Below are 54296 nucleotides of genomic sequence, written 5' to 3'. Positions count from 1 at the left end.
AAAAAAAATTAAACAACCTGAGTCCTTATGAATATAGGACTCAGGCTGCTTAAATGTTCTTTTTTATTCCTGTCTACTTGACAGGGGTCACTTCAATTCGCTGGATGTGCCTACTTACAAAAAGGTCCCACTCCCCTCTGAACAGAGGGGCCGGACCTTATTGCACTGTTGTTAGTTTGTTTCAATTAACCCATATTTTCCGTCTTTGCGACGGTACACGATATTCGTGCGATTTGTTTCCGCATTGGTAAATATGAAGAAATTATGGCCGAGCATATTCATTTGCAAAATCGCTTCTTCGCTGTCCATCGGTTTTAGACTGAATCGCTTCGTACGCACAATCTCGAATTCTTCCTCTTCATGTTCTGCAGTCGCAACTGGAATCTCACTAGAAGCAAATACGTATTTGGATTCTTTATCACGCAGTTTGCGATTCACTTTCGTTTTATGTTTACGAATTTGTCGTTCTAACTTATCGCTCACTAAATCGATCGCTGCATACATATCATCATGACGTTCTTCCGCTCGCAACAATAATTGCGGCATTGGAATCGTTACTTCGATTTTTGCTTGTTTATCATTATATACTTTCAAATTCACATATACATGTACATCATCTGTGTTATCAAAATATCTATCCAACTTCCCAATTTTTTTCTCAACATACTCACGCAAAGCCGGAGTTACTTCAATGTTCTCACCGCGAATGTTGTACTTCATACGATGAACTCCTCCTTTTATAGAAGCTATGTTTTATACTTCTACAATCTCCTACAAAATCCTTCTTTAAACGTCGAATGATTTCGTGAAAATTTTGTGAAATAATAATTAATTTTACCTATGTAAGAGCTGTACTATATAGATATGCCGTTTCATTACGTTATATTATGGTATTAAAAGGATATTATAATGTATTTTTACTATTGCATTGGAGTGTTTGGCCGATGAGTGAGCTGCATATTGTAATTCCTCTTCATTATTTAAATATGTTCCCAACAAAGTCATCTAAACATTGGCCAAGTGATAAAGAGTAATTTACTTTTATAATCAAGAAAGATTTCAGTGAAAATTAAATAACCTGAATCCGGTAGAATACCAGATTCAGGTTTACACTTATTTTTCCACTGGCTACTTGACAGGAGGAAAATCAAGAGACAGCCTCTTTTATTCTCTCAATCTATACACACTTTGCTTTTAGTTATCTTACCATACTATCTTCGTTTGTCATAAAAGCGCCCGTCAACTGTTTGTAAATGAGTATATGGATTTACATATGATTGATGGAAACGTTTTTTCTCATTTAGTTCTTTTATATTCTTTTTAATGAGTGTAAATAATTGATGTAACCCTTTTTTAATTTCCTGCTCCATCTTAACGATTTGAGCAGCTTTTGGATGCTTCTCTAAATCGTTCGTTTTTGCCTGCTTTAACTTTTCAATGATCGATTCTCGTTTAGTGAGCAATTCGTTAATTTGTTCTATTTGTACTTCACGCCCAATAGCTGAATGCTGAAGAATACTTAGCAGTTTTTCTGAACATGAAGCAAGTTCCTCGACCAAATCCATTAAACTCGGTCTCCTTTAAATTGTTTTTGTCGATTTAAACGGATGACCTCTTTCCATGTATCACGAAATTCCGTTACAAATCCTTCTACTTCTTCTACGATTGAAAGGTCATTATTAATATTCGCTTCAATTAAACGACGATTCATATATTCATACATGACCATCATTTGTTTGGCAATCTCATATTCTTGGTTCAGTGTCACCATGAGCTCTTGAATAATTCTCTGTGCTTTTTGCAAGTTTGTATTTCGCTCTTGTATATTATTTTCACGCATCGCTTGCTTGCCTTTGTTTAAAAATTTCAAACAGCCATCATACAGCATTAACGTCAATTCAGCCGGCGAAGCGGTACTCACGCTATTTTGTTGATAAACTTGATGAAACTGCTGAGTAACCATGTGTTAACATCTCCTCATTAATAAAAATAAAATCATCTTATTAGCCCTGCATGCCTCCGCCAAATTGGCCCATTAAAAACGCTGATTGTTGATTCGCTCGTTGGATCGCTTCCTCCATTGCTGTGAACTGTTTCCAATAACGATCTTCAATATCTTGAAGACGACGTTGAAAATCTGAAATTTGGCTCGCAACATCGTTTAATTGCTTTCCGAGTGAATATTGATTTTCTGTAAGCGTCGGTTTACCTGCTTTTTTCTCAATATTTCGAGTAATACTTTTTATCGTATCGCGAAGGCGTTGTACAATGCCGCGTGTGTCAGAAGTAATTTGTCCATTGGAATCTTTTGTTATTGTACCACTTTGAGTCAATGTTTTGACAACTTTATCCGGGTCACTCTCAAGAGCTGCTCGGAGCTTGTCCTTGTCAATTACAAGCTTCCCACCTTGAGTGATGTCGCTTGTTGTTGTAATTCCGAATTCAGAAAGACTATCAATAACATTCGTACCGATACCATCTACTCGGCTATATAAGTCGCGGCGCATTTGTGATAATCCATTGGAAATAATTGAGTCACCGCGAAGTAACCCGCTCTTTGCTTTCTCTTCCCATAACTCGATTTGTTTTTCTGTCATTTCTGCTTTTTGCTCATCTGTAAGAGGCGGATAATCGCGATAACGTTTTTCATTTATTTTATCATTTAATGAACCGATTAATTCATTATATTTATTCACAAACTCCTCAATTTTTGCAATCATGCCGTCAACATCAGTTGAAGAAGTAATCATGATTGGATTAGAAGTGACAGCTTTCAATGTATATTCGATTCCATTAATAGTGAATGTATTCGACTGTCTTTCCATTTCTAATCCATTTAAAGTGAATTTTGCATTTTTTCCGCCATTCGCCAAAGAAGTGACTCCCGCGTTACCATTTTGGTCATTTCCCGTACTAAAACCAAAGATAGTAGCAAAAATATCATCACCTGTTGCAGATTTCACATAAACCTCTGCCTTATCAATGGTGTCGGTATCCGCTGTACCGGTTGCCCGTGTAGAAATTCCTAATTTTTTCGAGCCTTCATCAAAAATGGCATTAATATTAAGACCAGACTGATTCAGCTTTTTCGCCACATCCGCCAACGTATCGGTTGTTTTAAAAGTAATGGCTTCTTCTTTGTATGTTCCGTCTGATTGAAGAGCAGCAATCGTGATCGTAGTATCAGCTGCCAACCCTCTCTCACCAAGTGTTGTAGTAGAGGAAGCACCTGACACTGCAGCGGAAACACCAGAAGCGGCTGTTGCCAGTTGAGAAATTGTCATCGTATTTGTTGAATCATATGAGGAACTAGTGGCTTTCACAGTCAAAGCCCCTTCGTTAGACGAAGTAGCCGTTTTTTTATAAAAATTACTGGACAACATAAAGTTGTCAAATAAATATGTATCGAAATCAGCTAATTGCTTGTTAATATCCCGATAGTCATCGCGCTGCCATTCTAAAATTTGTTTTTTCTGATACAATTTATCAAGCGGAATTCGCTCGGCTTTCATTAAATCTCCCACAATCTTATCAATATCCATACCACTCGCCAGACCACTAATTCTCATGGTTGCCATATTTCCCGCTCCTTTCTAAATCTTTTCATCGACAATCATACCAAGAAATTTTTGCATTGTGTAAAACGCATCCAACAGCTTCTTAGGAGGAATTTCACGTATCACTTCTTTTGTCTCAGAATTAATGACTTGCACGTAATATTCACCTAATTCCTCATGCAAAACAAATTTAAGTGAACGGTTTTGAGTTTCCAAAAAATGATTCAATTTGTCAGTCGCTTCTTCTACTTTCTTTTTCGATACTTGTATATCTTCATTACGGTCGCTCTGTTGTTCCATAATTTTTTGTATCAAATCCGGGTCTTCTTTTGAAGGTTGAGAAACAGAAGCTTCCTGCAACGGCAATGAGTTTGTGATTTTCATTATCGACTTCCTCCTGAATCACTTCTTTATTTTTTATATCGGCTTTATCTAGAATCTTTAAATAGCCGTATTTAGTTTTGCAAGAAAAAGTCGATATATAAAATGAACGAACCAAAAAGAGAGTGAGGTGAACTTATGAAAATACAAAATCAATCAATGATTTCCTTTTCCATCCATCGCTATCAACGCAATGTCACAAGTTTGACAAAAACTTTAGATAAGCTCTCTTCAGGCTTAAGAATTTATCGGGCGAGTGACGATGCTGCAGGGTTAAGTATTTCAGAAACGTTAAGGGCACAAATAAGAGGATTAGCGCAATCGCAAAGAAATATGCAAGATGGTCTTTCTGTTTTAAAGGCGGCTGAAGAAGGATTAATGAACGTGAACAACCTTCTGCAGCGGATTCGGGAGTTAGCCGTACAAAATGCAAATGATACGCTAAATGCGAGCGACCGCGCCGCCAGCCAAAAAGAATTGGAACAATTATTACAAGCAATTGATGATACAGCTGAAAAACTTGAGTTTAATACACAGAAAATTCTCGGGGAAAATCGACCATTAAGATTACAAGTTGGAGCAAATCCTGGCCAAACGATTGCCGTTGACATGGTTGATACAAGTACAACAAGCCTTGGACTAAACGGAGCAACGTTATTAACGCAAACCGATGCTGAACAGCTTATCGCAAAAGTGGACAATGCACTTAAAAAGGTAACAAATGATTTAACAAACGTCGGCAGTGATTACGAGGCGATTGAACATCACTTAAATAACGCCATGTTAAAAGAAGGGAACTTAACCGCATCCGAATCTTTACTGAGAGATACGAACATCGCCCGCGAGATGATGAACTACATAAGCGAAAACATTCGACAACAGGGAGATTATTTGCTTATTTCGCACGTCAATCGTAATATAAAGGATATATTGGAGCTGTTTGCGTAAAAAAGAGGCACTTTGTAAATGAGTGCCTCTTCTTTGCAAGAAACAGATACAAAAGTGAGGATATGAAAAATGGAATTTTCTTAGAAAGGAAAAAAGACCGTTTTTACCAGTCACAAGTAGCCAAGTAATACATATTTATTTAGTTTTACCTAATAAATATTCACAATATTCAAAATCATCTATATTGTCAATATCAATAGATCTAGTATTTGGCATAATATATGGAATAGTTTCAGGAGTTAAAAATGACTGCTTTTCAATTAATGACTCTCTTCTTCCTACATATACTGCTCCATTAAGAACATAAGTTTTTTTGGCCTTTTGCCTTTGATAAGGGATTTCTCTATTACTATTTAAAGGTTCTAACATCCCTTGATTATTTATATGAAACATCCAATCTGGTATAGTCTTGCTTTCGGTAACAGACACACAAAAATTACTTTTGTTTTTTTCACATAAATAAATGGCTTCATCAATATCTTCTGCTAATCTTAAAGGCGATGTGGGCTGCAAGACGACAACATATTCATAATCCGAAAAATAACCTAAAGCATGCAGCACCGGGGCAATACCAGGTGTATCATCTTGAGCCAATTCTGAAGGTCTTAAAAACGGGACTTCAGCTCCCCACTTTTTTGCAACATTCATGATTTCTTCATCATCGGTGGAAACAATAATTTTATCTAAAAAGCGGGACTTTTTCGCTTCTTCTATTGTCCACGCAATTAACGGTTTTCCTTTAAGAGATTTGATATTTTTTTTCGGAATTCCTTTCGAACCACCTCGAGCAGGGATAATCGCCAAAATTTTTTTATCATTAATCATCCAAAGACCTCCGAAAACTCCAAGTTAGCTTTTTCAAAATCTGGTGTTTTACCTATATCTAACCAATATTCTCGAATAGGAAACACGTTTGTTTTCTTTTTTAGACTTATTAGTAATTCAAACAGAGACGGCATATCAAAGTATGTATTTTTGGGTATTAATTCTAGTACTTCTGGGTTTAGTACGTATATTCCTGCATTGACGAAATAACGTTCAATCGGTTTTTCTTCAATCGAGCAAAGTCTTGTTCCCTCTGTTCTCACCACTCCATAAGGTACTTGATGTTGATATTCTCGTACACACATCGTTGCTACAGAATCATTTTCTTCATGGAATTGCAGAAGCTGCTGAAAGTTTACTTTTGTTAAAATATCTCCATTCATAACGATAATAGGCTTTGTTGGTTTCTCAGTAAAAAGAGAAAGCGCTCCGGCAGTACCTAGCCTTTGATCTTCATCAAGGTACTGGATATTTACCCCCCATTCCAAACCATTACTAAAATATTCCTTTATTATTTCGCGCTTATAATTGACGGAAAAGTAAAACTGATGAAACCCATGTTCAATAAAACTTTCTAATATCGTTTGCAAAATCGGTTTGGTGCCAACTGTTAACATCGGTTTGGGTATGTGTTCTGTCAAAGGACGAAGACGGGTGCCTAATCCCCCTGCCATTAAAACAACCCAATTATCAAAAGAAGCTGAATCAAATAATACATCTGAGAAAATAACGTCTACTACTTGATTATTTTTATTCAAAATGGGAAGCTGACGTAGTTTTTTTTCTTGAAACATCCTTTTGATTGCCTGCTTCGATGCTCCCTTTTTCATTGTAATCGGATTTTTATTCATGACTTTCGATACTTGGTCATCAAGTGAAATGCCTCTTAAAATTCCCCTTCTTATATCCCCATCCGTCACTGTACCTAAAAGCCGAAAATCATCATCCACTACTAAAGCAATTTGAGCAGCGGTTTGGTCTATATTTTTCATCGTTTCGATAATAGATGTAGAAGGAGATACCAACAATTCTTTCCAGTTTCTCATTTGCTCACTTCCTTAGCAGGACTGCCATAAATTTTCTTATTATCGCCAACACTTCTTAAAACCAAGGAGCCTGCACCTACTAACACATTTTTTCCGACTGTAACATTTTGAATAATTTTTGTCCCTGTACCTATATGGGTTCCCTCTCCAACAAAAACTCCACCGGATAAAACACATCCCGGTGCAATATGACAATGTTTACTTATACAGCAATCGTGGTCTATACTAGTTGAGGTGTTTACAATAGTATTATCGTCAATTTTAGCAAATGGTTGAATAACGACACCTGCCATGACTTGCACACCTTCACCTAATATAACCGTATCTGAAATAATCGCTGAAGGATGAATGATGGTAGAAAACGTATAACCTTTTGATTTAAAAATGTTGAAAATATTTGCTCGGTGCCTCGTATCAGACACAGAACCGAGAGCATTAACCAGTTCAATTTCTTGCGGATCATATTTTAATATTTCTTCGTCTTTACCTAAATAAGTGACATTGTATCGATTATTTTCTTCTGTAGGTGCCGTATAACCTATTATCTCTCGTTTTTGCATTAATAGAATGTCAATCAATACTCGCGCATGCCCGCCATTTCCAATAATAATCACCGGTTTAGAGCACATTACGTTATAACCTCATCTTCTTCATAATCTTTTTGCGCTTTTTGTCCGATATAATCCCAATAATAGTATGGTTCGATTCCTGTTCCAGGCCGCTTTACCGTTAGATTATCAAAGGTAAATACTTCTCCTTTTTTAATTGGTTTAGCCGCAACTAAACTTTTTCTTGCCACTTCTTTATTTTTCAGCTCTGTTTGCGTCGGTCTTTTTTGCTTCTCACCAAGGGCTTTTTCAATGATTCGAATGGATTGAATCATTTCCTTTAATTCATTTGGCTCTAATGAAGCTTTATGATCTGGACCTGGCAATGTCTTATCTAACGTGAAGTGTTTTTCGATGATTTTCGCCCCTTTGGCAATTGCGGCAATAGGAACAACAATTCCTTCTGTATGATCCGATAATCCAATAGAAAGATTAAATTCTTCTTTCATATCATCCATTGCATTCAAATGTACATCTTCGTATGGTGTCGGATATTCTGTTGTACAATGTAAAATGCTTACTTTTTCTTGCAGCAACATTTTTGCTTCATCTGTTTGATAAAAACGTTTTACTTTATCAAATGAAACATCCGTTTTATTCGCAAAGCCGTAAGCTAAAAACGCTAGTGCATGATGAATTTCTTCCTTTGTAGCCATTCCTGTCGATAAAATCACATCGACACCATGCAATGCAATTTTATGTAAATATGGAGCATTTGTAATTTCGCCAGATGGTATTTTTATAACATTCAATTCCAATTGTTGAATTAAAAAATCTACACTTTCTAAATCGAAAGGTGTAGACAAAAACATAATATCTTTTTCATCACAATATTGCTTTAGCTTTTTAAAGCCCTCATAACTTAACTCCAGCTTTTTCAGCATTTCATATTGTGATGCGGATTTTCCCATATTCTTTTTTTGATATTCTGCCTGCTGTGCTGATTTTATAACTAAATGTTCGGTTTTAAAGGTTTGAAACTTAACCGCATCAGCACCGGCTTCTACTGCGGCATCCACCAGTTGAAAGGCCAAGTCTAACGAACCGTTATGATTAACTCCGGCTTCAGCGATAATAAATGTTTGTTTCATAGGATCTCTCCATCATAAAATTCTTTTGCCACTGATTTGATATTTATATTTTTTAAAACTTCTAATATTCGTTGAGAAGTTTCACCGTTTCCAAAAATTTTATATTCACTATCTCTTTTAAATTCATAATTTAACGCCTTAATTATTGTCTCTGTTATTTCTTTAACATCTGGATTACAATCAAAAACAGAGTCTGGTCTAATTCTTCCTTTTTGCCTACTACCAATGTTGACTGTAGGAGTTTTCAAGTAAGGCGCCTCTATAAGACCACTAGAAGAGTTTCCAATCACAACACTAGCATATTTAAGTAAACTTAAATAGCGTAACTGCCCCAGTGAATCAAAAATTTTTCTTTTATTTGGCTTTTTACTCACATACAAGCCAATCAAGTTGTTTATCCTTCTCCCATTGTCATCTGCATTGGCTTTTGTAAAAATCATAGTTGCATTGTTAAAATTATTTAGCGCCTCTAAAAGTTCTTCAATACCTTCAATTGGATTGGTACTTAATGTTGTTGGATGGTGGGTTATTAAAAAAATAGGCTCTTCTAAATAAATTCCCAGTGACTCTTCTAATTGCTTTTTTGACAGCAATTGCAATTTCATAATGTTTTCAATTCCCGGTGCTCCCACGTTATAGACTCGATTCGGATGCTCTCCTAATCGAATAACTCGTTTCCTATGTTCTTCAGTCGTTACAAAGTGAAGATAACTCATTTTTGTTACCGCATGTCGAATGGCGTCATCATACGCGCCATAAGTTACTTCCCCACCATGAATATGGGCAATTGGTATTCTGGCAATCATCGCCGCTTGAGCCGCTGCTAATATTTCAAACCGGTCCCCTAATAGGACTAAAATATCAGGTTTTAATCGATTTAGAGAATCTGCAAATCCAATTGTCCCCAACCCCAGGGATTTGGCAATTCCTACCGGTGTATCGCTAGATAGCAGCATTTCGACCTTTTCATTAATCACAAAACCGTCTTCCTCAATTTGCTTATAGGTCAATCCAAACTCTGGAGATAAATGCATGCCTGTCGCAATAATTTGCAGTTCTAAATCAGGGTCCGACTGTATTTCTTTCATTAACCAATATAAAAGACCGTATTCTGCTCTTGTACCTGTTACAACACATATTTTTCTTTTATTCATCTGCATCTTCTCCTAAGTATGGACTACTAGGAACATTTACAATTTGATACTGTAATTGTTCTGTAATCGATAAATCAGCTTTTGGACAGTTTTGAAAATGTGTCAGCAGATGTAACGGCTTCCATACAGGCCTGGACATCACGTTATGGTTATTTAACGTTTCCAAAACCTCATCTATGTTATAAATTTTTTCATCAAAAATTAATGTTTGCAGCCAGTAATTGCTTTTCGCAAACTCAGGCTCTTTAAACAATTTAATTCCATGATGCCCTTCTATGAGTTGCTCATATTTATTAACAAGTTGGCGTTTCTTTTCAATAAAATCTTCTAAATGTTCTAGTTGTGCACATCCTAATGCTGCATTTATATTGGGCATACGATAATTATAGCCTATCTCATCATGTTCATATTTCCAGCGGTGAGGGAGTTTGGCAGTAGTAGTAAGATGCTTCGCATAATCTGCCAGTTTCTCATCATTCGTCAAAATTGCTCCTCCACCGCCGGTTGTAATAATTTTGTTCCCATTAAAACTCATGGCAGAAGCTTTTCCGAAATTTCCTGTATGAATCCCTTTATAATAGGAACCTAGCGATTCCGCGGCATCTTCAACCATGATTAAATTCCATCGCTCACATATATCTAACAATGGATCTAAATCAACAGGATGGCCAAATGTATGCATCGGAACAACCGCTCGAATGATTTTACCGGTTTGTTTATTTACACAAACATTATTTTTTACTATCGCTATATCTTTTAAATAATCTTCAAGCTTAAATGGATCAATACCTAATGTTGTTTTTGAGACATCCACAAAATGCGGAACAGCCCCACAATAAACAACTGCATTCCCAGTTGCCACAAAGGTTAACGAAGGAATTAACACTTCATCATTTGGCTGAACCCCAACAATCTTTAAAGCAATATGAAGGGCGGCGGTTCCGTTCACAACAGCAACCGCTCTTTTTACACCAGTAAACTCCGCTAATAATCGTTCAAATTCATCTACATATTTCCCTACAGAAGATACCCAGCCTGTCTCAATACAATCAGCTACATACTTTTTTTCATTTCCTGTGAATATTGGTTCATGCAATGGTATAAAGTCTTTCTCTGGACACATGTTTTTAATTTTTTTAGCTAATTCTAATAAAACATCTCTCATATGTTATACACATCTGCCTTATATTGAGATAAGTTTCTTTCGTCTGTAAACCATTCAATTGTTTCTTTTAAGCCTCTTTTAAATCCTTCTTTTCCACCATATTTAGGCTCCCAGCCCAGTAAAGTTTTGGCCTTCGAATTGTCCGCCCACAATCTTTCTACTTCACTTTTTTCCGGGCGAATCCGAGCATCATCTGTTTCAATTTCAATATCGACACCCATGATTTCAGCAATAAGCTGTGCTGTTTCACCAATCGATACTTCAAAGTTGCTACCGATATTAATCACTTCACCGATTGACTGATCATGCTTCATAACAGAAATAAAACCATTTACTGTATCTTTTACATAATTAAAATCACGTGTTGGATGAAGCGAACCAAGTTTGATTTTCCGCTTACCAGATGCGAGTTGTGTAATAATCGTCGGAATGACTGCACGAGCTGACTGTCTTGGGCCATATGTGTTAAAAGGCCGAATAATCGCAACAGGCGTTTCAAACGAACGATAAAAAGCGATTGCCATTTGGTCCGCCCCAATTTTAGAAGCAGAGTATGGAGACTGGCCTTGAAGCGGATGATTTTCATCAATTGGTACGTATTGTGCCGTCCCATACACTTCACTTGTGGATGTATGAACAACTTTTTGAATATCCAATTCCCGTGCTGCTTGAAGAACGTTTAATGTCCCCTTAATATTCGTATCGATATATGTATCAGGTGAATGATAAGAATAAGGAATCGCAATTAAAGACGCTAAATGTAAGACAACATCGCATCCTTTCATCGCTTCTTTTACACCATGCGGATCGCGAATATCCCCAGCAAATACTTCTAATTCTTTTTTTATACTTTCCGGAGAGGTATCTAACCATCCCCATGAATTAAAAGAGTTGTAATAAACAAAAGCTTTTACATCATATCCTTGGCGGACAAGTTCTTCTGTTAAATGAGAGCCGATAAATCCATCAGCACCAGTAACTAAAATTTTCATTGCTGCATCATTCCTATTTAATAAATTTTGATATCAAATCTAAAAAGTTTATATCCTCCATGTTTTTAGCACTATTAGCTATATGTTCCCCGGCCACATAAGGAGCACCTTTTATCAGGGCTCCGTTATATGATGTATTTTTAAATTGAACTTTCGGAGTTTGTTGTATTTTCTGTTCGATCCATTTTCGAAAAATCAACCAACTTCTTGATGTAGCTACTCTTTCATGACTGTTTGTTTCAACTGTAAATGTTGGCTGATTAAATGAAATCGTTTTATTAGAAGTTGAATAAATAGAGTGAGATTGATTCCCTTTATAGGCCAAATCTTGTCCAAAAAAGACAATTTCCGCAAATCCCATTTTAATTAATACATCTAATCCAGTTGTTGCAACTGAACCACCTGTCTGAATCAATGGAATCTGATGTTCTTTGGCAAATTGTTCTGAAGGAGGGTACCCTTCTTGAAACAAAATAATTTTAGTTCCTGACCAATATCTGACCACTTCTTTATTAACGGTAGCAAGGAAAATTAATGGAATTTGGCTGCTTACACCCTTGACTTGTTCAAACACTAAATCATGCGGATCGGACATCACAATCGCATCAGGTTCAATATTATGATGCAATAAGGTTTTATAGGCAGCACCAACACAAAGTAAAAAGTATTTATTTTTCAATTGCTTTAGAACATCAATATTATCATCTAATGATGGTCCAGCCGCAACTAATGCAGCTTTTTTGCCCTCAAATTGACCTAAAAGTGAACCGATATGCGAATCAAACAGCTGAATATTATTTTGAAAATTCTCTTCCATAATATTTTTCATTCTTAAGAACGACATTTCTTTAATTTTTATATCTTCGAGTATTTCCTTCAAACTGCTGTTTGTTATCGTGCTAATCCAAGATTGTGGAATAATCCATTTAATATTTGAACTATCTAAATCTAAATTTCTAATAAACTCCTGAATTTGTATTGGATTATTAAGAATAATAAATTGGACATTTTCATTGCTTAAAATATCGGTTAAATCGATATGATGAATTGCTGCTTGAATCGTTGATATATCCGTATCAATTACAATAATTTTTTTACTTGGCTCTTTAGCCATTAACTGTTCGACATGATATCCAAGTCCGAAGCCAAATAAACAATACATATTAGCCAAAGGATCAATTTGAGAATCAATAAACTTCGATACATCTTTTATTGGATCGTATCGACTATATAAATAGTGATTATTTTTCTTCAAGGTTAAAGGACCTTTTTTAGATGTCTCTATTTCAATATCTTTACTATAATTATACCTATTCATTAAAAGTTGCTGTTTCAATACTTTATCCCTTATTGATTGCACATTTTTAAGATACAATTCCAACTTTCTATTCCCCTACTTTTTCAAAGCGTTTTTCTTTCGCTTCTTCAAAAAACGGTTGAATTTCGTATTCAAACATATCAGCAACAACAACATAATCTTGTCGTTCTAAACCATCATTGATTTCCAGCAAAAATTCATTCATTTGACTCGGATCGATATTGATATGATATAAATGTTCTCTCATTAATACAATCACTTGGGTTAACCAGCTTACACCTTCGCTAAATTGTGCGATTAACTGCATTGCTTCCCCAACTTTATCTTCACGCAAATAATCAGCAATGGTCTGCGATCCTACTGCTACTCGTTCAATATATTGATAGAAACTATCTTGTGTTTCGTAAATAATATTTGTCATCTTTCTCCCTCTTTATCCATAGACATAATTTTATTTTTAATTTTTTCTTTTAAGCGCATGAAATAAGATTTCGAATCAATTGCAGCTTCTTGTAAACGCGAATATAAATCCATGGAACGAGCATATACTCGTTGATACGCTTCTTTTTCCGTTTCATTCTCTTTCGGAAGATAGTTATTAAACGTATCTAACATGATAGGCTGAGCGATTAATGACATCATTCCTTCACCAAAAATCGGCTTTAACTGTTCATCAATTTTATCTAACTTTTTTAAAATTTTCGCATCAAATGCCGTATCAGAAGCATTTCTTTTCAATAATAAAACCGCTTCTTCAGTAAGACGTTTCACTTTATCATGTAATTTTATTTCGTTTTCAATTCGAATAAAAAACTCTTTCCATTCTTCAATATCTTTGTGCGGGTATGAATCTATCTCGAACATCGGGACACTTTTATTAGTATCTACATATCTGTCACAAAACTCTTGGAAAGAAATTTGTTGATACCCCTCTAGTTTAATTCCGCCTTCCGTGCAATTATAAATTCTTTCAGGCCGTGAAAAAGTTTGAATTAATTTTTCAAAATTATGCTTCATTGATAAGAAAGCATAATCTGTTAATACTTGGTCGCCATAGTATCCCTCTGTATAGAACATTCCTCTTTCTTTGATATATGTTTCATCAATTTTTTTAAAATTTTTATTATGTTCCGCATGCGTCTTATTATCTGTATAAGCTAAATCTTGACCAATTAGAGCAACAGGCCCTGTCGAAATCATATAAGCAATATTCAATGCAAAATTGGCAACAGAAGTTCCCCCTAAAATATCGGGTACCTCTTTATTTAATAATTTTTCCGCATAAGATTTTAACGAATGTATAATACTTGAAACGAAATAAAATGATCTTTGATTCAACTTTTCCAAAATTTTTTCGTGATGTGATAATGAATAAATCACTTTTGCCTTTTTTAATTGCAGTGATTCGAAATGTTTATAGTTGTTAATATTTCCATCTATAGTCACAACAAAATCAGGCTCAATACCATAATTAAGAAGAGTATTAATAGTAGAGCCTGAAGAAATTAACAGTACGTGTTCTCTTATCTTTTTTAATAGAGGAATTTGCTTAGTCAATGAAGGGCCACCGGATGCCACTACCACCGGCACATCAAAATAATGCTCCAAAACATGTAAAGGAATATCATCAAAACCATAAAATAAATTTAATATAAAATTTTGCTGCCATTCTTTAGAAAACGCTTTAATCGTATTTTCGTTTACTTTTTGTACATATATTGAGTCTTTAACGATATTTAATATTTGCTGATAATCACTTGGGAACAATTTATCATAATTAGGCGAACAAATTACTTGTATCCGGTTCCTAAATTGGTTGGTTAAAGAATCAACTAAATTTTTAAAATGCTCTAATTCCCTTGCTTCAATGAGAATGGTTCTTTCCAGTGCATGATTATTATTCCATTGCTCCTCAATGAATGGCTTCATTGGTTCAACGACGATCAAAAATTCGTCTTCACTCATTTTTTTGCTTAATGATTCGGCAATATAACCAGAACCGATACCGAACAAAATATGCAAATGATGTTTTTTATAATGGCGCTCGACAAATCTTTCCGCTTCCCGAATCGGGTCATATTTGCTGTGTAAGTAATAATTGTTTACTTTATGAATACGATGCCCACTCTTTGCAGCTTCCTCAATGATTTCATACTCTTGTATCTCATTATTCATTATTAGCACCTCAATTATAATATCGGTTACCATTATATTTTTTTAATACCTTTTCTTATATAATGCAAATTGATTTCCCGACATATCTTTATGAAGCGTTTCGACCGCTCTTTTGTCTGACTTAAATATTTTACTTATATCTATCGGTTTTTCAATCTAAACTTATATTATCAAAAACAACAAAAGAGACCTTGGGTATCCCCAAGGTCTCTTTCGATTGACTAAGATTATCGGAGTAATTGAAGTACCCCTTGTGGTTGTTGGTTCGCTTGAGCCAACATAGATTGTGCTGCTTGCATTAAGATGTTATTCTTAGTGAATTCCATCATTTCTTTCGCCATGTCAACGTCACGGATACGTGATTCAGCAGCAGTTAAGTTTTCTTGAGTCGCACCTAAGTTGTTAATTGTGTGCTCTAGGCGGTTTTGAACAGCACCAAGCTTAGCACGCTCAGTCGAAACTGTTTCAATAGCTGTATCAATAGTGCTAATAGCTGCATCCGCTGCACTTTGTGAAGATATTGATAAGCCGCTTACTCCAAGACCTGATGCTCTCATACTATTGATAGACAACGTAATTGATTGTCCGTTATTCGCACCGATATGGAATACTTTCCCAGAGAACGATCCGTTTAACAATTTTTGAGTGTTAAATTCTGTGTTGTTTGCAATGCGGTCAATTTCAGAAACTAATTGATTTACTTCAGCTTGTAAAGCTGCACGGTCAGCAGATGTATTTGTATCGTTTGCTGATTGTACAGCTAATTCACGCATACGTTGAAGGATCGCATGTGTTTCGTTTAATGCACCTTCAGCTGTTTGAATTAAAGAGATGCCGTCTTGTGCGTTTTTAGATGCCATTTCAAGACCGCGGATTTGGCCGCGCATTTTTTCAGAGATAGCAAGACCTGCAGCATCGTCGCCAGCGCGGTTAATGCGGTAACCTGAAGAAAGTTTTTCAAGGTTTTTCGCAGCTTGAGAGTTGTTGAATGCTAATTGACGGTACGTGTTTAACGCTGAAATGTTGTGTTGAATTCTCATTTCAAATTCCTCCTTGAATAGATATTTCTCTACATCCTTGTAGATTTTTGACGAGGAAAGTTGATTGCCCTTCCCCGCCTCACATTTTTAATATCGGAAGCATTCATGAAATGTTTAATAGTTTTTTAGTTTTTTTTTATTTATTTTTTAATTGTTGTAGCAAATTTGTCGAAACGTCTGCCGCTTGCTTGTTTTCTTCTTGAATGGCTATATATATTTCTTTGCGATGGATGTCGATATGTTTCGGTGCAATGATACCAAGTTTGATCTGTTCTCCTTCGATTGCAAGCACTTTAATTTCAATCGAATCTCCAATCATAATGGATTCATTTTTCTTGCGGGTGAGAACGAGCATTATTTTGCCTCCTTTTTGTGCACCTCAGACAACGGAAAGCGAATCGGATAATCGCTGTCATGGAGAATGAGCTGTTTGCCTATTTTCGCCTTGGCATTAATGATAATTGGTGCTTTTAAATTCATAGTCGAATTAGCAAATGGCTCTTTCAACGTCATAATCGTATATGTTACACAATCGTCTGGAGAGCTCAGCTTCAGCTTTTCGATATCTTCTTCAGCTAAATCGAAGGCGTAATCAGGATGGAAGGAAAATGGATAAGCAACCACAAATCCGACATGGCTATGTTGAACCGACTGCAAAATCGCAAACGGCGATTCTTTCTCTAATGGTAAAATAACAAATTGCTTTTCATCTTCAAAACCCGGAAGTCCGTTCGGAAAATAAATGATTTGTTCTTCGTTGATTTCAATTTCTCCTAAAAATTTTGATGTTATTTTCATAGGAAAGCTCCTTTCTCATTCTCGTAAAAAAAGCGGTAGACCGTAACGGCACCGCTTTCTTTTAATATTTCACATCGATTTTTATAGATGGATACTGGATCATATAACCAGATACATCTCCCGGTTTGTATTCATGAATCGGTTTATTCACTTTAACATCAATAATTGGTTTATTTCGATCAATTTTAATGTCCAAGTAACCGGGTTGGTAATCAATATCTACACTATTAACCGAAGGGATAAATTTTATTCCAAGCTTTTTATAAGGATGCAAGCCTTTTTCAGCCGAAATCGCAGCAATCGCATTGCCGCCGTTTTCAATTTTCATAAGCTGATCGCCTTCCTGAGCGCGTCGGGCAATGCCTTCTAGCCACGCTTGATGACCTTCTTCGGCGAATTTTCTTGTAGAAGCAAGTGGGCCGAGCAGTCCCATATCACTCCATGCTTTTGACTGGTCAATTGTCAGCCTCGCTGGCTTGGAGCTGATTGTGATCGTTGCCGGTGGCTGTTCGATATGCAAATCGGCTTTCGGCTGCTCGATATGCTGAATTGGCTTTTCAATATTTAAACCAAGAATCGCTTTCGTCGTGCGAATTTGAATTTGTGGGAAATTCACGTCACTCACCTTTCCCCTTTATTAACGGAGAAAATCAACTAATGTCGGCTGAATAATGCGTGCACCGACACTTAGTGCAGCCCGATGGACACTCTCTTGCGAAATAAGTTCAGTAATTGTTTTTTCATAATCGATATCTTCATTGTCGGACATCAATTTTGTTGCAATCACTTCTTGCGTGGACAAACGGTCTTCCATCATTTCAACTCGGTTTTGCTTCGCACCAAGTTCTGAGCGAGCAGATAACAAAGCGTTTTGTTGAGCCTCAATTTGACTTAAATAACCGCTAATCGCGCTTCCCGTGCTGTTAGGGTCATTTAAAGCCGTCTTTAAATTGCTCAACATGCCAATAATTCCAGTAGTTTCATCACCAAACAAAGTTTTCCCATCAATATTGACATCCAATTTAATACCGTCGAATACTTCAATTTCCACTTTGCTTTGGTTGCCGTTTACTGCAAAACCCGTTTCTCCCGGATATCCTACAAACAACGGATTTTTCGTGTCAGCGCCGTTAAAAATATACTTTCCTCCGATTTTCGTGTTGGCGACATCGACGATTTGTTTTTGAATTTGGTCGATTTCATCAGCAATTTTTTGACGGTCTGCCGGAGTCGCTGTATCAGTCGACGCTTGCACGACGAGCTCTTGCACCCGCTGTAAAGCAAGACCAACTTTATCTAATGCATCATCTGCGCTATCAATCCAGTTATGAACTTCTCCAATGTTGCGCTGATACTGCTCTACACGTGCTAAGTCTTCTCGATAAGCAATCCCTTTCATCGCAACAACAGGGTCATCGGAAGGACGTGTAATTTTTTTTCCTGTCGTTAATTGTTCTTGATATTTTCCGAGCCGTTCATAGCTATTCGATAAGTTTCTAAGCATATTGTTTGCCAGCATTGATTGGGTCACTCTCATATCAATCACCTACCTTATAAACCAACACGGCCCATGCCGTTAATAATTCTATCGAGCATTTCATCAATCACTGTAATGTTTCGAGCGGCTGCATTATAAGCATGCTGGAATTTAATTAAATTTGTCATCTCTTCATCAAGTGAAACAGAGCTGACAGATTGACGGTTTCGTTCAACAGATGTCACCAGCGTTTCTGCATTAGATTTCATTCTCTCTGCTTGTTGTCCATCGACACCGATTTTCCCAATAAGCCCTTCATAAAATGTTTGCACCGTTCCACCAGTAATAGGCAATCCATTAATCAGGTCACCGCTTGGAAGAGTGGCTGAACCACTAGTAATTTGAACATCTTTAATCATCGCTAAATTAAGGGCATTATTTCCGTTTCCGGACTCTCCTATCTTCGAAGAGGCAGCAATATTAGAAAGGTCGTTCATAATATTATCATCTACTTTAATAGTAGCTGCTGCTCCTTTTTCTGTTGGCGGACCACTTAAGGTCATTGTAAAGAAATCTAACCCTGTGGAATTATTAAGTCCAAATCCCTTTTGATGTTGTGCATTAAACATTGTAGCAAACGAATACGCCATTTTATCTAAATTGGCGAGCATATCAGGGTAATAGCCTTTCACATTATCTTGATCAGGCCCGTAGCCATAAGCTTCAATCAATGCCTTCATTCTTCCATTCCCTAAATTGTCTGGTGAGATGGAAACAGCGGAACCATCTATTTTAATGCTGGAAACAAATCCGTTCGGATTTGTAGGGTCATTAACAGGATCGACAGATGGGTCAACCGATAATTGAGAATAGCCGTCTTTCGTCACTACCTTTATAGTTGAACCGTCCTGATTAACTAGTGAAATTTCGTAAATTCCTTCTGCGATATCGAGAGAATTCCCTCCCGAAGAAACCTTATCTATTTTTACATTAAAAAACTTTGATAGTTCATCAACAAGAGCATCGCGTTTATCATAAAGATCATTCGGCAAATAGCCATTAGGTTCAATCGCCTTAATTTGATCGTTTAGTTCGCTGATTTGTTTTAAAATAGAATTCACTTCTAGTAACCCTGTTTTAATCTCTTGTCCTAAATCCGTACGAATTTGCGATAAAGAGTTGTAAAGATAATTGAAGGACTCAGCCACTGCTACTCCACGTTGACGCACAACAGCGCGAGCGCCCTCATTTTCCGGATTGACACTTAAAGTCTGCAGTGATTCCCAAAATTGCGTCATCGCTTTCCCTAATCCAAATTCACTCGGCTCATTCATAATATCTTCCATTTTTGAAATCGCATCTGAACGCGTGTCCCAATAACCGAGCTTGTTTGATTCATTCCGATATTGGTAATCTAAAAAGCTGTCACGTATTCTCTGCACAGATCCCGCAGCTACCCCCGTCCCCATCTGTCCAGGAATTTGCGGACGGTTCATCGACGCCGGTGGATACGGCTCTGTCTCAACAAAGTTGACACGCTGGCGTGAGTAGCCCGGCGTATTCGCGTTTGCAATGTTATTGCCGGTTACATACAAAGCCGATTGTTGAGTAAATATTCCTCGCTTCGCTATTTCTAAGCCTTGAAACGTTGATCGCATCACATTTCCCCCAATACTTGAAGATCGCTTGTTCGCTAAGCTTTTGAATCAAATAACGATCGGCTGCCTTCATATGAAGATGGCGCCATGTTCGGTTTTCTATAATTCACTTCTTGCCGCTTCGGCATGATCATATCCAAAGTCATATTGACAAACTGCAACGATTGCTGGAGAAGCTGTTGATTTAACTGATTAATATTTCTGAGCTCTGCAACTACTGCTAGCAATTTGTCTCGCAATATTTCTAAAGCTGAGCGCTCCGGTTCTTCCATCAATTCAATACATATCGTTAATGTCGGCTCTGTCTGTGTATGACCTAAGGAGCTTAGTATCTTTTCAACAGCAAGAATTCGTTCCCTCTCGATCTGTTTCACTGCGGCAATATACTTTTGCTCCTCTTTCATAATTGCGGTGAGGGCTTCAATGTCGCCTTTCTTCAAAGATTCCGTTTTTTTATTTGCCAGTTGCAACAAACCTTTATGCAGCTTCAAATGTCCTTCCAATAAATCAATTAATGATTTGGCAGACATGAAATCCCTCCCAAAAAAGTCCATAAAAATGAAATCAGTATGATAAGATACTCATTTAATTTTCAAAGTAAAACTTATATATGCTTTTCGCGACCGCTTCAGCATCAATTTTGTATGTTCCATTTTGTACTTGTTCTTTTAGTGCGCGCACTTTATTTTGATGTTCAACAGCCCATTGAGAAACTTGCTGCAATTCTTTCGCCGTCGCGGAAATTTCCACTTTATCCTGCTTGGCTACAGGCTTGTTCGTCTGGATTTCTTTATCGAACTGACATCTGTAAGGATTCATTCCCGCTGGTCCAAAGTTATTAATTCGCACTCCGTTCCCTCCTTTTTCGGTCCGATTCCGTCTCTTTCTATTTATATTATCGGCAAAAGAAAAGGATTGTTTACAAAAAATCAAAGACTATCGTTTTCTTCTTTTTTTACATAATAAACCGTGCTTGCTTGACGTTTTTTCTTCATTTCTTCTTTCTGTAGTTTTTCTATTTGCTGATTCAAGTCTTTTAAACAATTAGCGCACAGTTTCCCCTCTCTGATCATCTTGCCGCAGCGGTCGCAAGGATACCCTAAGTTCGGGAATGGAGCAAGCTTTAAGCGTCCATTTCTAATAAATTTAATCAGGAGGGATTCTTTCACACCCGTTCCGTTGACGACTTGCGTCATTGTTGCCATGCGGTTTTCCCGTTTCCGCAAAAATTGATAGACTTTTTCAAACTGTTTTTCTTCTTCTTTATAGCAGCTTTCACAAATATCACGAAATTGACTTTTGACAAACAGATTCCCGCAATTTGGACAATTTTCTAAGTTCATCAATGTCCTCTCCCTGTCATTGTCTTTCCTTTTATTATACGACAAAAGGAACATGTTACGTATAAATATTAATAATCAGCCCTTGAATTTCTCCAATGGTGTTTAACAAGTCAATGCCTTGCTTTTCTTTTTGCAACACGGCATTAGTGAGATCGATTAGTTTTTGATCTACTTCTTTCACAATTTTGTATAATCGTGAACGTCCGCTCCAGTTAAAGCCGTGCTGCTCCGATAACTGCAAACCATTTTTCACCGCATCATCAAGCAGCGTTTTGACAAGCTTTTTATACTTACGCAAATCTTCAACAGAACGGGATTCCGCCAAAACTTTTCCTTGATCTTCGATTTGCTGGACAAGCTGCTGGAAACGTTCAAGCGCAAGTTCTTCGCTTCGCTTTGCCATTACCTCGGTGAATGAAACAGACGGTGAAGCTTTTGTGTCTTTCCTGCTGACTTTAAATATATTTGCTTTTGCTATTTTCTCGATTTCCATATCAATCGCCCCTATTTTTGTTCAATATTCTTAATCAACCGTACAATTTCTCCGATTACGGCATAAAGTTGGGAAGGGACACGGTTTTCCGGATCAGCTAAGTGCTCAACAAGGGATGTATGAGGTTGGATAGGAATGTTTTGCTGTTGTCCTTTTTGAATGATTTCTGCCGCTGTATTTGTGTTCCGCTGAGACGTTTCTGACAACCGATTGGCTCCTTCTTCATAACTTGCTAATGCGGACAGATAATGTTGATAGCTGCTTTTCATATTGTCACATCGTACCCTTTCCCGCTATGGATATCTTTTTGTTGCACGATTTCCATCTCTTTCTTTGGCTCCTGCTGTTCGGTCATTTTCGCAAATACGATTCCTTTTACATGATAACCGATTGCCTCTAAGTTTTCTTTTGTCACCTCGGTTAATGGATTTAATGCGTCTGACAATTGTGGATGGTCTCCTTTAATCGTAACCGTTAAATTTCGCTCTACCGCTTGAAGTAATATGCCAATTTTTCCGTATGTTTTTGTTTCGAGCAAAAAGTACAAACTACAGTTTTGCCAATCCAGCTTCCCATTGTCATTACGGGAATTTAAATACACGTTTACCGTTTCGATTTGATCTTGCATGAGTAACGGCAATTGGTAAAACATTGTCTGTGTATGGCTTGTTGGTTCAAATTTACTTAACAGCTGCTGTCCTGTTATATTGTTGACCGCCTGTTCAGCTTGTCGGGCGATGTTTTCAGGGCCTTCTTGCATGAACCGCATGAATAACGATTTTATATTGTCTGTTTCAAAAGATAACTTTTTTGAAAATATTCCCTGTGCAACATCCTTTTCATGGTGGAAACCCATTTGGCGCAATTGTTCAAACGTATTTCTCGCTGAAACTTCTTCGCCGTTAGAAAACGGGAGAGAACGCGATATTTGTGAAGCAAGTTGCACTTTAGGCATTTCCCCCTGTTGATTTACATTCCATTCCGAAATAAAATGTTTGACTTTTATGTCCGATGGTTGAAAGCGCAACGTTTCGATGAAAGCTTTGACGTTCTTGACAATGTTGAGCGCATCACTTTGCTTTCCATTCTCTAGCAGCTGCTTTGCCTCCGCCAACTGTGAACTTGCTTGAAGCAATTGTTTTTCTGTCGCCATATCTGTAAACAGCATAAATTCCCCTTGTAAAATCGCGCGATCTAATGTGTGAATCGCCGCTTCAATAAAAGACTTTCCTTGCTGGCGCGCCTGCGGACTATTCGTTACTAAAAATGTAATATTATCTAATTTTCTCTGTAATTCCGTCTGCAATTTTTTAAACTCCACCGTTACTTGAGACAGCTTGTCTGTCACCGTTCGAACGATGATATCTTTCGTTTGCATCGGAAGGCTGTTATACCAATCCTCGTTCTCGTATAGCCATGCAGCTGGCTGCGTAGCCGAATCTTCCGTATTCATCTCCTGAGAAAAAGAAGCAGACTCGTCATGTACGCGTTGCTCATTTTCTTGGCGTCGATCGTTCGTCTTCTCTCTTTCGCTATCAAACACCTCATTCATTACTTCAATCAATTGTGTTAACGTCTCTCCGAGCGGTTCACCATGCAGCGCTTCATGAATGGATTGTAAGTGTATATCAGTAATGGGAAGCTTTTTATTCACAAGAGCTTGTATCGTTTCTAGTTTTTCGTTAAACGTTCCTTTTGCTTTTTCTAAAAAGTATTTTAATACGGCTTTCTCTTGGCTAGTAAGACGAATCCCTTGTGCCGACAATATTTGTTCAATTTTTGCTAATTCTGTTTCACCAGTTCCGGCCATTACCTCAGGCTTTTGCGGCACAACTTGTACTTCGAGAAGATGTTGATTGGTTCCTGTAATTTGTATCACAACTTTCTCTTGATCCGGTATGTCTCCTCGAAAGCTGACATGCAGATCTTGCCCTTTTATCGTTACAATCGCTTCATGATCATTTAATTTTTCTTTCACTATAGCAAAAAACGTATCTCCTTCTTTCCATGAACTAGAAGGATGCATAGATAGATTGGCTGCCCAATCGTTCCTAACCTCCACCACTATCACTCTCCGTTCCATATTTCCTTACTTTTAATATCGGCATGCCGATCTCAGATGTTTACGACGAAATATGACCAGCTACGCGCGGGCGAGGGTGAAGGAGGAGACGTCTGTTGCTCCGGCTTGACGCAACCGTTTGGCGGCATGTCTGACGGTCGCGCCCGTTGTGTAAATATCATCAATGATGACAAGCGGCTTTTCTAAAGGGAGAGACATGCGCAAACGAAAGACGTTTTCCATTTGCAACCGTTCATGGCGTGATTTTTTTGATTGTTTTTCTAAGTGATCACGTTCTAAAATATCAAGAATAGGGAGAGACAACAACTCGGCCAGGGCTTTTGCTTGATTAAAACCTCGTTCATATAGGCGTTCGCGGCTTAACGGAATCGGGACAAGGACGGACTCCGAGGAGAAATGATGAGAAAACACGCGGCACACATCGTGGCGAAACGCTTCGATGATCGCGTAATCGCCGCGGAATTTCCAACGGGAGATAACCTCTTTCATAACATCGTCATACACATAGACAGAACGGTTTTTGGCCAGCACTCCCTTCCACTCATTATCATTTTGCCAACGTAAACAATCGTTACATACGTCACCATCGCGATAGGAATGATCTAAATGATCTAGCGGTCTGCCACAGTCGCTGCATATGTCACTATCAATAAGCGAAAACGACCTTCGGCATGTTGCACAAAGACAATCCCCCTTCTTTAACGTAAGCAAATCGCTCCAGCTAACACGCGGTTGGTAGCAATGATGACAGAGGAGACAATATGGTCTCATCCCCGCTTCAACATCCCCCTTTCCTCAGCTTCTTTGTTCATGCGTATAATTTGCCGCTTTGCTTTCAACATCTCCTTTGTTTTTCCGTAGTGAAAAAAACGAATATCTCCGCTTGGATATTGTGCGCTGCGCCCAACCCGCCCGGCAATTTGGACGAGCGCCCCTTCCGTAAAAATATCGTCTTCGGCTCCAAGCACAGCGACATCAATATTGGGAACCGTTACCCCTCTCTCTAAAATCGTCGTTGTCACAAGAATTGGAATGTTTCCTTTCCGAAACGCGTGGACTTTTTCTTTCCGCTCTCGGTCTTCTGCATGAACGCCTTCAATCCGATTATCAAGCTGTTTTAAAATGACAACCACACGCTCTAACAGCTCAACATGGGGAACGAATAAAAACGCTTGCTTTCCTTCTTGGAGTCTTCGTTCGATCCACGCGGACACATTGCGGGGAAACAGCCCACGTTTTACTGCTTTTCGCCAATTGCCGCACCATTCAAACGAAGGAACAGGAAGAGGAAATCCGTGGTAACGTGCGGGAATCGTGACAGCTTGTCGCTTTCCGAGCTTAATTTCTTGCTGCCACGCTTTATGAGGAGTTGCTGTGACATAGATGAGAGCAGATGTTTCTTTTCTCGCTTTCTCTACGGCATACTGCAACATCGGCTCAACAGAATACGGAAAGGCATCGACTTCATCAATGACCGTCACATCAAACGTTCGGTAAAATCGCAACAATTGGTGCGTCGTCGCAACGACAAGCGGAGATAACGTACCGCGCTCGTCGCTTCCGCCATATAACGCGATGACAGGAACAGCTGGAAAAGCTTGTTTTAGACGAGGGGCGAGCTCTAACACAACATCGGTGCGAGGCGTTGCGATACATACACGCTTTCCAAGTTCGAGCGCCCGACTGATACCGGGAAATAACACCTCCGTCTTTCCAGCACCGCATACTGCCCAAATGAGCAGTTCCAGGTTTTTCTCTACAGCAGCAACAACCGCTTCGGCTGCTTGCTGTTGTCCTAGAGAAAGCTCTCCATTCCACGCTAGCGGCTTCTCATACATAGCGGGCTCAGAGTAAAAATGAGAGACGAGAAGCGGAGTGCATTCGCTCACACGTCCCATCATGATACATCGACGGCAGTACGTACAGATCGTTTCACAGCGCGCACAGAAAAATGAAGCAAATAAATGCGTGTTTTCATTGCCGCATCTCCTGCAACGCCAGCCTTGTTCCGTTTGAACGATCCCTTTTTCATACGATATATATCCATGTTCATAATGCGTGTGAATCACATCGAGAGGAAACGGAAGTTCATCAAGAAGCAGGTGCCTTCCTTCAAGGAAGGAAAGAAGCTTTGTTGAGACAGAAAATTGAGGATTTAGGGGAAGGGGGACAATGTGATCAATGCGGCTAATCGGCTTAGCCTCTCCACTATATTCTTTCGCCAACGATTCAGGAATGAGCTTTCCTTCTACGTCGATAAAACGCATCAAATTCCTCCTTTGTATCGTATGCGCCGCGATCATTTCCTGCGGCGCATACTATTTTTCAGAAAGGTACGATGCAACACAAGGCTGCTTACAGCTTATACCATGTCAGTCCTAACGCACCTTCTCCTAAATGAGTGCCAATAACAGGCCCGAAATAGCTAATCATCATATCCACGTGAGGATACATGCTACTAAGCTCTTGTTTCCACTGTTCCGCTTCCTCTGGCCGGTTCGCATGAATGATCGCTGCTTTGAGCGGAACACCTGTCTTTGCGTCTTCGGCAAATAATTCTTCAATACGCTTAATAGCTTTTTTGCGCGTACGAATTTTTTCAAACGGAACGATAACCTTATTTTCAAAATGAAGAAGCGGTTTGACTTGAAGAAGGCTGCCGATGAACGCTTGCGCCCCGCTTAACCGGCCACCGCGCTGCAAGTGCGTTAAATCATCAACCATAAAATAGGCGCGTAGCGATGTTTTCATTTCGTCAAGGCGGGCAAGAATTTCTTCTGGTCTCTTTCCTTCCTTTGCCATCTTTGCTGCTTCGATGGCGTAAAATCCCTGCGCCATACAACTAATTTCTGAGTCATACGGATACACTTGAATGCCGCTGACCATGCTCCCAGCGGTTACCGCACCTTGATATGTACCGCTAATTCCACTAGAAAGATGAATACTAATAACAGCATCATACTCTTGCGCAAGCGATTCAAATAGTTCTACAAACGCCCCTATCGATGGTTGGGATGTTGTCGGTAGATGTTTATGTTGTTTCACTTCTTCAAAAAATTGCTCCGCACTTATATCGATTTCTTCCCGATATGTTTCATTGCCGAACGTTACGCTTAACGGAATCATATAGATGCTTAATGCTTCCCGAACATCTTTCGGGAGATATGCTGTACTATCTGTGACAACCGCTATTTTCATCATTAGATACCTTCCTCGTCCATAGTCTTTACGACTTATTTTAGCGAAAAATGAAACCAATTGCATTATAAAAGGTTGTCGAATCATTCGACAACCTTCATCATTTTTAACGCACTTCTACCCATCCATTTTTAATTGCAACGACAACCGCCTGCGTACGGTCACTCACATTTAACTTTTGTAATATATTACTTACATGATTTTTTACCGTTTTTTCACTAATAAACAGTGCCTCTCCAATGCCGCGGTTACTTTTTCCATCCGCCAGCAATTGCAACACTTCACACTCACGCCGCGTTAATAAATGGAGAGGCAAGCGAACTTCGCGTTTCGTTTCCTCTCTTTTGCTTCTTCCCGCTGCTAAACGGCGGTATTCTTTAATCAAATTATGAGTCACCTTCGGATGTAAGTATGAACCGCCTTCTGCAACCACTTTGATCGCCTCAATTAACGTATCTGCATCCATTTCTTTAAGCAAATACCCTGACGCTCCTGTCTGTAAAGCGCGCATAACATAATTTTCATCATCATGAATCGAAAGGACAACGACTTTTGTCTCAGGATACGATTCAATTATCTGTTTAGTAGCCTCTACCCCATTCATATGAGGCATATTAATATCCATGATGACAATATCAGGACGATGCTTTTCTACCAGCTCCAGCACTTCATTTCCATCTGTTCCTTCTGCAACAACTTCAAATCCTTCCTCAAACTGTAAAATTCGTTTCACTCCTTCACGAAATAGCTGGTGGTCATCAATAATAATGATACGTGTTTTCACTCCATAGCTCCTCCCTTTCTTTTTTCTCGTTGCCCTACACCTTGAACGGTATATGAATAAACACTGTCGTACCAATGCCAATTTGCGATTGAATTTTCATCTTTCCTTCCAACAATTCGACGCGCTCTTTCATTCCGATGAGTCCAAAGGCATTTTCCTTCTTTACAGTTATATCAAATCCTTTACCGTTATCTTTAATCATTAAAAAGAGCTGGTTATCTCTCATTTCGATTTTCACTTGAATTTCGGTTGCATCTGCATGCTTTAATGCGTTTTGTACCGATTCTTGAACAAGGCGAAACACAGCCACCTCAAATCGGTCAGGCAATCGCATTTCTTGTCCTATATGTATAAACGAAATTTTTGTCTCCTTATTATATTCTTCGACTGTCTGCAAGTATTTTCGAAGGGTAGGAATTAAACCTAAATCGTCAAGAGCCATTGGTCTTAAATCGTAAATAATTCGGCGTACTTCGTAAAGAGCCGAACGAACCATTTTTTTGAAATCACGGATTTCTTGAATGGCTTGTTCGGTACCACGTTCCCGCAAAATGCGTTCGATTAAATCTGATCGCATCATCACATGGGCAAGCATTTGAGCAGGACCGTCGTGAATTTCACGAGACAATCGCTTCCGCTCCTCTTCCTGCGCTTCAATAATTTTTAAGCCAAACTCTTGCTTTTGCTTTGCTCCCTCAATGAACTCTCCAACTTGACGAAAATCGCTATTCAAATAGTTCAGTACAACGGTAATTTGACCAACTAAATGTTCCGCCCGCTCGATTGTTTCTTTGAGTCCAGCCAAGCGACGTTCTAATTCATCGCGACGGATCCGCAACTGTCTCTCCTGCTCACGGATCATCGCCAATTTCATATGCAATTCATGTGCTTTTTCATATGTTTCACGAATTTCTTTCTCTGAATAACGCGTGAAATTGCGATTTACATCGGACAATATCTGGCGAGCAAGCCGAGCATGTATCTCTAATTTATCCGCTTCATGAATAATTTGATTAACTAATGTTTTCGTTTCCGTTAATTCATTCATCAATCGCTCATGTTCTTGACGCGATTGCTCGCCAATTTGAAAAATTTCGTCTTTGCTATGCTGAACAGTGTCAATCATTTTTTCGACAATTTTATCTAATTGTTTGGCATCCAGCTTTTTATGAGAAGACATACAAATCCTCCATACTGATTTGACCGTTCGTACAAACAGATAAATTTTTCTGATTTTTCCTTTCCTAATTTTACGTATCAATTTTTATTTGAAGGAAAAAAGTTGTCGATTTATAATAGAAAAAGCTGCGATTGTTTCTTTCGCCTACCCATTCCTGAACGGTGTACTTACTTTACACTTATTAGTATAACATGTTTTTAGGAGCTGACAGTAAAAAATTTGTTAATTTCCTATTTTGGGTCAAAGAGATGTTTCGTTGCAATCACAGCATTTCCATGTTATAGCGAGGTGTTTTTATTTTGCTACAAAAATATTATACCGTGAAGGGATATGGAGAAAATGAAATGGTTATCGAAAAATCTCGCTTTATTTGTTATGTCAATCGCGCCACAACAGAAGAAGAAGCAATACAATTTATTCAGCATATAAAAAAAAAGCATTGGGATGCTACGCATAACTGTTCCGCTTATATCATCGGCGAACACGACCAAATTCAAAAAGCGAATGACGATGGAGAACCAAGTGGCACAGCTGGTGTTCCGATGCTCGAAGTATTGAAGAAAAAAGGCTTAAAAGATACCGTCGTTGTCGTCACTCGCTATTTCGGCGGTATTAAACTCGGAGCAGGTGGTCTTGTCCGTGCCTACGGCAAATCTGTATCAGAAGGATTGAAGGCAGCAGGCATCGTGGAACGCCGTCTCATGCGCATCATGCATGTCCAAATCGACTACACTTGGCTTGGCAAAGTCGAAAACGAACTGCGCTCATCCATTTACACGATCAAAACAATCCACTATCTCGAAAATGTCGAAATCGAAGTTTTTGTCGAAGAAACAGACAAATCGACATTCATCGACTGGATGACTGAACTAACAAATGGAAGGGCAGAGATGAGCGAAGGAGAGACGGTGTATTTAGAGATAGACATCACCTAATTTCCCAATAACTTAAAATAGAGGAGAGCTAATTATGGTAAATGAAAGAAAATATCGTAAAAAGCAGAAAAAGAAAAAAAAGAGAAGACGCATATTATTTTGGATTTTTGTTCCACTTTTATTATTGTTGCTCGGCTCTTTCGGTTATGCCTCGTTTTTAATGCATAAAGCCGAGTCAGTAATTAATAAATCGTATGAGGAATTTAGAGATACCAAAGCGAAACGACCAGACCCAAAAATGGACAATTTCTCGATTTTGTTCATCGGGATAGATGACAGTCATTCGCGAAATTTTAAAGGCGATACCCGATCAGATGCGCTACTTCTTGCTACATTTAATGCAAAAAACAAATCAGTAAAAATGGTAAGCATCCCGCGCGATTCCTATGTATATATTCCATGCGAAGGAAAGTATGATAAAATTACGCACGCCCATGCTTACGGAGGCGTAAAAGGTACTGTTGAAGCCGTTGAACATCTGTTCAACATAAAAGTTGATTACTACGTCAAAATGAATTTCTATGCATTTATGGATATCGTCGATGCATTAGGCGGTATTGAAGTAGAAGTTCCTTATGATCTTAAGGAAAAAGATTCTGAAGACCATCATAATGCTATCGTTTTGAAAAAAGGTCTTCAAACGTTGAATGGTGAAGAAGCTCTTGCACTCGCAAGAACGCGAAAAAAAGACAATGATATCGAACGCGGTAAACGTCAACAAGAAATTTTAAAAGCCATCCTTAAAAAGGCAAGTAATGTTGGTTCCATTACAAAATACGATGATGTATTAGAAGCAATTGGAAATAATATGAAAACAAACTTAACCTTTGATGAAATAAAATCGCTGATCCGTTATGTTACAGCTGGTACAAAGCTAAACATTAAATCACTTCAACTCAAGGGAACGGATCAAAATGATGGAGTATATTACTACATGTTAGATGAACAGTCTGTGCAGGAAGTATCTCAAGAGTTACAACATCATTTGCAATCGTCCTCCGATTCGAGCGATAGCGGTACAAATACAGATGAAGAAAGTAGTGCTAATATCAATAATGAAGAAGAATAACTCTCTTTATATACCTGTATGAACTTCAAAGATAAAGGAGAAAATACAAAAGGTCATCTTGGCGCAACCCAAGATGACCTTTTCCCTTTAGTTTTGTTTTCCATTGGCGTAACGAATAACACGAACAATTTTTAAAATCGGACGATAGTTCGTATCAACCAATCCGATTTTCTCAGCAATTAATTCCAGAGCAAGAATCACCATAGCCAAGATAATCATGGATACCCATACAGCAGCTTGAGATAAGATAATTGCTACTAATCCAAATAGAGCACTCATTCCATATATAATGAGCACGGTTTGCCGATGGCTATATCCCAATCGGAGCAAACAATGGTGTAAATGCGACTTGTCAGGAGCCGACAAAGGCTGCTTTTTCACGATGCGCCGAATGATGGCAAAGAATGTGTCAGAAATCGGCACACCTAAAATCAATACAGGAACAACAAACGAAATGAACGTAACGTTTTTAAACCCTAAAAGTGCCAGCACAGAAATCATATATCCCAAAAATAAAGCACCTGTATCGCCCATAAAAATTTTAGCAGGATGGAAATTATATAATAAAAATCCTAATGTGCTGCCTAAAATAATAAATCCCATTGAAGAAACAAACCAATCACCCATAATTAAAGCCATTCCGGAAATAGTAATAAGTGCAATGGCAGACACTCCTGCTGCTAAACCATCTAACCCATCAATTAAATTAATTGCATTCGTAATCCCCACAATCCAAATAATGGAGATAGGGATACTTAATATCCCGAAGTGCAGTTGGCCTCCGAACGGCAAATTAATAAAGGTAACCTGAACTCCTGCAATGACAACAACAATAAAAGCGGCAATCAGCTGACCTAAAAATTTTATTTTTGCTGGCAGCTCATAAATATCGTCTAATATCCCCACTACAACAATGATAGCACTGCCGAGCAAAATATACAGTGAATCTTCGTTCCAAGGCCGTAAAATCAAATAACCAATGATAAAACTGGCGTATATCGCTAATCCACCTAAACGTGGCATAATTTTCTGATGTACTTTTCGTTGATTAGGCTTATCTGTTGCCCCTACAGCAAAAGCTAATTTTTTTACAAAAGGAGTAAAAAGAACCGATAAAGCAAAACATATGAACAAAGTAGCACATAAATATAGCATGGGAACCCCTCCCTTAAGTTCTAGGATAACCACTCGTCAGATATCTAAATCACAGCTGTTATTTCCAATTTTAAAAATTCTTTTCCGTCATTTTTAGGGAAACATTGTTAAAGCCCACAGCGTCGATTATAACATATTAACTCTATCACATAAATAGCGAATTTTTCTCAAAACCTATCAATCTCATATATAATGATTCGAATTAAGGCTGCCCATTATGTACATTTTTGATTTTTTCATACCAAACAAGGTTGCCTATTGGGAAAAAGGCAACCTTTTATAATGAAATAAACGAAACAATATAAGAAGAGAAAATGAAGATATAAGAAACAATAAAAAGCCAACCGCTAAATTAACAATATCATAACCGAAATGAAAATATACACGTATCAAAGAGACAACCGCTGTTACGCTGGCAATGTATCCAATTAGCCTTAGCCATACTCCTTTTTTCTCCATTCTTAAGTGCAAACAGCATAAACCAATCCCCACTAAGGCAACAAACTGAAACAATGCACTAATAGTTGTCCCCCAAGCAATCGCAGCAGCTCCATATTTCTGAATAAATAGCTTAATAATACAAATATTCACCCCAAAAACAGCCACAATGCCTGTCACAACTGGAGTTAGAGATTTTTCCATCGCATAAAAAAACCGTGTAACAAAAAGATTCGCCGCATGCGCAAACATCCCGATGACAAATATTTTTAGCATCATCGCTGTCATTTTAGTAGATTGAGAAGTGAATGAGCCGTATTCAAATATAACTTTCACGATTTCTTCAGCATAGAAATAAACAAAAATAGAAACAGGTACAATAAGAACGATTAAAGACTGCAAGCCTTTAAAAAAGATTTGCGAAATCCCATCATAATCCTTTTCTGCTGTTTTTTTCGCTAACAAAGGATAAATTACCGTTGTCACACCGGTCATTAAAATAGTCTGCGGCAATTGAACAAATTTGGAAGCATAGTTTAACGCCGCAACGTATCCATTTTCAAGCTGAGAAGCAAAAATACGCTGAACAAAAAAATAAAATTGTAACGTAGCTCCACCTAATAAAACGGGTAAAGCAATTTTTAACATTCGAAGAGCATATTCCTTTTCGAGCACACCAAGTTGAAAACGAAAGCGAACATGTCCTGCCTTTCGCAAATAAACGATCAAAACAACTATCATGATTATTGAACTAATGATAGCGCCCCAACCATAAGCGTAAACTCCACACAAAGGGTATAAAATAATCGCAATAAGAACAAAAAAACCGTTATTGGCTAGTGTTGCAAGGGCAGCGCTATAAAACTGGTTCTGTACATTTAGAATGCCAGAAAACCATGTGGAAAAAATCAACAAAATAATAGAGGGGGCCATAAGGGAAAATAACTGTGATGTTGTGGCTAACTGTGAACCCTTTAGTCCATAAAAAAATAAACCCACTACTTGTTTAGAAAAAATCATTAATAACATTGTTAATAACGAGGTGAAAATTAACAAATATGTAAACACAGTATTGTGGAATCTCTGTTTATGAATCTCATCGTTTATCTTGCTATAGACACTAATATAGGCAGTGGTAACAGCCCCGCCTAATACTAAATATAAAAAGTTTGGAATCGTATAAGCCAAAATCACACTGTCAGCTAATGAAGAAGTTCCAAACTGATAACCAACTACCGCTTCCCGAATAAATCCTAACAATCGAGACAATATATTAATAATGGTTACAACGCCAATTACTTGAAAAAGACGCTTCTTGTTCATGGCCCCACCTGCTATATCACTAGTTTCATGCCAACGCTGGTGACATCCTATCGTTCTGTTACACATGTTCATTAATAAACGTACGAAGAATGGAGATGATTTTATTTTTGCCACTTACAAACGGCACCGGCTCAAAATGATCAATTTTTTTTAATATATTCCCAAAATCTTCTCCATCATACCAAGCTAAAATATGCCCTGTTTTTTCAAATTGCTGCACAATTTCTAATTGATGGTCATCATTATGTTCACCGTATTTAGTAAGACGAGGAGCAGCAATCATTTTCTTTCCCATTTTTACCCCAGTTGTAATGGAACCCGTTCCTCCATGCGTAATAATGAACGCCGCTTCACGGTATAACCTTTCCATCTCTTCATAGCTTGTAAATGTAATCATTTTCATATACGGTGATTGGTAACGAGTATGTCCTTGTTGAACAATCACTTCGTCTTGAATATTACCATTGATAATCTGTCTTTCCACTTCTTTCAACAATCTCGTAAAAGGTAGCTCATGAGTTCCTAAAACAACTAAAATCAATAGATCGAACCTCCATAAACAGCTTTTGGATAATGCTTTTTCATCGATTCCCATTGAACAATAAATAAATCAGCAATCGGATAGACTAATTTTCCAGAAATTGTTGGGGTTGTCGTCTTTGCAAAACTTTCAATAAAAACGACTTTTTTTCGGAATAATTTCGCAATATAACACATCGGCACAGCTGTATGGGCACCTGTTGTCACAATGACATCTGGTCTTTCACGCAGAAAGTAATAAAAGGACATGATGACATTATAAGAAAACTTAAAAATATATCGAAAGGGATAATTTCGTGCTCCATACATAAGAAATGACATTTTGTATTGCTTGCTTAACTCTTTTGTAATAATTGATCTTTCTGTCACAATATGATAGTCATATTCTAAAAAGAGCGGCTTTAGCTGTAATAATTGGGTCAAATGCCCTCCTAGAGAGGCAATAAATAGCACTTTTTTTTTGTTTTTCTTTCTTTTACTACGCATAGTTCATCCCCTCCGGAGGTGAATAGAGCTGCACCACTTTCTCAATCAAGTATTGCTGATCGTTTTCTTGTGCCCGAATCTCACCTTTTTGTATTAATTGTTTTCCAACCTCAGCATCATTTATAACTCTCTTGATTCCCTCATACAACGATTGTACATTATGAGGCTCAATTAATATTCCTGCGCCGTCTCTCAATAAATACGATAATCCCCCAACATCACTACCTACAACAGGCGTGTGGCAAGACATCGCTTCTAAAGCAACAAGGCCAAATCCTTCAAGATGGGACGGTAAAACAAATACTTCAGCAGCGGACATCCACACAGCCACTTCTGATTGGTTCATCGCATCATATATAAAAACATCTTGTACATTGTTCTCTTCTATTTTCTGTAATAGCTCATGATAAAAAGAAGCATCTTTCTTTGCCCCAATTATATAGAGACACACATTTGGATTTTCTTTTTTCAGTTTAGAAAACGCCTCGATAAGCTCTATTAATCCTTTTTGTCTAATGACATTCCCGACATATAAAATAGGAATCATTTGCTCATTGATTCCGCACTGTTTTCTTGCTAATGCTTTTTCAATTGGTCGGAAAATATTTCGGTTCACTCCCATATTAATGACTGAAATATTTTCCTTTGGAACATCAAAATCTTCATGAATTTGTTCATAAAGCTTTTGACCCACCGCAATGACATGATCCGCCTCGTGCAGAATTGTTTTTGTCCATTGACGAATGCGTCTGCTCTTGTTGGCCATGCGGTCAATATCTCCTCCATGCGCTGTCACGATGAGTCTCACATTCCAAAGCTTTTTATATAAAAGCCCTAACATTCCTGTCGGGAAAACATAATGGGCGTGTACGACATCATACTTTCGACCTTTCACTAGTAAATGAACAAGCGTCTTTAATAGCCAATGTAAATATTTCATAATTACATTCAGCTTGTCCATACTTGGATTCGTTACAGCAATGACATCAACCTCTAGCCCCCGTTCCCGAAGAGCTTCTACTTGGTTTTTTACAAAAATGCCAAACGATTTTGCTTTTTCCGTCGGATACATGTTACTTAATACTAACACTTTTTTAGCGGACATTTCTCTCACCTATTATGCTTAACAGTTCAATTCCCTTTTTAGCTTCTTGATTCATGCGCTCTGCCACATGTTCCATATCTTTTTGAACTTCTGGCCAATGCGCCAGCATTTCCTCAACGATGTGTACAACTGCGTGTTCATTTCTCGCAAGCTGTTCAATGTCGATGTAGCGATGAAGTTGATCAATGGTTGATAAAAAATGACTCACTTTCGGATGATAGCCAATGCCAATCACCGGAGTCTTGGCAACAATCCCTAATATTAATGAGTGCAACCTTGTCCCAATAACAAGATCATGAGATGCACAAAGGGAAATGATTTCATCGGGATATAAATTCTTGTCAATGATGGTTACGCAATCCTTATGCACCATCAAAGAGGCAATGTCTTTTGTAACCTGTACATCTTGAGGATATTTCGTAGAAAAAAAGGTAATGCTGACTCCTTTTTCCTGAATGAGCTGATCTAAATTTTTTGCCATTCCTGAAATGTACTGCGAATATTTTTGTTCATTCGATGTAGGCCAATATTTAGCGCTGTAATAAGGCACAGCGGTTACCGCTACTTTTCGAATTGAATCGGAATGCGTTTTTCCGCTCGGAACCGTTAAAAATAATGCTGGATCTCCGATAACGTCGATGTCCTTTTTTATACCGAGCGACTGAAGCAATTGTTTAGAGCTTTCATCCCTTACCGAAATATGATGAGCCTTTTTTAATAATTGCTTAATAAAAAAGGCTCCTGTTCTTGTCTGGATCGGTCCTGCTCCTACTCCATAAATGATTACTTTACACCCGGCGTAATGCCCTAAAAGACCAAGGGTAGCATACAAAGGGGCATCCCGCTTATATAAATCCATAAGCAGCCCACCGCCACCGATAAGCAATACATCTAGTTTTCTGAGCATAAAATAACTCTCTTTTAATGTCTTAATAATAGAAAAAAGGAGACGTTTTTTTCTATAAAAAAGAGGAACAGCCTGAACCCCATATCTTTGCCCTGTATTTTCAGGATTATTGCTAAAAATCACAATATCTTCCTTAGGTATAGAAAGATCCTCTATTAACTGTTTTAAAATCCCTGTTAAAATTGCTTCATCTCCGTTGTTATTATGACCATAATTCCCAATAATGCCTATCTTCATAAAGAAACACCTTTTTATAAATGGTTGTCGAAAAATGTTGCTTTCCTCAACTTTTACATTATACTATTGTTTCTCTCAAGGTAAAAGCACTTTTATCCATTACATTATAGCAATTTTTTTACATAATGAAAAATGAAGGGATGTTTGCCCTTTTGCTAGGGCGCCCTTCATTTTCCTTACTTATTGTAATATTGCACAATACCGTTATAAATCGATTCAGCAAAAATATTTTGATATTCATCAGAAGTTAACTTTTGAACATCGCTTTTGTTAGTAATAAACCCAAGTTCCACAAGAACACTAGGTACGGTATTATAGCGAATGACATAAAAGTTATTATCTTTAACACCGCGATCCAACATATTGGCATTTTTCACTAATTGCTGTTGGATTTCTTTTGCTAATAAATAACTCTCATATCCATTTGGATTCGTCGATGTATCGTAGTACGTTTCCGAACCATTAGCCGATGCGCTAGCTGAGTTCACATGAATGCTAACAAATAGTTCTGCATAATTGTTCTTAGCAATCTGTACTCGTTCCTCCAAGGTTTTATATGTATCATTGGCCCGCGTCATAATAACTTTGGCGCCTGCTTTTTCTAATTTTTGCTGCAATTTCTTCGCAACAGATAAGACAATGTTTTTCTCATACGCTCCGTTACCGATAGCACCAGAATCTGTTCCGCCGTGGCCTGCATCGACAGTAATAATGCGGCCCTGCAACGGATTTCCGTTAACATTCTTTAATTTAAGATATGACTTATGTACGTACCCGTTGATTTTCCCATACGAGATTTTTGCCCAGTAGCCGTTGATTTCATATACATTCACAACTGCCCCGTAATTGAGTTTCCCAACAATCGAAGCATTGGCATTTCCTGCTGAACGAACATTTAACGATTGAGCAGTGACCTTCCCTGTAGCGATAACTGAACTATTAACAGGAAGACGGAAATCTTCATTCATTGCCCTCGCTAAAAACGCAGAAAATTGATCTCTTGATATATATGATTCAGGCATAAATTTGTTTTGATTTCCATTCGAAATCCCATGATAATATAACTTAGAAATATATGGATAAGCCCAGTAGTTCGAACTAACATCAGTAAATGCAACCTTGCTTGCTGTTGAAGGAGGAGCAGGCAATTGAAATGCAATCGCAATAACTTTGCTCATCTGTGAACGCTTTAATGGATCATCTGGACGGAAAGTGCCGTCTTCGTATCCTTGAAATATTCCCTTTTCGACAGCGCGCTCAATCCATCCCGCCGCCCAATGATCAGAAGGAATATCTTTAAATCGTGCACGGGATATCGGCTGCTCTTTCTCTCCTAATGCTTTCATCAACATTTTTGCCGCTTGAGCCCGTGTAACACGCGCATTTGGGCGAAACTGTAGACCGTTGTTTACTGTATATCCTTGAATAATGGAACGTTGATATAAAAATTCGATTTCACTTTTCGCCCAATGATCAGTAGGCACATCAGAAAAAATCGTTCCATTAGATGAGGAAATGGTAAAAGTGGTAGAGGTTGATCCATCCGCAAAAGGTGGTGATTGGTTAAAATCTCGAATTTCTAACAAACCTTCATCAGAGGACGATAAAGATTGTTTTTCTTCCGCGTAAGCAGCAAGAGAAGATGGAAAAAGAAGAGTTAAAACAACAAGAAATGAACATAACAGTCGCAACAAGACCCTCTCCCTTCTATATTTCGTTACATCCAAAATTCAGACATTTAACTACATTTTTCCACAATCCACTATTTCATTCTATGAAACTATCTACAAAATCGCAACCCTTATTCGACAATTATTGAACCATTGAGCATTATCGTGTCGAAAAATACAATATAAAAAGGCTATCCTAGTGACTTAGGACAGCCCTTAAGAGTTTTTAGAAATGTACTCATATGTTCTCACCATCATTGCTGCAAACTGCGCACGGGTAAGAAATTCATTTGGACGAAAATATTCCTGTTTTGTAATAATGCCCTTACTAGCAAGCTGCTGAACGGCATAATAGGCAAAGTGGCCAGAATCCGAGAGATCTTTAAACGAATAAGGTGTTCCGCTAAAAGAATTCTCGCTAAGTTTTAAAGCTCTTGCTAACATCACCGCCATTTGGGCGCGGGTCACAAAGTTCTCCGGATAAAATTTACCGTTGTTATAACCTTTAATGATTTGTTGATCGTACGCTGAATAGATCGGCAAAGCTCCCCCTAATGTCAAAGGAGTATCGGTAAACGGAGAACGGATTTGTTGAAACGGCCAATGAAACAATCGGTTCATCATCATTACCGCGTGCCGGCGCGTTAAATATTGATTGGGGCGAAATGTGTTGTCGGCAAATCCGTTAATCAATTTTTGACTGTATGCCTGCTGAATTTCCCGATATGCCCAAAACGTTGTCGGAACATCGGAGAAAGAAGCAGGTGAGGTCGATGGGGGATTCATCCATCGCTCATCCGCCGCGACAATTTTCCCTGTTTCGTCTGCACAAACTACTGTCAACTTCTTCTCATTTCTCACCGATGAAATCGTAGATAATGCAACGGACAACCAATCACTGTCTATTTTTCTTTTCAAAATAAACTGATCCTCGATGAAAATGTATATGTCTTTTCCAATTAACCCATTTGATACACCGAGCAGCTGCGGTTGAGATGTATCAACCGGTTGATTGTCTTTAATGGTCAGCCAATCAATAGCTTCACTGAAAGGCAATTGAAAAGCCTTAGCAATTTGAACAACACCGTGACCAGAATATATATCATACCCTTTTTCTCGAATATCTAATGCTGACTGAAACAATCGTTTTCGAATTTGAATGACATCTAGTTCAGGATGAGCTGCTTTCAAAAGAGCAACAGCACTTGTCACAAATGGTGTTGCCATTGAAGTACCGCTCAAAGACTGATAGCTGTCGTTCAAATACGTACTCATAATATTCGCCCCAGGAGCACTTAAATCAATTTTCCATCCATAGTCAGAATAAGGCATCATTTCATTATTTTCATTGATGGCAGCAACAGTAATGACACCCGGATATGAAGCAGGATAGACATCCTGTAACAATGTGCCCCAATTGCCTGCGGCAGCAACTACTGCGACATGATGATGAAGGGCGTTTTGAATAGCACTCTCTAAAACGAGTGTTTTTCCTTTTCCCGCTAAGCTCAAATTAATGACATCCGCTCCAAACGTTACCGCATCATTTACTGCCTGTGCAATTTCAAAATCGCTGCCAGTGCCTTGACCGTCGAGTACTTTGAGAGGAATGACATCAACAGGGGCAAATCCGGTTACCCCTGCGATTCCTTCGCCATTGTTCGGACAAGCGGAAATAATACCCGTCACATGAGTTCCGTGCCCATTTTCATCAATAGCGATTCCTTCCCCATCTACATAATCTTTGCCTAAACTATGGAGAACATTCCCACAAAAATCTTTATGTAAGGAGGCTCCCGTATCAACTACTGCAACTAATACATGGTTTACAGCTGTTATGTTCTTAATCACAGGAATTTGTGTCCATCCGTCTGCTTTAATAACAACTTGCAGTTTTTTGTATACCTTATTTTTGGGAATCAGCACATCTAATTTTGGCAAATATCCTGTGTTCGCAGCTATCCTCTCTCCTTGTTCATCTACTATGTCTAATGTCCATGCTCCTTCAGCATGGTCCAATTCAACCGATAATCGAGACAGTTTCATGCCATCTTCTGATAAAATGAAAACGTTAGAGGCATGTAAAGGTTGTCCTTCATATGTCAATGTTTCATGATTAATGGCGATCTGCTTTCCATATAGGAGGTTTTGGTCGTGAAATTGATCCATTATTGAAGCTACATCAACTTTTTGAATTCCCCATTGTTGCGAAAAAAGAGGGTCATTAAAACGAATAAAGGAAGCTAGTCTTTTTTTATAATTCGGCTCCACTCTCGATACGATAGATGACTGTTTAATGGTTTCAATTTCATCTTTACTAAAAAGAGCTTTTACAACCCAGCCGTCTGCCTGGTCTTCCACTCTTTCTTGATCCTCCACTCTTCCGGTGTAATGTTTGATAAACTGTGAATAGTCCGCTTCGTCATCGAAATAAATTAACCATTCAGAAAGGGATTGCCCATGCGCATCGTTTGGATGAAAAAGAAAAAAACTAACTAGTAAAACGAAAACAATAGGTTGCAATCGTTTCATTGTTTTTTCCCTCTTTTCTTTTACCGCTTTTAAACTCAGTATATCAAAAGTTGCTAATCTATTGATAAAAAAGAGCTGCCTTCTCATAAGAGAGGCAGCTAATAACAATCATTGTCGAACCTCGATTGGTTCTTTTCTATTTTAACAACCAACCATCTCATCGTAACACAAGTAATTTTTAACATGTATCAATCTATTGTCGAAATGCCTGTTTAAAATTGTAAACTATTACGTTAAAATGTTATAAGTGCGTACATACAAAATTTAGCTAATGGAGGAGCCGGACATGTTTCAAGTACGACTATGGCATGGGATACGTCAACCATATACAACCTTTACTCAATTACATGAGTCTGAAGATGTAACTGGATTTTTTGGACGAGTGATCATTCTTGCTGTTTTTAGCGCCTTCCTTTCTGGACTTGGTATATACATGGGACTAGATACTGAAATGTTCACAACCTTGATTGGGAAAGTATCTGATGATCGTATCGAAACGATGAAGCTCATTTTCGCTATAGGCTCTATCGGAAATGGAATAGCTGCACCTATGCTGTCCATGTACATCGCTTCGTTACTGATCTGGCTTATATTAAGGGGAAAAGTAGAGTTTTATAAAATTATTACTATTGAACTCTATGTCATGTTTTTGGATATCATAGAAAAAGTGTTATTCCTTATATTTCGTTTGCTTACTGGTGCCAATGCCTATTCTTCTCCATTCGGACTTGGAGTAATCGCCCAACTTGCTTCTAATCATCCTTTCTTCATCCATTTTATGAATTCAATTACGATCTTTTTTGCTTGGAGTGCGGTCATTCAAATCATTGCGTTGCGGATTTGTTCCTCCCTATCGTCACGAATCGTTTCAGTGATCGTGCTAGCGGTTCATTTATTCATCAATCTTATTTCTTCGCTCATTTTCTTTATGATCCAGCAGTGAAGAAATCAACGCTCTCTGACAAACAAAGGAGGATGTCTCATGTATAAAAAATGGATTCTGTACAACGTCATAGCGATTTGTATCGTATTGATCAGCATAAATACATACCTTTTATATACAAAAGAAGAACCATCACATCGAACGATGATTACGCGCTCGATTGTGCCAGTAAAAAAGAGTAATTTTCAATTATTTTTTCCTACTAAAGGAGTCGTCACAACTCCATATATCGAAAAAGTATTCATCCCTTCTGATCTTGAAACGATTGACAAAATCCTTGTAAGGAGCGGTCAAGAAGTACAAGCAGGAACTCCGTTGCTTGTACAGAAGAGCAATCAAATCAACGAACAAATAGAACAACTTGAACATGAGATGACCTACCTCCAACAACAACTGGAAGACATTGAACAATCTATCCAACATGTTGAAACAGACAATCAAATGGCCGAACAGCAAGAAGGAATTAACACGATGATATTGCAACAGCTACAGTCAGAAAAAAGGGCCATAGAAACGAAAATCAATAATGTATCCAATCAAAAAGTCTATTTAGAAAAACAAAAGGAAAAACAATTAATAAAAAGTCCTATTACCGGCATTGTAGAGAAAGTGGAACTTAAAGGGCAGCATCCTTTTATTTCTATCATCAGCCCTCCTTATCTCATTGAAGGTACACTGTCTGAAATGGATTTGACAAAAATAAAAGAAGGACAACAAGTAAAAATATCTCCATTTGGACAGCATGACCACAAATATATGGGTAATGTTATAGAAATTGGCAAAATACCTATTCATGCGCCATCCCTTGATAGTAAAGAAAGTCGTTATCCGTTTTATGTGCGTCTAGAAAATGATGAACAGTCACTTCCTTACGGTTCACATGTATCTCTTTCTGTCATTTTAAAAGAAAGCAAAAACGCATTATCCATTCCGAAAAAATCGATTGTTCAGAAAGAGAAGAAGCCGATCGTGTATACGATTTCCAAAGGCAAAGTAAAAAAACGCGAAGTAGAGCTTGGTCTTTCCAACGGATTACAACAAGAAGTCATCACTGGATTGCATGACCACGACTGGGTGATTAGTAATCCTCCTTCATCGATAAAGGAAAATATGCTTGTTGCCAAACCTTTAGAACTGAAAAAAATACAACGAGCCGATTTGCGTTATTTGTCGAAAAAAGAGATATTATCACTCATCATAGCGGGCTTTTTTAGGACCAATGTTCATCCAGCAGTAGAAAAAATAGCGGAAAAGTGATATGCTTGCCCTTGTAGTTCTTGTCCGATGCCGCTTGACAAAATATTTTTCCGTACATTCATCGGATAACATAAATGAAGGAACATAAACGTAAAGGAGTGAAAATCGTTGAAAATCGCCGTACTAATTCCATGTTACAACGAAGAAAAAACGATCGGAAAAGTGGTAAGCGATTTTAAGCGTGAATTACCACATGCAGATATTTATGTATATGACAATAATTCCAAAGATCGTACATCGGAAATTGCTGCTGAACATGGGGCCATCGTGCGCAAAGAAACTCGCCAAGGAAAAGGAAATGTCGTTCGTTCCATGTTTCGCGAAATCGAAGCAGATATTTATGTCATGGTAGATGGTGACGATACATACCCAGCTGAGTTTGTTCACCAGCTAATCGAACCGATTCAAAATGGAGAAGCCAATATGGTCATTGGCGACCGATTATCGAATGGAACGTATTTTCAAGAAAACAAGCGACCATTTCATAATTTTGGAAACAACTTGGTTAAAAACTTAATTAATTTTTTATATAAAAGCGACATTAAAGATATCATGACAGGATATCGGGCATTCGATAAATGGTTTGTCAAATCGATGCCAGTCATGAGCCCGGGATTTGAAATTGAAACAGAAATGAGCATTCATGCACTCGATAAAAAATTCCTTATTAAAGAAGTTCCGATTGATTATCGGGATCGGCCGGAAGGTAGTGAGTCTAAGCTCAATACGTTCTCCGATGGCTGGAAAGTGCTAAAAATGATTTTCACCTTGTTTAAAGACTATAAGCCGTTCTTATTCTTTTCGCTTTGGTCAGCATTATTTTTCATTCTTGGATTGGCAGTGGGAATTCCAGTTATCGTTGAATTTATCCAAACAAACTTCATTACCCGTGTCCCATCCGCAATTTTAGCTGTTGGACTTATGATTTTTGCACTGTTATCTTTTGCATGTGGACTGATTTTAGACACAGTGGCATCTGCGCAACGAAAACAATATGAGTTAGAGCTTAACCAAATTTATAAGCAAATGCGGAGGGAAAAAAATGACTACATCTCTTAATCGCTACTTAGGCAGCGTAATAACTGCCTTGCTCAGCGGTGTTGCTGTCATCTTTTTTTTCACGCCGATTCGCGATGCTTCATGGTTAGTAATACTGCTCATTATCGCTTTATTAACTTTTTGTTATAATCAGGTTTTCCAATCAATAAGCATCTTAAAAAATTTTCCTAAATGGAAACGGCATTTAACCATTGGTTTCACACTATTATTTTCATTATTAGCAGTACTTAGCCTAAAAGGTGAACAGCTGTATTTGTTAGATAATTCATTACTGACTCGAGCATATGTGTATATTGGCACATATTTGACAATCTGCTTTATCGTGTTATGGATCATTTTATCTCTGTTAAACATGGAGATGGACAAAATATCTCATTCGATCAGTAAATGGAACATACTCAAATACGCGTTACCTTCTTTAATGATATGGGGATTATATTTATTAGCTTTTTTCCCCGGAACAATGACGGCAGATTCAATATATCAATGGGAACAAGCCCACACCGGACATTTTAATGATTGGCATCCTGTCATGTACACATTATTTATTATGTTAGTAACAACATTATGGGATTCGCCTGCCGCTATCGGTATATCACAAATTATTATCATGTCTCTCACTGTCGGCTACTGCTTATATCAATTTGAAAAAGCCGGAGCTAACAAAACAATCATTTGGGTCGTGTCATTTGCGTTTGCTTTAAGTCCAATTAACGGTATCTACTCTGTAACGATTTGGAAAGATATTTTGTATAGCACATTTCTCTTACTGTTTACTACAATTGTCTTTAATCTTGTCATTACAAATGGAAAATGGATTAAAAACAATAGCCACCTTGCCTTTTTTATCATAGTGGCTTTAGGAGTCGTCTTTTTCCGTCATAATGGCTTTGTCGTTTGTTTAGCCATGCTCATCGTCTTGCTTGTCGCATTCCGCCAAACATGGAAGCAGTGGCTGTTCGCTATTTCTTTTATCATCGCTGCCCATTATGCAGTAACAGGGCCTCTGTTTGACTACCTTAAAGTCGTTCCTTCTGATCCGAACGAAGCATTAAGTATTCCAACGCAACAGCTCGCTCGCGTAATCGCCTATGACGGAAACATCACCGACGAGCAAGCAGATTATTTAAATCAAATTTTACCTTTATCCTTGTGGAAAAAAAATTATAATCCATATGTGACAGATCCCATTAAGTTTTCCAAGCAATATAATCGAAAGGCGATTTTTCCTAACAATCTTTCCAACTACTTGCATACATGGTGGGATATTTGTTTGCAAAATCCAAAATTATCTACACAAGCGTTGCTGAAGCAAACATCTCTCGTTTGGCAAATGAATCAGCCTGCTGATGGCTACACATCAACGTTTGTAACAAACATTTTTTATGGGAACAAATTTGGACTGAAAAACCAAATTATTTTTGATCCGCTGACAATAGCAGTAAAAAAATACTTAACTATCTCTGATACGACATTAAAGCCGTTAATTTGGCGGCCAGCGACATATACATTTTTGATTCTTTTATTTACATTTGTCGCATTTTTGCGGAATGACTGGAAGGCTTGGCTAGTACCACTTATCGTTCTTTTGAATACAGGAACCGTGTTAATTGCTTTACCGGCCCAAGATTTCCGCTATTTGTACTCCAATTCATTAGTGTTCTTTATTGCGTTCTTATTCGCGTTCATTTCCTATAAAAAGAAGGAGATGAGCACATGAATCCGTTTATCCAATCTTTTCAAAAAAATAAAGTAGGAATTCTGTTCATTCTTATTGCCTCCATCAGTACAGCGAGCGGGCAAATGTTTTGGAAATTATCAAACGGGAAATGGAATGTCTATCTATTGCTAGGTTTCGCGTTTTATTTTATTGGCGCTGCACTGATGATTGTTGCTTTTCGCTTCGGAAGTCTATCTGTTTTGCATCCCCTTCTTAGTATGGGGTATGTTTTTGCGCTTTTGCTGGGAGTTGCGTTTCTTAATGAACAAATTACGATGATGCATATAATCGGAACGCTCTTGATCACTGGCGGCGCCATTCTCATTGGAGGTGGTGACCATTAGTTCATTTCTATTGCTTATGCTGATGACCTTATCCGGCGCATTAGGGGGGTATTACTTTAAAAAGGCATCTAGTCAACGCTTGGGATTTCATCTTTCTTTTCTGCTCCCCTTTTTCATTGGCGGCATCCTTTATTTCATCGGCGCTGTGCTTAATATTATAATTTTGAAGCAGCTTCCTTATACTATCGTATTTCCTTTGACATCGATCACTTATATTTGGACACTTGTCTTATCGTATGTTTTGCTGAAGGAAAACATTACAAGAAAAAAAATTGCTGGTGTCCTATTGATTCTCATCGGCTCTATTTTCCTTGTATGGTAAATGACCCCCTCGCTGAACTTATGTCAACGAGGGGGTTATACTTTTACAAAGCGTTTTCTTTTTTTAATAACTCCTTCAAAAATGTAACAAGCTCCTCACGTAAATCTTCGTTTTGAAGGGCGAATTCAACAGTCGTTTTCACAAAGCCTAATTTTTCGCCTACATCATAACGTTTTCCTATAAAGCTATACGCATAAACCGGTTGCACTTCATTTAACTTTTGAATCGCATCGGTAAGCTGAATTTCTCCGCCTGCGCCTACTTCCTGCTTTTCCAAAAATTTAAAAATATCCGGCGTAAACACATAGCGACCCATAATGGCCAAATTAGATGGAGCCGCACCAAGCGGTGGCTTTTCGACAAATCGTTTCACTTGATATAGCTCTCCTGCCTTTTTAAGAGGCTCAATAATTCCGTAACGGTTGGTTTCGTCTTCCGGCACCGGTTGAACACCAATTACGGAGCATCCCGTACGCTCAAACTGCTCGATTAATTGACTTAAACATGGTTTTTCCGCTTGAACAATATCGTCTCCTAATAATACGGCAAACGGTTCGTCACCGATAAATTTTCGAGCACACCATACCGCATGCCCTAACCCTTTTGGCGATTTTTGCCGAATGTAATGAATATCTACTAAATTAGCTGAATGGCGAACTTCCTCTAATAGCTCATATTTCTTTTTTTCTAGTAAAATTTGTTCAAGCTCCGGAGCATTGTCAAAATGATCCTCAATTGCTCTTTTTCCTTTTCCAGTAACAATGATAATATCTTCAATTCCAGAAGCAATCGCTTCTTCTACAATATATTGAATCGTTGGCTTATCAACAATCGGCAACATTTCTTTCGGCATTGCCTTTGTGGCCGGCAGAAACCGGGTCCCTAATCCGGCAGCAGGAATAATCGCCTTTCTCACTCTTTTCATCATAAACTCTCCTTCATGATTTAAGTCACTATTTCATTATATCTTAACAAAAATAAGCGAACAACAAACAGAACATTACCGTCACAATTTTATAACTATTGATATTTTAGGGTCATCGAACTATGTCAATATGTGGGGAAAAATGATATAATTTGTATCGTTATCACCAATATTATATGTAATATTTAGTTAGGAGGTGTAAAACTTGATTACTAAAATCTATGTCGTGACGAAATCCATCGCCCGCAACATGCTGTAATCATTGCGATGGCTAGATTTTAGTAATCAGGATGGAGATGCTTGCCAAAACCAAAAAAATATATGCAATACTTTCTATCTTGTTTTTGCTAGTTTCCTATGTATTCTCTCCTGCTTATGCCGTGAAGGCCTCTGAGAATACCAATGAAACTAGTACCTATGTCCAAATTTCACAAGACACCGCACCGGTAAAAAACGCTGAAACAGCTGAAGTCATCGGAGAATTAACAAAAGGTTTGATATTGAAGGCAGCCAAACTGGAAGGAGACCGCGTGTATTTTCAGTGGGGGAAAGAACTCGCTTACATAGATGCTACCAATACACAAACGGTCGATCCTTCTCAGCCGTTTGAAGCTTATTCATACGATACAAACGATTCAACCATTCCATATATACAAACAAAAGAGAAAACTGCGATTCGATCACAGGCCAATGATATCATCGGATATTTCATAGAAGGAAGTCAATATCCGATTTTCCGTGAGTTAGAAAACTCTTTCGAAATTATCATCGGAAATCAATTGGCTTATATAGAAAAATCCCCTGCCATTACGGTTGTGCAAAACGAGGAGACAAATCCGGCAAGCACAGAGAACAAGCCGAATCCTCAAACCAATGCAACGAATCAGGTTGATTCCACATCAAATCAGCAATCGAATGCCACTGAAGAAAAAAGTGAAGCAACACAAGTAAAAACACAGCCATCGACTACAACTCGTGCATCGATTGCATCCATTGAACAGACAGAAGCTACTACGTTTACTGCAAGTACGAAGTATTTTAAAGTAACAACCGATAAATTAGCAATCTACGATAACAGCACGGGAAACCTTGTTCAAGTTGGTTCCCTTGAAAAAGGACAAGAATTTCCGAGAGTAAAAGATTACGGGAATTGGCATCAAATTCAATTCGGTACGAAGTATGCGTACGTCTGGAAAGGATCAACCGCGCCATCCGATGGAAAAAGTCCTATGAAACTAGGGACTCAACCAAGCGGAACGGCTGTATTTACTGCTACATCGGATTTACCTGTATATGATAACTCTACAGGAACATTAATACATATCGCTACTATCAAGCAGGGACAATCTTATCCTATTGTTCGTGACTATGGAAATTGGTATGAAATTTTAATTTCTGGACGAATTGGTTATGTACACAAAAGTGGAACACGGATTGATTTTAAAAGCAGTGATCGTTATTTCCGTGTCATTACCGACCACTTGGCTGTCTACGATAACAGCACAGGAACCCTTGTTCAAGTCGGTTCTCTCGAAAAAGGACAAGAATTTCCGAGAGTAAAAGATTACGGGAATTGGCATCAAATCAAGTATGGTAAAGGCTACGGATTTGTCTGGAAAGCGTCAACAGAGCCTTCTAACGGTGCAACGATTCGAAATATCAATTCTCTCGCTCCGTCTGGGAAAACATTCACAACCATCACCAATGTCTCGGTATATGACAATTCATCCGGTCAGCTAGTACAGTTTGCAACGATTCAAAAAGGAGTTAGCTATCCAATTTTAAAAGATTATGGAAACTGGTATGTAGTGGATGTAGCAGGACGGACAGGTTATGTCCATAAAAGCGGCGTAAAATTATCATTCACAAGTACAGACCGCTATTTCGAAGTGATTGAAGATCGTGTGCCAATCTATGATAATAGCACGGGAAAATTAGTACCAGTCGCGTACTTAGAAAAAGGGCAAGTGTTCCCTAGACTACGTGACTTTGGAAACTGGCATGAAGTCAAATACGGGCGAAGCGTAGGTTATGTTTGGAAAGAATCAACGAGACCGCCGTTTTCTGTTAACTTAAAAAATGAAAATAATGGAACTTATAAACCGACAGACCGCAACTTCCTAACACTTGTTGATGCACCTGTAGTCGATAACTCCAGTGGCTCATTAATACAATTTGCAACAATTAAAGAAGGACAAAGTTATCCTATCATTAAGCAAGTAGGCAATTGGATTGAAATCGAACTTGCTGGTCGCATCGGATATGTGTATAAGGACAAAGTCCATGTTGGACCAATTATTAGATATACGCAGTATAACCTAAGCTTAGAGGAAATGCTCAATATTCAAATGACAAAGAAACCGCAAACAGATTTATATCGAAATGCTAAATCTTATGTGCATTCTGACTATATTCAAGTTGCAAAATCAAATACATTCCCGACAAAAGGAACCGTTACTGCCACAACATTAAATGTCCGAGAAGGAGCAGGAACGACATATTGGGTAGTGGGAACGTTAAAGCTCGGTGACACCGTGGATGTCGTAGCGAAAGTAGGAGATTGGTATGAAATTAAGTTCGGTCCTTGGAAAAATGCGAAGCCGGAAGATGTACAAGCATACCTTGATCCTAGCCGCTTCAGTCAGGATAGTAAAGAATATTTCCAATTCCTTGTTTTATCAGAGAGCGCGGGTGTCCCATTAAATGATTTAAATAATAAAATTTTAGCGAATAAAGGGATTCTCGCTGGAAAAGGACAAGCTTTTATCGATGCTGGGGCAAAATATCATATTAATGAAATTTACTTGATTTCCCATGCTTTGTTAGAAACAGGAAATGGAACTTCTGCATTAGCTAACGGCGTCTTAGTAGACAAGGTGGACGGAAAACCTGTCGAACCAAAAAAAGTATACAATATGTATGGAATTGGTGCCTACGACAGCTGTCCAGTTAGCTGCGGGGCTGAATATGCCTATAAACAAGGCTGGTTTACTCCGGAGGCTGCCATTATCGGCGGGGCAGGATATATCGCCAGCCAATATATTAATAATCCTACCTATAAGCAAGATACGCTATATAAAATGAGATGGAATCCGGCTAACCCTGGAATACATCAATACGCGACAGACATCGGCTGGGCCGTCAAACAAGTTCGCAACATTAGTCAGCTCTATGATTTATTAGATACTTACACACTGATCTTTGATGTGCCTGTATACAAATAAATAAAACGCTCCAAAGGCATAGCTTTTGGAGCGTTTTATTTTCTATAAAAATATTAAAAGGAAGTTAATTGTTCTACAGGAAACATTTACAGTTCGACAAATTATGTCGATTTTTGTAGAATAAAACCACGGTAAGATTTTGTTTGGTAAGCCAGTTGCGTTCTATCGCAGCTGGCCCTTTTTATACGTATACAACTTCGTTTTCGACAAATTGTGTCGAATTTTTTACATAAAAATATCCTCTCAGATCTAAAATCTGAGAGGACGTTTTCTTTCATTTATAAGCCACTGCTAGCTGTTGGGTTGAAAATTTGGATAGACTGAACTTTTATACCACTTGAATACGGCGTTTCCGTCGTCAGCATAATCAGCTTGCCATTTGACACAAACAAATGATTAATGATGCCGGAAACAGTCCACGTATTCATCACTTCAAATGTTTTACTGTTATACGCGGTTACTTTGCTGTCTTTTCCTGTATAAAATACATTCGCTGCTGGATCAAAGGCAATCGCTGAGAATGGATTGATCGTTGTAACATAGGTCATGTTTGTGCTTTGTAAAGATGTCGCATAAAAAACGGTACCAGCATGGTTAAACAAATACTTCCCATCGCTAGAAATAGTCATATCTGTAGACAGTGGATAGTCACCATGATACGGGGAGTCATAATGACTTGTAAACTTCCCATCGGAAATTGAAAATGCCTCTATATCCCTTGGAGAAGTATCGGTTGTAATCGCATAAATCATTGTTTTGCTTGGATTCATTTCTAAATAACTTGCTTGACGAATCGGTGCAGAGGATACCTCTTGATACGTAGTCCGATCATAGCTTTTTATACTCGTCCATTGTCCAGAACCGGATGAAACATAAATATAGCGATCGTCCGCTACCACATCATACGGATCAAGAGCGATATCAAATATTTTCTTTAATGTAAATGTATTTGTATCTAAAATGGCAATGGCACCTTGTTGATTTTCTTCCCACCAATAGGAACTATGCTTACCTTTTAGCAGCGTAATATACAGTTCATTATTGGCAAAATATAATCGTTCAGCAGGCAGCGGTAACGCAAGCGTTTTTACCTGCTTCGTTTCATAATTGATTTCGACCACGTTTCCAAACGTGTCAAGGCCATAAAGAATTGGAAGGGATGGATGAAATATAGAAGTTACCAAATTTTCATCCAGAGAAAACTTTGTTGTTTCTACCGCTGGTGTAGGCGGATCCGTTTCGTCTCCAGTTTCGCCTCCATCTTCCGGTAGTTCTTCTTCCCCATCATCTATGACCGGCAACTCGTCAATCGGAATTATGGACAATTGATAAAATGGCACCCCGACATATGATGATACTAGATCTTTCACATGATCAGCAGCCAGGGCGAAGTTCAGGCTTCCTGTTTCAAGGCCAAATGAAACAACTCCAACAACATAGCCATACATGTTTAACAACGGTCCTCCGGAATTTCCAAATGTGACAGGCGCCGTAAACTGAATGAAATCGGCTTCCCAGCCATCTTCACTGAAATGCCGAATCCCACTGACGATTCCGGAAGATACGGTATTATAAAGTCCTAACGGGCTTCCAATCGCAATGACATCGTCACCTTCTTCAACCATCGATTTTGAACCGATTCTCAATTGTTTCAGCGGCAACAAGTCATATGGCTTCAAAATGGCAATGTCGTTATCTAAATCATAATCGACGACGCCTTCCAACTCATAAGTATCGCCGTTATATGTTTCAATCTCAAAATAAGCACCGCCATTAATCACATGATAATTCGTAATAATCAGGCCGTTCGTTGTCACAAATCCGCTTCCTTGCGAGATCAGTTCATCATTTTCATCATACACATTAATCATGACAACGCTCTCTTTTTTCGCAATGACTTCTTTTCTTTCTAATGGCTTCAGTACAGGCGGTTTAAAGTCATCGTTTATGTATCTCGCCAAAAATACAGCAAAATGCATGCGCTGAATCGAATCGTTCGGGCGAAAACTGCCATCAGGGTACCCCGTTGTGATTCCGTTAGCCGCTAAAGCGTGGACGTATTCATATATCCAGTCCCCTTGTTTAACATCAGTGAAATTTTTATTCCATTTTCCTTGAAGATTAAAAGCATTAGCGAAAATTTTAGCCATTTGACCACGAGTTAAGTTTCCATACGGATCAAATGAGCCATCACTCTTTCCGCTAACGATTCCAAGTTTTACCGCTGTCGCGACTTCAGGATAACCGTAATCACCTTTCTTTAAATCCGTAAACTGGATGGAAGAAGTTTCTTTCGGCTCAATGCCAAGTGTGCGAAGAATAAGTTGCACCGCCTGCAATCGTTTAACAGGTGCGCTTGGTCGAAACGTTTGATCTTGGTAGCCTTGAATAATGCCCAGCCCCGTTAAATATCCAATCTCTTTTTGATACTGCGTCACGTCGCGAAAGCTCGGCGGATTCCCGGTTGTCGCCAGCGCCTCAACAGCGAGAGAGAAAAACGACAACATGGCCGCAATCATCGCAACGGACATGATGCGGTGAAGACGTATAAAGCTCAAAAAGACTCTCCTTTCTTCACAAAAAGATTATTATAACCAAACTTATTTTAATAGAGTCCTAATGAAAAGTCTTCATTATTTTTTTGGTATTTTTTAACTATCCTATTCCCTGTTTTTTCCGTTTTTTTGCTTGACAATCAATTTATTGAAATATATTCTTTATACTGGATTTTTAAATTTAATTGACTAATATAAGGTGAGAACAATGAAAGTAAAACCTTATCTAACCGTGG

General features: G+C 38.2%; 53 protein-coding genes (1 of these 53 running past the window's edge). 11 read left to right on the top strand and 42 right to left on the bottom strand.

From position 1 onward, the window contains the following. Window positions 1–171 precede the first annotated feature (171 nt). From hpf to flaG, 5 genes are all read right to left on the bottom strand, one after another. Entirely contained in the window at window positions 172–720 is a 549-nt protein-coding gene (hpf, locus tag HNR31_RS06945; protein WP_181555523.1) for a ribosome hibernation-promoting factor, HPF/YfiA family, read from the bottom strand. A 491-nt stretch (window positions 721–1211) separates the two neighbouring features. After that, complete coding sequence (locus HNR31_RS06940) at window positions 1212–1565, bottom strand: flagellar protein FliT (protein WP_181555522.1); 354 nt, start codon at window positions 1563–1565, stop codon at window positions 1212–1214. Continuing rightward, on the bottom strand, window positions 1565–1963 hold the full coding sequence (gene fliS, locus HNR31_RS06935) for a flagellar export chaperone FliS (protein WP_181555521.1): 399 nt from the start codon (window positions 1961–1963) through the stop codon (window positions 1565–1567). Before fliS ends, HNR31_RS06940 begins: the two co-directional genes overlap by 1 nt. Before the next feature lie 40 nt (window positions 1964–2003). Beyond that, window positions 2004–3578, bottom strand: a complete 1575-nt coding sequence (locus tag HNR31_RS06930; protein WP_181555520.1) for a flagellar hook-associated protein 2 — start codon at window positions 3576–3578, stop codon at window positions 2004–2006. Between the two features lie 15 nt (window positions 3579–3593). After that, window positions 3594–3941 carry a flagellar protein FlaG gene (gene flaG, locus HNR31_RS06925; protein WP_220129430.1) on the bottom strand — a complete coding sequence of 116 codons (348 nt, stop codon included), beginning with the start codon at window positions 3939–3941 and terminating at the stop codon, window positions 3594–3596. A 135-nt stretch (window positions 3942–4076) separates the two neighbouring features. Here flaG and HNR31_RS06920 point away from each other — a divergent pair, with 135 nt between their 5' ends. After that, window positions 4077–4886 (top strand): flagellin N-terminal helical domain-containing protein, encoded by an 810-nt coding sequence (locus tag HNR31_RS06920; RefSeq protein WP_181555519.1) that lies wholly within the window; start codon window positions 4077–4079, stop codon window positions 4884–4886. Window positions 4887–5021: 135 nt separating this feature from the next. Here the strand turns inward: HNR31_RS06920 and HNR31_RS06915 are convergent, their stop codons facing one another. From HNR31_RS06915 to HNR31_RS06785, 27 genes are all read right to left on the bottom strand, one after another. After that, complete coding sequence (locus HNR31_RS06915; RefSeq protein WP_181555518.1) at window positions 5022–5711, bottom strand: acylneuraminate cytidylyltransferase family protein; 690 nt, start codon at window positions 5709–5711, stop codon at window positions 5022–5024. Continuing rightward, window positions 5708–6757, bottom strand: coding sequence for a nucleotidyltransferase family protein (locus HNR31_RS06910; RefSeq protein WP_181555517.1), 1050 nt, complete (start codon window positions 6755–6757; stop codon window positions 5708–5710). Before HNR31_RS06910 ends, HNR31_RS06915 begins: the two co-directional genes overlap by 4 nt. After that, a complete protein-coding gene (locus HNR31_RS06905; RefSeq protein ID WP_181555516.1) occupies window positions 6754–7386 on the bottom strand; it encodes an acetyltransferase in 633 nt (210 codons plus the stop codon). The genes HNR31_RS06910 and HNR31_RS06905 overlap by 4 nt, the downstream gene beginning before the upstream one ends. Next, complete coding sequence (neuB, locus tag HNR31_RS06900) at window positions 7386–8456, bottom strand: N-acetylneuraminate synthase (protein WP_181555515.1); 1071 nt, start codon at window positions 8454–8456, stop codon at window positions 7386–7388. The genes HNR31_RS06905 and neuB overlap by 1 nt, the downstream gene beginning before the upstream one ends. Continuing rightward, the gene (gene neuC / locus HNR31_RS06895) at window positions 8453–9610 is read right to left on the bottom strand and encodes a UDP-N-acetylglucosamine 2-epimerase (protein ID WP_181555514.1); all 1158 of its coding nucleotides are present in this window, start codon (window positions 9608–9610) and stop codon (window positions 8453–8455) included. The genes neuB and neuC overlap by 4 nt, the downstream gene beginning before the upstream one ends. Next, complete coding sequence (locus tag HNR31_RS06890) at window positions 9603–10775, bottom strand: LegC family aminotransferase (protein ID WP_181555513.1); 1173 nt, start codon at window positions 10773–10775, stop codon at window positions 9603–9605. The genes neuC and HNR31_RS06890 overlap by 8 nt, the downstream gene beginning before the upstream one ends. Further along, window positions 10772–11767: an NAD-dependent 4,6-dehydratase LegB gene (locus HNR31_RS06885; protein ID WP_044746280.1), complete on the bottom strand. Its 996-nt coding sequence runs from the start codon at window positions 11765–11767 to the stop codon at window positions 10772–10774. Before HNR31_RS06885 ends, HNR31_RS06890 begins: the two co-directional genes overlap by 4 nt. Window positions 11768–11780: 13 nt before the next feature. Continuing rightward, window positions 11781–13148, bottom strand: a complete 1368-nt coding sequence (locus HNR31_RS06880) for a motility associated factor glycosyltransferase family protein (protein ID WP_181555512.1) — start codon at window positions 13146–13148, stop codon at window positions 11781–11783. Between the two features lie 4 nt (window positions 13149–13152). Further along, window positions 13153–13506 carry a hypothetical protein gene (locus HNR31_RS06875; protein ID WP_181555511.1) on the bottom strand — a complete coding sequence of 118 codons (354 nt, stop codon included), beginning with the start codon at window positions 13504–13506 and terminating at the stop codon, window positions 13153–13155. Continuing rightward, window positions 13503–15260, bottom strand: a complete 1758-nt coding sequence (locus HNR31_RS06870) for a motility associated factor glycosyltransferase family protein (protein ID WP_181555510.1) — start codon at window positions 15258–15260, stop codon at window positions 13503–13505. The genes HNR31_RS06875 and HNR31_RS06870 overlap by 4 nt, the downstream gene beginning before the upstream one ends. Window positions 15261–15487: 227 nt before the next feature. Beyond that, a complete protein-coding gene (locus HNR31_RS06865) occupies window positions 15488–16300 on the bottom strand; it encodes a flagellin N-terminal helical domain-containing protein (RefSeq protein ID WP_181555509.1) in 813 nt (270 codons plus the stop codon). Between the two features lie 136 nt (window positions 16301–16436). Then, a complete protein-coding gene (csrA, locus tag HNR31_RS06860) occupies window positions 16437–16655 on the bottom strand; it encodes a carbon storage regulator CsrA (RefSeq protein WP_181555508.1) in 219 nt (72 codons plus the stop codon). Further along, window positions 16655–17098 (bottom strand): flagellar assembly protein FliW, encoded by a 444-nt coding sequence (gene fliW, locus HNR31_RS06855; RefSeq protein ID WP_181555507.1) that lies wholly within the window; start codon window positions 17096–17098, stop codon window positions 16655–16657. The genes csrA and fliW overlap by 1 nt, the downstream gene beginning before the upstream one ends. Window positions 17099–17159: 61 nt before the next feature. Further along, complete coding sequence (locus HNR31_RS06850; RefSeq protein ID WP_181555549.1) at window positions 17160–17714, bottom strand: DUF6470 family protein; 555 nt, start codon at window positions 17712–17714, stop codon at window positions 17160–17162. A 21-nt stretch (window positions 17715–17735) separates the two neighbouring features. Next, complete coding sequence (flgL, locus tag HNR31_RS06845; protein ID WP_181555506.1) at window positions 17736–18635, bottom strand: flagellar hook-associated protein FlgL; 900 nt, start codon at window positions 18633–18635, stop codon at window positions 17736–17738. Between the two features lie 14 nt (window positions 18636–18649). Next, entirely contained in the window at window positions 18650–20233 is a 1584-nt protein-coding gene (flgK, locus tag HNR31_RS06840; protein WP_181555505.1) for a flagellar hook-associated protein FlgK, read from the bottom strand. A 35-nt stretch (window positions 20234–20268) separates the two neighbouring features. After that, the gene (locus HNR31_RS06835; protein ID WP_181555504.1) at window positions 20269–20763 is read right to left on the bottom strand and encodes a flagellar protein FlgN; all 495 of its coding nucleotides are present in this window, start codon (window positions 20761–20763) and stop codon (window positions 20269–20271) included. Between the two features lie 55 nt (window positions 20764–20818). Further along, a complete protein-coding gene (gene flgM / locus HNR31_RS06830) occupies window positions 20819–21082 on the bottom strand; it encodes a flagellar biosynthesis anti-sigma factor FlgM (RefSeq protein WP_181555503.1) in 264 nt (87 codons plus the stop codon). Between the two features lie 80 nt (window positions 21083–21162). After that, window positions 21163–21576: a TIGR03826 family flagellar region protein gene (locus HNR31_RS06825; protein WP_181555502.1), complete on the bottom strand. Its 414-nt coding sequence runs from the start codon at window positions 21574–21576 to the stop codon at window positions 21163–21165. A 55-nt stretch (window positions 21577–21631) separates the two neighbouring features. Beyond that, window positions 21632–22069 (bottom strand): YaaR family protein, encoded by a 438-nt coding sequence (locus tag HNR31_RS06820; protein ID WP_181555501.1) that lies wholly within the window; start codon window positions 22067–22069, stop codon window positions 21632–21634. A gap of 11 nt (window positions 22070–22080) precedes the next feature. Further along, complete coding sequence (locus tag HNR31_RS06815) at window positions 22081–22338, bottom strand: flagellar biosynthesis protein FlhB (RefSeq protein ID WP_181555500.1); 258 nt, start codon at window positions 22336–22338, stop codon at window positions 22081–22083. Continuing rightward, on the bottom strand, window positions 22335–24134 hold the full coding sequence (locus HNR31_RS06810) for a hypothetical protein (protein WP_309505632.1): 1800 nt from the start codon (window positions 24132–24134) through the stop codon (window positions 22335–22337). Before HNR31_RS06810 ends, HNR31_RS06815 begins: the two co-directional genes overlap by 4 nt. Window positions 24135–24212: 78 nt before the next feature. Beyond that, on the bottom strand, window positions 24213–24923 hold the full coding sequence (locus tag HNR31_RS06805; protein ID WP_181555498.1) for a ComF family protein: 711 nt from the start codon (window positions 24921–24923) through the stop codon (window positions 24213–24215). Then, window positions 24920–26419, bottom strand: coding sequence for a DEAD/DEAH box helicase (locus HNR31_RS06800; protein WP_181555497.1), 1500 nt, complete (start codon window positions 26417–26419; stop codon window positions 24920–24922). Before HNR31_RS06800 ends, HNR31_RS06805 begins: the two co-directional genes overlap by 4 nt. 88 nt (window positions 26420–26507) lie before the next feature. Continuing rightward, a complete protein-coding gene (locus HNR31_RS06795; protein WP_181555548.1) occupies window positions 26508–27350 on the bottom strand; it encodes a DegV family protein in 843 nt (280 codons plus the stop codon). Window positions 27351–27456: 106 nt separating this feature from the next. After that, window positions 27457–28134 carry a response regulator gene (locus HNR31_RS06790; protein WP_181555496.1) on the bottom strand — a complete coding sequence of 226 codons (678 nt, stop codon included), beginning with the start codon at window positions 28132–28134 and terminating at the stop codon, window positions 27457–27459. Window positions 28135–28168: 34 nt separating this feature from the next. Further along, window positions 28169–29314 carry a sensor histidine kinase gene (locus HNR31_RS06785; protein WP_181555495.1) on the bottom strand — a complete coding sequence of 382 codons (1146 nt, stop codon included), beginning with the start codon at window positions 29312–29314 and terminating at the stop codon, window positions 28169–28171. A 299-nt stretch (window positions 29315–29613) separates the two neighbouring features. Here HNR31_RS06785 and HNR31_RS06780 point away from each other — a divergent pair, with 299 nt between their 5' ends. Further along, complete coding sequence (locus tag HNR31_RS06780; protein ID WP_181555494.1) at window positions 29614–30249, top strand: YigZ family protein; 636 nt, start codon at window positions 29614–29616, stop codon at window positions 30247–30249. Between the two features lie 34 nt (window positions 30250–30283). Beyond that, entirely contained in the window at window positions 30284–31318 is a 1035-nt protein-coding gene (locus HNR31_RS06775) for an LCP family protein (RefSeq protein WP_181555493.1), read from the top strand. A gap of 87 nt (window positions 31319–31405) precedes the next feature. Here the strand turns inward: HNR31_RS06775 and HNR31_RS06770 are convergent, their stop codons facing one another. The 8 genes from HNR31_RS06770 to HNR31_RS06735 all read right to left on the bottom strand — a co-directional run bounded on the left by HNR31_RS06770 (window position 31406) and on the right by HNR31_RS06735 (window position 41711). After that, the gene (locus tag HNR31_RS06770; RefSeq protein WP_181555492.1) at window positions 31406–32473 is read right to left on the bottom strand and encodes a glycosyltransferase family 4 protein; all 1068 of its coding nucleotides are present in this window, start codon (window positions 32471–32473) and stop codon (window positions 31406–31408) included. 255 nt (window positions 32474–32728) lie between these two features. Beyond that, window positions 32729–34234, bottom strand: a complete 1506-nt coding sequence (gene murJ, locus HNR31_RS06765) for a murein biosynthesis integral membrane protein MurJ (RefSeq protein ID WP_181555491.1) — start codon at window positions 34232–34234, stop codon at window positions 32729–32731. A 58-nt stretch (window positions 34235–34292) separates the two neighbouring features. Then, entirely contained in the window at window positions 34293–34775 is a 483-nt protein-coding gene (gene pssE / locus HNR31_RS06760; RefSeq protein ID WP_181555490.1) for a PssE/Cps14G family polysaccharide biosynthesis glycosyltransferase, read from the bottom strand. Further along, window positions 34772–35260 (bottom strand): PssD/Cps14F family polysaccharide biosynthesis glycosyltransferase, encoded by a 489-nt coding sequence (gene pssD, locus HNR31_RS06755; protein WP_181555489.1) that lies wholly within the window; start codon window positions 35258–35260, stop codon window positions 34772–34774. The genes pssE and pssD overlap by 4 nt, the downstream gene beginning before the upstream one ends. Next, window positions 35253–36365, bottom strand: coding sequence for a glycosyltransferase (locus HNR31_RS06750; RefSeq protein WP_258561025.1), 1113 nt, complete (start codon window positions 36363–36365; stop codon window positions 35253–35255). Before HNR31_RS06750 ends, pssD begins: the two co-directional genes overlap by 8 nt. After that, window positions 36355–37509 carry a polysaccharide pyruvyl transferase family protein gene (locus tag HNR31_RS06745; protein ID WP_181555488.1) on the bottom strand — a complete coding sequence of 385 codons (1155 nt, stop codon included), beginning with the start codon at window positions 37507–37509 and terminating at the stop codon, window positions 36355–36357. Before HNR31_RS06745 ends, HNR31_RS06750 begins: the two co-directional genes overlap by 11 nt. Before the next feature lie 176 nt (window positions 37510–37685). Further along, on the bottom strand, window positions 37686–39200 hold the full coding sequence (locus HNR31_RS06740) for an N-acetylmuramoyl-L-alanine amidase (RefSeq protein ID WP_181555487.1): 1515 nt from the start codon (window positions 39198–39200) through the stop codon (window positions 37686–37688). A 195-nt stretch (window positions 39201–39395) separates the two neighbouring features. After that, window positions 39396–41711 (bottom strand): S8 family peptidase, encoded by a 2316-nt coding sequence (locus HNR31_RS06735; RefSeq protein ID WP_181555486.1) that lies wholly within the window; start codon window positions 41709–41711, stop codon window positions 39396–39398. 286 nt (window positions 41712–41997) lie between these two features. Between HNR31_RS06735 and HNR31_RS06730 the strand changes: the two genes are divergently transcribed. The 6 genes from HNR31_RS06730 to HNR31_RS06705 all read left to right on the top strand — a co-directional run bounded on the left by HNR31_RS06730 (window position 41998) and on the right by HNR31_RS06705 (window position 47356). Continuing rightward, window positions 41998–42654, top strand: coding sequence for a YIP1 family protein (locus HNR31_RS06730; protein WP_181555485.1), 657 nt, complete (start codon window positions 41998–42000; stop codon window positions 42652–42654). A gap of 39 nt (window positions 42655–42693) precedes the next feature. After that, on the top strand, window positions 42694–43911 hold the full coding sequence (locus HNR31_RS06725) for an efflux RND transporter periplasmic adaptor subunit (RefSeq protein WP_181555484.1): 1218 nt from the start codon (window positions 42694–42696) through the stop codon (window positions 43909–43911). Window positions 43912–44019: 108 nt separating this feature from the next. Next, window positions 44020–44970 (top strand): DPM/DPG synthase family glycosyltransferase, encoded by a 951-nt coding sequence (locus HNR31_RS06720; RefSeq protein WP_181555483.1) that lies wholly within the window; start codon window positions 44020–44022, stop codon window positions 44968–44970. Further along, window positions 44954–46690 carry a DUF6020 family protein gene (locus HNR31_RS06715; protein WP_181555482.1) on the top strand — a complete coding sequence of 579 codons (1737 nt, stop codon included), beginning with the start codon at window positions 44954–44956 and terminating at the stop codon, window positions 46688–46690. The genes HNR31_RS06720 and HNR31_RS06715 overlap by 17 nt, the downstream gene beginning before the upstream one ends. After that, the gene (locus tag HNR31_RS06710) at window positions 46687–47034 is read left to right on the top strand and encodes an EamA family transporter (protein WP_181555481.1); all 348 of its coding nucleotides are present in this window, start codon (window positions 46687–46689) and stop codon (window positions 47032–47034) included. Before HNR31_RS06715 ends, HNR31_RS06710 begins: the two co-directional genes overlap by 4 nt. Before the next feature lie 16 nt (window positions 47035–47050). Continuing rightward, on the top strand, window positions 47051–47356 hold the full coding sequence (locus tag HNR31_RS06705; RefSeq protein ID WP_374058292.1) for an EamA family transporter: 306 nt from the start codon (window positions 47051–47053) through the stop codon (window positions 47354–47356). Window positions 47357–47399: 43 nt separating this feature from the next. Here the strand turns inward: HNR31_RS06705 and galU are convergent, their stop codons facing one another. Further along, window positions 47400–48281, bottom strand: a complete 882-nt coding sequence (galU, locus tag HNR31_RS06700) for a UTP--glucose-1-phosphate uridylyltransferase GalU (RefSeq protein WP_181555480.1) — start codon at window positions 48279–48281, stop codon at window positions 47400–47402. A gap of 296 nt (window positions 48282–48577) precedes the next feature. Between galU and HNR31_RS06695 the strand changes: the two genes are divergently transcribed. Next, window positions 48578–51505 carry an SH3 domain-containing protein gene (locus HNR31_RS06695; RefSeq protein WP_309505630.1) on the top strand — a complete coding sequence of 976 codons (2928 nt, stop codon included), beginning with the start codon at window positions 48578–48580 and terminating at the stop codon, window positions 51503–51505. A gap of 278 nt (window positions 51506–51783) precedes the next feature. Here HNR31_RS06695 and HNR31_RS06690 read toward each other — a convergent pair whose 3' ends face one another. After that, on the bottom strand, window positions 51784–54063 hold the full coding sequence (locus tag HNR31_RS06690; RefSeq protein ID WP_181555478.1) for an S-layer homology domain-containing protein: 2280 nt from the start codon (window positions 54061–54063) through the stop codon (window positions 51784–51786). 205 nt (window positions 54064–54268) lie between these two features. Between HNR31_RS06690 and HNR31_RS06685 the strand changes: the two genes are divergently transcribed. Further along, window positions 54269–54296, top strand: the 5' end (the start) of a protein-coding gene (locus HNR31_RS06685; RefSeq protein ID WP_181555477.1) for a polysaccharide deacetylase family protein. Its footprint extends 1181 nt past the window's final position; only the first 28 of its 1209 coding nucleotides appear in the window; it begins with the start codon at window positions 54269–54271; the stop codon falls past the right edge of the window.

Source organism: Thermaerobacillus caldiproteolyticus (genome assembly GCF_013761245.1).
GTDB classification, from domain to species: domain Bacteria; phylum Bacillota; class Bacilli; order Bacillales; family Anoxybacillaceae; genus Thermaerobacillus; species Thermaerobacillus caldiproteolyticus.
Note: the sequence above shows the minus strand (reverse complement) of the source record. Positions and strands in the feature narration are given on the sequence as shown.

What these genes read in the sequence shown, in the direction of transcription:
- fliW (WP_181555507.1), bottom strand. Translation starts at nt 17,098, where the DNA reads ATGAAAATAACATCAAAATTTTTAGGAGAAATTGAAATCAACGAAGAA.
- murJ (WP_181555491.1), bottom strand. Translation starts at nt 34,234, where the DNA reads ATGAACAAGAAGCGTCTTTTTCAAGTAATTGGCGTTGTAACCATTATT.
- neuC (WP_181555514.1), bottom strand. Translation starts at nt 9,610, where the DNA reads ATGAATAAAAGAAAAATATGTGTTGTAACAGGTACAAGAGCAGAATAC.
- HNR31_RS06820 (WP_181555501.1), bottom strand. Translation starts at nt 22,069, where the DNA reads ATGGAAATCGAGAAAATAGCAAAAGCAAATATATTTAAAGTCAGCAGG.
- HNR31_RS06920 (WP_181555519.1), top strand. Translation starts at nt 4,077, where the DNA reads ATGAAAATACAAAATCAATCAATGATTTCCTTTTCCATCCATCGCTAT.
- HNR31_RS06735 (WP_181555486.1), bottom strand. Translation starts at nt 41,711, where the DNA reads ATGAAACGATTGCAACCTATTGTTTTCGTTTTACTAGTTAGTTTTTTT.
- HNR31_RS06875 (WP_181555511.1), bottom strand. Translation starts at nt 13,506, where the DNA reads ATGACAAATATTATTTACGAAACACAAGATAGTTTCTATCAATATATT.
- csrA (WP_181555508.1), bottom strand. Translation starts at nt 16,655, where the DNA reads ATGCTCGTTCTCACCCGCAAGAAAAATGAATCCATTATGATTGGAGAT.
- HNR31_RS06775 (WP_181555493.1), top strand. Translation starts at nt 30,284, where the DNA reads ATGGTAAATGAAAGAAAATATCGTAAAAAGCAGAAAAAGAAAAAAAAG.
- neuB (WP_181555515.1), bottom strand. Translation starts at nt 8,456, where the DNA reads ATGAAACAAACATTTATTATCGCTGAAGCCGGAGTTAATCATAACGGT.
- hpf (WP_181555523.1), bottom strand. Translation starts at nt 720, where the DNA reads ATGAAGTACAACATTCGCGGTGAGAACATTGAAGTAACTCCGGCTTTG.
- pssD (WP_181555489.1), bottom strand. Translation starts at nt 35,260, where the DNA reads ATGCGTAGTAAAAGAAAGAAAAACAAAAAAAAAGTGCTATTTATTGCC.
- flgL (WP_181555506.1), bottom strand. Translation starts at nt 18,635, where the DNA reads ATGAGAGTGACCCAATCAATGCTGGCAAACAATATGCTTAGAAACTTA.
- HNR31_RS06750 (WP_258561025.1), bottom strand. Translation starts at nt 36,365, where the DNA reads ATGTCCGCTAAAAAAGTGTTAGTATTAAGTAACATGTATCCGACGGAA.
- fliS (WP_181555521.1), bottom strand. Translation starts at nt 1,963, where the DNA reads ATGGTTACTCAGCAGTTTCATCAAGTTTATCAACAAAATAGCGTGAGT.
- HNR31_RS06870 (WP_181555510.1), bottom strand. Translation starts at nt 15,260, where the DNA reads ATGAATAATGAGATACAAGAGTATGAAATCATTGAGGAAGCTGCAAAG.
- HNR31_RS06805 (WP_181555498.1), bottom strand. Translation starts at nt 24,923, where the DNA reads ATGAGACCATATTGTCTCCTCTGTCATCATTGCTACCAACCGCGTGTT.
- HNR31_RS06785 (WP_181555495.1), bottom strand. Translation starts at nt 29,314, where the DNA reads ATGTCTTCTCATAAAAAGCTGGATGCCAAACAATTAGATAAAATTGTC.
- HNR31_RS06800 (WP_181555497.1), bottom strand. Translation starts at nt 26,419, where the DNA reads ATGCGTTTTATCGACGTAGAAGGAAAGCTCATTCCTGAATCGTTGGCG.
- HNR31_RS06725 (WP_181555484.1), top strand. Translation starts at nt 42,694, where the DNA reads ATGTATAAAAAATGGATTCTGTACAACGTCATAGCGATTTGTATCGTA.
- HNR31_RS06825 (WP_181555502.1), bottom strand. Translation starts at nt 21,576, where the DNA reads ATGAACTTAGAAAATTGTCCAAATTGCGGGAATCTGTTTGTCAAAAGT.
- HNR31_RS06695 (WP_309505630.1), top strand. Translation starts at nt 48,578, where the DNA reads ATGCTTGCCAAAACCAAAAAAATATATGCAATACTTTCTATCTTGTTT.
- HNR31_RS06940 (WP_181555522.1), bottom strand. Translation starts at nt 1,565, where the DNA reads ATGGATTTGGTCGAGGAACTTGCTTCATGTTCAGAAAAACTGCTAAGT.
- flaG (WP_220129430.1), bottom strand. Translation starts at nt 3,941, where the DNA reads ATGAAAATCACAAACTCATTGCCGTTGCAGGAAGCTTCTGTTTCTCAA.
- HNR31_RS06710 (WP_181555481.1), top strand. Translation starts at nt 46,687, where the DNA reads ATGAATCCGTTTATCCAATCTTTTCAAAAAAATAAAGTAGGAATTCTG.
- HNR31_RS06910 (WP_181555517.1), bottom strand. Translation starts at nt 6,757, where the DNA reads ATGAGAAACTGGAAAGAATTGTTGGTATCTCCTTCTACATCTATTATC.
- HNR31_RS06905 (WP_181555516.1), bottom strand. Translation starts at nt 7,386, where the DNA reads ATGTGCTCTAAACCGGTGATTATTATTGGAAATGGCGGGCATGCGCGA.
- galU (WP_181555480.1), bottom strand. Translation starts at nt 48,281, where the DNA reads ATGAAAAGAGTGAGAAAGGCGATTATTCCTGCTGCCGGATTAGGGACC.
- HNR31_RS06705 (WP_374058292.1), top strand. Translation starts at nt 47,051, where the DNA reads ATGCTGATGACCTTATCCGGCGCATTAGGGGGGTATTACTTTAAAAAG.
- HNR31_RS06930 (WP_181555520.1), bottom strand. Translation starts at nt 3,578, where the DNA reads ATGGCAACCATGAGAATTAGTGGTCTGGCGAGTGGTATGGATATTGAT.
- HNR31_RS06730 (WP_181555485.1), top strand. Translation starts at nt 41,998, where the DNA reads ATGTTTCAAGTACGACTATGGCATGGGATACGTCAACCATATACAACC.
- HNR31_RS06835 (WP_181555504.1), bottom strand. Translation starts at nt 20,763, where the DNA reads ATGTCTGCCAAATCATTAATTGATTTATTGGAAGGACATTTGAAGCTG.
- HNR31_RS06815 (WP_181555500.1), bottom strand. Translation starts at nt 22,338, where the DNA reads ATGAAAAGCAGCTATCAACATTATCTGTCCGCATTAGCAAGTTATGAA.
- HNR31_RS06915 (WP_181555518.1), bottom strand. Translation starts at nt 5,711, where the DNA reads ATGATTAATGATAAAAAAATTTTGGCGATTATCCCTGCTCGAGGTGGT.
- flgK (WP_181555505.1), bottom strand. Translation starts at nt 20,233, where the DNA reads ATGCGATCAACGTTTCAAGGCTTAGAAATAGCGAAGCGAGGAATATTT.
- HNR31_RS06885 (WP_044746280.1), bottom strand. Translation starts at nt 11,767, where the DNA reads ATGAAAATTTTAGTTACTGGTGCTGATGGATTTATCGGCTCTCATTTA.
- HNR31_RS06770 (WP_181555492.1), bottom strand. Translation starts at nt 32,473, where the DNA reads ATGCTATATTTATGTGCTACTTTGTTCATATGTTTTGCTTTATCGGTT.
- HNR31_RS06745 (WP_181555488.1), bottom strand. Translation starts at nt 37,509, where the DNA reads ATGAAGATAGGCATTATTGGGAATTATGGTCATAATAACAACGGAGAT.
- HNR31_RS06795 (WP_181555548.1), bottom strand. Translation starts at nt 27,350, where the DNA reads ATGAAAATAGCGGTTGTCACAGATAGTACAGCATATCTCCCGAAAGAT.
- HNR31_RS06865 (WP_181555509.1), bottom strand. Translation starts at nt 16,300, where the DNA reads ATGAGAATTCAACACAACATTTCAGCGTTAAACACGTACCGTCAATTA.
- HNR31_RS06890 (WP_181555513.1), bottom strand. Translation starts at nt 10,775, where the DNA reads ATGAGAGATGTTTTATTAGAATTAGCTAAAAAAATTAAAAACATGTGT.
- HNR31_RS06715 (WP_181555482.1), top strand. Translation starts at nt 44,954, where the DNA reads ATGACTACATCTCTTAATCGCTACTTAGGCAGCGTAATAACTGCCTTG.